General features: G+C 40.0%; 47 protein-coding genes and 1 tRNA gene (1 of these 48 cut by a window edge). 32 read left to right on the forward strand and 16 right to left on the reverse strand.

Translation table 11 applies throughout. The features are described from left to right. The 3 genes in view from F0919_RS01130 to ruvX are tightly spaced (at most 59 nt apart) and all read left to right on the forward strand, a layout consistent with a single transcriptional unit that may run on beyond the window. Positions 1–459, forward strand: the end of a protein-coding gene (locus F0919_RS01130) for a lytic transglycosylase domain-containing protein (RefSeq protein ID WP_150030873.1). 465 nt of this gene lie to the left of the window's left edge; 459 of the gene's 924 nt are visible here — the last part of the coding sequence; its start codon lies off the left edge, out of view; its stop codon occupies positions 457–459. A gap of 59 nt (positions 460–518) precedes the next feature. Beyond that, the gene (locus F0919_RS01135) at positions 519–1,115 is read left to right on the forward strand and encodes a DUF5683 domain-containing protein (RefSeq protein WP_150030874.1); all 597 of its coding nucleotides are present in this window, start codon (positions 519–521) and stop codon (positions 1,113–1,115) included. 38 nt (positions 1,116–1,153) lie between these two features. Continuing rightward, positions 1,154–1,567, forward strand: a complete 414-nt coding sequence (ruvX, locus tag F0919_RS01140; RefSeq protein WP_150030875.1) for a Holliday junction resolvase RuvX — start codon at positions 1,154–1,156, stop codon at positions 1,565–1,567. Between the two features lie 33 nt (positions 1,568–1,600). Here the strand turns inward: ruvX and F0919_RS01145 are convergent, their stop codons facing one another. The 7 genes from F0919_RS01145 to F0919_RS01175 all read right to left on the reverse strand — a co-directional run bounded on the left by F0919_RS01145 (position 1,601) and on the right by F0919_RS01175 (position 8,018). Further along, the gene (locus tag F0919_RS01145) at positions 1,601–2,284 is read right to left on the reverse strand and encodes a carboxypeptidase-like regulatory domain-containing protein (RefSeq protein ID WP_150030876.1); all 684 of its coding nucleotides are present in this window, start codon (positions 2,282–2,284) and stop codon (positions 1,601–1,603) included. Positions 2,285–2,400: 116 nt separating this feature from the next. Further along, positions 2,401–3,168, reverse strand: a complete 768-nt coding sequence (locus F0919_RS01150; protein WP_150030877.1) for a succinate dehydrogenase/fumarate reductase iron-sulfur subunit — start codon at positions 3,166–3,168, stop codon at positions 2,401–2,403. 37 nt (positions 3,169–3,205) lie between these two features. Continuing rightward, positions 3,206–3,553 carry a four helix bundle protein gene (locus F0919_RS01155; protein WP_150030878.1) on the reverse strand — a complete coding sequence of 116 codons (348 nt, stop codon included), beginning with the start codon at positions 3,551–3,553 and terminating at the stop codon, positions 3,206–3,208. A gap of 74 nt (positions 3,554–3,627) precedes the next feature. Further along, positions 3,628–5,604, reverse strand: coding sequence for a fumarate reductase/succinate dehydrogenase flavoprotein subunit (locus tag F0919_RS01160; RefSeq protein WP_150030879.1), 1,977 nt, complete (start codon positions 5,602–5,604; stop codon positions 3,628–3,630). Positions 5,605–5,716: 112 nt separating this feature from the next. Continuing rightward, the gene (locus F0919_RS01165; RefSeq protein ID WP_150030880.1) at positions 5,717–6,376 is read right to left on the reverse strand and encodes a succinate dehydrogenase cytochrome b subunit; all 660 of its coding nucleotides are present in this window, start codon (positions 6,374–6,376) and stop codon (positions 5,717–5,719) included. A gap of 144 nt (positions 6,377–6,520) precedes the next feature. Beyond that, complete coding sequence (locus F0919_RS01170) at positions 6,521–7,462, reverse strand: hypothetical protein (protein WP_190277220.1); 942 nt, start codon at positions 7,460–7,462, stop codon at positions 6,521–6,523. Between the two features lie 67 nt (positions 7,463–7,529). Then, on the reverse strand, positions 7,530–8,018 hold the full coding sequence (locus F0919_RS01175; RefSeq protein ID WP_190277222.1) for a heavy-metal-associated domain-containing protein: 489 nt from the start codon (positions 8,016–8,018) through the stop codon (positions 7,530–7,532). Positions 8,019–8,112: 94 nt separating this feature from the next. Between F0919_RS01175 and F0919_RS01180 the strand changes: the two genes are divergently transcribed. Continuing rightward, complete coding sequence (locus F0919_RS01180) at positions 8,113–9,207, forward strand: DUF3810 family protein (RefSeq protein ID WP_150030883.1); 1,095 nt, start codon at positions 8,113–8,115, stop codon at positions 9,205–9,207. A gap of 18 nt (positions 9,208–9,225) precedes the next feature. On the opposite strand, the gene F0919_RS01185 is transcribed toward F0919_RS01180, so the two are convergent. Then, positions 9,226–10,548 (reverse strand): tetratricopeptide repeat protein, encoded by a 1,323-nt coding sequence (locus F0919_RS01185; protein ID WP_150030884.1) that lies wholly within the window; start codon positions 10,546–10,548, stop codon positions 9,226–9,228. Between the two features lie 282 nt (positions 10,549–10,830). Between F0919_RS01185 and infA the strand changes: the two genes are divergently transcribed. The 7 genes from infA (at position 10,831) to rplQ (ending at position 14,723) form a co-directional block, all read left to right on the forward strand. Continuing rightward, positions 10,831–11,049: a translation initiation factor IF-1 gene (gene infA / locus F0919_RS01190; protein ID WP_106524340.1), complete on the forward strand. Its 219-nt coding sequence runs from the start codon at positions 10,831–10,833 to the stop codon at positions 11,047–11,049. Between the two features lie 31 nt (positions 11,050–11,080). Continuing rightward, entirely contained in the window at positions 11,081–11,197 is a 117-nt protein-coding gene (rpmJ, locus tag F0919_RS01195) for a 50S ribosomal protein L36 (protein WP_118950302.1), read from the forward strand. Between the two features lie 60 nt (positions 11,198–11,257). Then, positions 11,258–11,638 carry a 30S ribosomal protein S13 gene (gene rpsM / locus F0919_RS01200; protein WP_150030885.1) on the forward strand — a complete coding sequence of 127 codons (381 nt, stop codon included), beginning with the start codon at positions 11,258–11,260 and terminating at the stop codon, positions 11,636–11,638. A gap of 150 nt (positions 11,639–11,788) precedes the next feature. After that, on the forward strand, positions 11,789–12,190 hold the full coding sequence (gene rpsK / locus F0919_RS01205) for a 30S ribosomal protein S11 (RefSeq protein WP_150030886.1): 402 nt from the start codon (positions 11,789–11,791) through the stop codon (positions 12,188–12,190). A 183-nt stretch (positions 12,191–12,373) separates the two neighbouring features. Further along, on the forward strand, positions 12,374–12,979 hold the full coding sequence (rpsD, locus tag F0919_RS01210; RefSeq protein ID WP_150030887.1) for a 30S ribosomal protein S4: 606 nt from the start codon (positions 12,374–12,376) through the stop codon (positions 12,977–12,979). A gap of 80 nt (positions 12,980–13,059) precedes the next feature. After that, positions 13,060–14,055 carry a DNA-directed RNA polymerase subunit alpha gene (locus tag F0919_RS01215; protein ID WP_150030888.1) on the forward strand — a complete coding sequence of 332 codons (996 nt, stop codon included), beginning with the start codon at positions 13,060–13,062 and terminating at the stop codon, positions 14,053–14,055. Between the two features lie 146 nt (positions 14,056–14,201). Then, a complete protein-coding gene (rplQ, locus tag F0919_RS01220; RefSeq protein WP_150030889.1) occupies positions 14,202–14,723 on the forward strand; it encodes a 50S ribosomal protein L17 in 522 nt (173 codons plus the stop codon). Positions 14,724–14,803: 80 nt separating this feature from the next. Here rplQ and F0919_RS01225 read toward each other — a convergent pair whose 3' ends face one another. Beyond that, positions 14,804–15,349, reverse strand: a complete 546-nt coding sequence (locus tag F0919_RS01225; protein WP_150030890.1) for a hypothetical protein — start codon at positions 15,347–15,349, stop codon at positions 14,804–14,806. Between the two features lie 392 nt (positions 15,350–15,741). Between F0919_RS01225 and F0919_RS01230 the strand changes: the two genes are divergently transcribed. From F0919_RS01230 to F0919_RS01270, 9 genes are all read left to right on the forward strand, one after another. Next, on the forward strand, positions 15,742–21,393 hold the full coding sequence (locus F0919_RS01230; protein WP_150030891.1) for a HAMP domain-containing protein: 5,652 nt from the start codon (positions 15,742–15,744) through the stop codon (positions 21,391–21,393). A 39-nt stretch (positions 21,394–21,432) separates the two neighbouring features. Continuing rightward, positions 21,433–22,653, forward strand: a complete 1,221-nt coding sequence (locus F0919_RS01235) for a hybrid sensor histidine kinase/response regulator (protein ID WP_150030892.1) — start codon at positions 21,433–21,435, stop codon at positions 22,651–22,653. A 391-nt stretch (positions 22,654–23,044) separates the two neighbouring features. Then, a complete protein-coding gene (locus F0919_RS01240) occupies positions 23,045–26,260 on the forward strand; it encodes an Ig-like domain-containing protein (protein WP_150030893.1) in 3,216 nt (1,071 codons plus the stop codon). A 224-nt stretch (positions 26,261–26,484) separates the two neighbouring features. Then, the gene (locus F0919_RS01245) at positions 26,485–29,376 is read left to right on the forward strand and encodes an AsmA family protein (protein WP_150030894.1); all 2,892 of its coding nucleotides are present in this window, start codon (positions 26,485–26,487) and stop codon (positions 29,374–29,376) included. A 716-nt stretch (positions 29,377–30,092) separates the two neighbouring features. Further along, entirely contained in the window at positions 30,093–31,448 is a 1,356-nt protein-coding gene (locus F0919_RS01250) for a BamA/TamA family outer membrane protein (protein WP_150030895.1), read from the forward strand. A 629-nt stretch (positions 31,449–32,077) separates the two neighbouring features. Beyond that, on the forward strand, positions 32,078–33,166 hold the full coding sequence (locus F0919_RS01255) for an NADH:flavin oxidoreductase (RefSeq protein ID WP_150030896.1): 1,089 nt from the start codon (positions 32,078–32,080) through the stop codon (positions 33,164–33,166). Between the two features lie 284 nt (positions 33,167–33,450). Next, positions 33,451–33,816 (forward strand): DsrE family protein, encoded by a 366-nt coding sequence (locus F0919_RS01260; protein WP_150030897.1) that lies wholly within the window; start codon positions 33,451–33,453, stop codon positions 33,814–33,816. A 124-nt stretch (positions 33,817–33,940) separates the two neighbouring features. After that, a complete protein-coding gene (locus F0919_RS01265) occupies positions 33,941–34,399 on the forward strand; it encodes a nucleoside deaminase (protein WP_150030898.1) in 459 nt (152 codons plus the stop codon). Positions 34,400–34,411: 12 nt separating this feature from the next. Continuing rightward, positions 34,412–35,311 carry a helix-turn-helix domain-containing protein gene (locus tag F0919_RS01270; RefSeq protein WP_150030899.1) on the forward strand — a complete coding sequence of 300 codons (900 nt, stop codon included), beginning with the start codon at positions 34,412–34,414 and terminating at the stop codon, positions 35,309–35,311. A gap of 231 nt (positions 35,312–35,542) precedes the next feature. On the opposite strand, the gene F0919_RS01275 is transcribed toward F0919_RS01270, so the two are convergent. The 3 genes from F0919_RS01275 to F0919_RS01285 all read right to left on the reverse strand — a co-directional run bounded on the left by F0919_RS01275 (position 35,543) and on the right by F0919_RS01285 (position 39,318). Next, positions 35,543–36,079: a hypothetical protein gene (locus F0919_RS01275; RefSeq protein WP_150030900.1), complete on the reverse strand. Its 537-nt coding sequence runs from the start codon at positions 36,077–36,079 to the stop codon at positions 35,543–35,545. A 49-nt stretch (positions 36,080–36,128) separates the two neighbouring features. Further along, positions 36,129–37,334 carry a hypothetical protein gene (locus tag F0919_RS01280; RefSeq protein ID WP_150030901.1) on the reverse strand — a complete coding sequence of 402 codons (1,206 nt, stop codon included), beginning with the start codon at positions 37,332–37,334 and terminating at the stop codon, positions 36,129–36,131. 220 nt (positions 37,335–37,554) lie between these two features. Then, positions 37,555–39,318, reverse strand: a complete 1,764-nt coding sequence (locus F0919_RS01285; RefSeq protein WP_150030902.1) for a tetratricopeptide repeat protein — start codon at positions 39,316–39,318, stop codon at positions 37,555–37,557. A gap of 315 nt (positions 39,319–39,633) precedes the next feature. On the opposite strand from F0919_RS01285, the gene F0919_RS01290 reads away from it, so the two are divergent. Then, positions 39,634–40,563 (forward strand): NADP-dependent oxidoreductase, encoded by a 930-nt coding sequence (locus tag F0919_RS01290; RefSeq protein WP_150030903.1) that lies wholly within the window; start codon positions 39,634–39,636, stop codon positions 40,561–40,563. Positions 40,564–40,837: 274 nt separating this feature from the next. On the opposite strand, the gene F0919_RS01295 is transcribed toward F0919_RS01290, so the two are convergent. Next, the gene (locus F0919_RS01295; RefSeq protein WP_150030904.1) at positions 40,838–42,688 is read right to left on the reverse strand and encodes a PKD domain-containing protein; all 1,851 of its coding nucleotides are present in this window, start codon (positions 42,686–42,688) and stop codon (positions 40,838–40,840) included. 444 nt (positions 42,689–43,132) lie between these two features. On the opposite strand from F0919_RS01295, the gene F0919_RS18360 reads away from it, so the two are divergent. Continuing rightward, positions 43,133–43,309: a hypothetical protein gene (locus tag F0919_RS18360; protein WP_190277223.1), complete on the forward strand. Its 177-nt coding sequence runs from the start codon at positions 43,133–43,135 to the stop codon at positions 43,307–43,309. A 126-nt stretch (positions 43,310–43,435) separates the two neighbouring features. On the opposite strand, the gene F0919_RS01300 is transcribed toward F0919_RS18360, so the two are convergent. After that, positions 43,436–43,508 (reverse strand) — tRNA-Lys (locus F0919_RS01300). 216 nt (positions 43,509–43,724) lie between these two features. On the opposite strand from F0919_RS01300, the gene F0919_RS01305 reads away from it, so the two are divergent. Together F0919_RS01305 and F0919_RS01310 are read left to right on the forward strand one after the other, a co-directional pair. Further along, positions 43,725–44,435 (forward strand): DUF4919 domain-containing protein, encoded by a 711-nt coding sequence (locus F0919_RS01305; protein ID WP_150030905.1) that lies wholly within the window; start codon positions 43,725–43,727, stop codon positions 44,433–44,435. Positions 44,436–44,484: 49 nt separating this feature from the next. Further along, complete coding sequence (locus F0919_RS01310; protein ID WP_150030906.1) at positions 44,485–44,928, forward strand: nuclear transport factor 2 family protein; 444 nt, start codon at positions 44,485–44,487, stop codon at positions 44,926–44,928. Positions 44,929–44,971: 43 nt separating this feature from the next. Here the strand turns inward: F0919_RS01310 and F0919_RS01315 are convergent, their stop codons facing one another. Both F0919_RS01315 and F0919_RS01320 read right to left on the reverse strand, forming a co-directional pair. Continuing rightward, on the reverse strand, positions 44,972–46,486 hold the full coding sequence (locus F0919_RS01315) for an AAA family ATPase (RefSeq protein WP_235903431.1): 1,515 nt from the start codon (positions 46,484–46,486) through the stop codon (positions 44,972–44,974). Beyond that, positions 46,455–47,573, reverse strand: a complete 1,119-nt coding sequence (locus F0919_RS01320) for a vWA domain-containing protein (RefSeq protein ID WP_150030907.1) — start codon at positions 47,571–47,573, stop codon at positions 46,455–46,457. Before F0919_RS01320 ends, F0919_RS01315 begins: the two co-directional genes overlap by 32 nt. A gap of 196 nt (positions 47,574–47,769) precedes the next feature. Between F0919_RS01320 and F0919_RS01325 the strand changes: the two genes are divergently transcribed. From F0919_RS01325 to F0919_RS01360, 8 genes are all read left to right on the forward strand, one after another. Next, positions 47,770–48,753 (forward strand): T9SS type A sorting domain-containing protein, encoded by a 984-nt coding sequence (locus tag F0919_RS01325; RefSeq protein ID WP_150030908.1) that lies wholly within the window; start codon positions 47,770–47,772, stop codon positions 48,751–48,753. 128 nt (positions 48,754–48,881) lie between these two features. Then, on the forward strand, positions 48,882–49,481 hold the full coding sequence (locus tag F0919_RS01330) for an RNA polymerase sigma-70 factor (RefSeq protein ID WP_150030909.1): 600 nt from the start codon (positions 48,882–48,884) through the stop codon (positions 49,479–49,481). A 12-nt stretch (positions 49,482–49,493) separates the two neighbouring features. Further along, entirely contained in the window at positions 49,494–50,453 is a 960-nt protein-coding gene (locus F0919_RS01335; protein WP_150030910.1) for a FecR family protein, read from the forward strand. 11 nt (positions 50,454–50,464) lie between these two features. Continuing rightward, positions 50,465–53,017, forward strand: a complete 2,553-nt coding sequence (locus F0919_RS01340) for a TonB-dependent receptor (protein WP_150030911.1) — start codon at positions 50,465–50,467, stop codon at positions 53,015–53,017. 79 nt (positions 53,018–53,096) lie between these two features. Further along, complete coding sequence (locus F0919_RS01345; RefSeq protein WP_235903432.1) at positions 53,097–54,044, forward strand: DUF4249 family protein; 948 nt, start codon at positions 53,097–53,099, stop codon at positions 54,042–54,044. Positions 54,045–54,180: 136 nt separating this feature from the next. Continuing rightward, positions 54,181–56,301, forward strand: a complete 2,121-nt coding sequence (locus F0919_RS01350) for a type IA DNA topoisomerase (RefSeq protein WP_150030913.1) — start codon at positions 54,181–54,183, stop codon at positions 56,299–56,301. 55 nt (positions 56,302–56,356) lie between these two features. Beyond that, positions 56,357–57,124: a class I SAM-dependent methyltransferase gene (locus tag F0919_RS01355; protein WP_235903433.1), complete on the forward strand. Its 768-nt coding sequence runs from the start codon at positions 56,357–56,359 to the stop codon at positions 57,122–57,124. Between the two features lie 13 nt (positions 57,125–57,137). Continuing rightward, positions 57,138–57,599 carry a DUF6314 family protein gene (locus tag F0919_RS01360; RefSeq protein WP_150030914.1) on the forward strand — a complete coding sequence of 154 codons (462 nt, stop codon included), beginning with the start codon at positions 57,138–57,140 and terminating at the stop codon, positions 57,597–57,599. Positions 57,600–57,671 lie beyond the last annotated feature (72 nt).

Raw genomic sequence — 57,671 nt, forward strand, 5'->3', positions numbered from 1 at the left:
GATGAAAGATACAATCTTGAAAAATCGACCATAGCAGCCTGCAAATACCTGAACGCAGCCTATGCAAAATTCGGTTCATGGACGGCGGCGGCAGCTTCCTATAATTGCGGTTCAGGCGGATACAGCAACCAAAGTGACTTTCAGATGTCAAAAAATTACTACGATCTACTTTTGCCTGAAGAAACCAATCGTTACGTTTTCAGGATCCTGGCATTGAAGCAAATAATAGGCAATGCTGCTAAGTATGGTTTTATATTGCCGGAAGAAGACGCTTATAAACCTGTTGCAACAGTAAATGATACTATTACTGCAACGGTTGATAATTTTGCCCAGTATGCTTTTAATAAAGGCACAAATTATAAGATGCTGAAAATCCTGAACCCCTGGCTGCGCGACCGCAAACTGACTTTGAATGCCGGCGATACTGTAATTGTGCAGCTTCCAGCTACACGGATGTGAAATCATTAGCAGGATTGCCTTAAAAGCAATATTTTTGCGCCTTCAGCGTTTTCCGTGATATGAACAGAGCCCTTGCCCTTTTCTTCTTTTTGATTATAGCATCATCGTACACTTTTGCACAGCAAAAGGCGGATTCTGCTGCCCAAAAGCAGCCAATAGCATCGATGATTGCTGCAAAAGATTCTACTTTAAATACAGTAATCAAAAAAGATAGTGTCATTGCTTTAACGCCCAAGAAAATCGGGATGTATTCTGCATTGGTACCGGGTTGGGGCCAGATTTATAATAAGCAATACTGGAAACTTCCTATTATATATATTGGCTTGGGAGCAGCAGCTTATTTTATATACGACAATCAAAAAAACTATAACCGTTACCGTACAGAATATGCGGCAAGGTTCAACGGAAAAAAAACGGTGTATCCGGAGCTGGCTGTTTACGGACCGGAAGAATTACAATATAATATTGATTACTACCAGCGCAACAGAGATCTGACATATATCCTTACGGGTGTGGGTTACGCTTTACAGATTGTGGATGCCGTTGTTTTCGCGCACTTAAAAGGCTTTGATATTTCAGAAGATATCAGTTTCAGGGTTCACCCCATTGTAACGCCTCAGGGTGGTTATGGCTTTGGATTAGCCATGAATTTTTAAAAATCCGCTTTCTCAATTTACATTTATATCTCATTTTTATGGCAAGGATTTTAGCAATCGATTATGGCAGGAAACGCACAGGCATTGCAGTTACAGATCCTTTAAAAATGATAGCATCGGGCCTGACTACCATTGATACGGAGAAATTAATCTGGTTTCTTAAAGATTATTTTTCCAAAGAAGCTGTGGAGTTAATTTTATTAGGTGATCCTAAAAGACTGGACGGAACGGACAATGATATAACTCCTAAAGTCGATAAGTTGTTTGGCCAGTTGCAGAAACTCTTCCCGAATATCCCATCCCAAAAAGTCGATGAAAGATTTACGTCAAAGATGGCTTTCCAAACGATGATAGACAGTGGATTGAAGAAAAAGGACAGACAAAACAAAGCTTTGATAGATGAAATAAGCGCTACTATCTTATTGCAAGGTTATCTGGATTTCAACGCTTAATCTTCGTTGAAATCCAGTAGCTTCTACACAAATCTAACCGCGACGCTTTTTGAAATCGGCAGCAGAATTCTTTATATACTCAAGGAATTCATACTCGTTCCAGGCTTTAATCTGGTCATAGGTAGGACGGTAAAAACGACGATAGTCTTCCATTTGGGTACTATCAATATTGGCTATTTTATGGATCAATCTTTCATTGAAAACATAATCGACAAATTTCTCCTTTTCAAAATATTCATAACGCTTCTGGAAAGCCCAAATCTGGCGATTCCTTTTGCTTAATGCATCAAACGGGTGTTCGATGGATTCCATAGGTCCGAGCGTATAATGCTCGATTGCCCATTTATAAACTTCACGCTTTTCAATACTGTCTGTTCTGTAATTGCTGGCTGTTATGTCCACATTCTGCAATTCAAAAGAACCTTCCTTCATGGCAATTTTGTAAAAAGGGACATTGAGGTTATCAATCCTCACTCTTACAATTTTATAGCCTACTCTTGTAAATTCCAGCAAATGTCCCTTCTCCACCTCAATTGAAAACTTGCCGGTATTATCTGTTGTCATTCCTCTGTCCGTAAAAATATTCCTGATATTCACGTTAGACATGGGTTCATTTGTCTTATAATCATAAACAACGCCGGTAACAATTATTGCAAATGCTTTCTGGCTGATGCCAAATACTAATAATAGCAACGATAATCGAAGGATAAATTTCATATAAGCTAAGATACAAAGAAGCTGTTGATTAAGAATAATTCCTGTAAAATTAATTGACACAAAAAAACGCCCGTTAAGGGCGTTTAGTATATTTTACAATGCAAATGATAAAAAGTTTATTTATCGTCACCACTGAATACAGAACGGATGTACTCCGAATTCAGACGGCGAATGTTTTGTACAGAAATTCCTTTTGGACATTCTGCTTCACAAGCTTCTGTATTGGTACAACTTCCGAATCCTTCTTTATCCATTTGATCCACCATGTTTGTTACACGGCTCATACGTTCAGGTTCGCCTTGAGGCAACAATGCCAGATGCGCAACTTTAGCAGAAAGGAATAACATCGCTGAGGAATTCTTACAAGAGGCTACACATGCACCGCAACCAATACAAGCCGCCGCTGCGAAAGATTCGTCAGCTTTGTCTTTATTGATAGGAAGATTGTTGGCATCCTGTGCATTTCCGGTATCGACAGAGATATAACCACCAGCCTGAATAATACGGTCAAACGCACGGCGATCCACCATCAAATCTTTGATGACCGGGAAAGCTTTTGCACGCCAGGGTTCCACCACAATTGTGTCGCCGTCTTTGTAGGCACGCATGTGAAGCTGACAGGTGGTTGTCTGCGCCCAGGGGCCATGTGCCTGACCATTGATATGCATGGAACAAGCACCACAAATACCTTCACGACAATCATGGTCAAAAGTAATAGGTTCCTTTCCTTCGTTGATCAACTGTTCGTTCAACACATCAAACATTTCCAAAAAGGACATTTCAGAAGAAATATCTTTTACCTGATAGGTTTCAAAACCGCCTTTGTCTTGTGCATTTTTCTGACGCCAAACTTTAAGGGTCAGATTCATATTGTAATGTTCCATCTAATTAATTTGATGATGTGTCAATTTGATAATTTGATTATGATTTAGAGCTGGAAATTATTTTTGAAAGTACCCTTTGTATAGATTGAATATCATTTATCAATTCCGGACAATCAGGATAATTTACAGCTTCATTGCATAATAACAACCAATATTCCGTTTCGTCAGCCTCTTTGGCTGCTATTTTCATTTTATGAATAAAATCATTTTTACTTTCTGCATTTTGCGCTTCTCTTACATTGGCTCCAATTGAAGTACCTGATTTAAATAATTGATTAGCTAAATTGTATTTCTTTATCTTTTCCAATGTTTCTGAAAATACGATTATTGCCAAGGCGAATTTAAATGTTAACTCAACTATTAAATTCTCTTTATTAGTCTGCATTCAAAAGGCTATTTATAATGATGTGCAATTCTTTTCCGGAAATCATCAAATCAGCACATCATCAAATTACCAAATTATTTATAAGAACGCTGCGTAGGATGCATTATCTCATAATCCAGAGCCTCTTTATGCAATTCCCAGTTACTGATATCTTTATATTCCCAGGCTGAAACGTACATGAATTTTTCATCATCACGTTTTGCTTCACCTTCATCTGTTTGTGATTCTTCACGGAAGTGACCACCACAGCTTTCTTCACGATTCAAAGCATCTTTACACATCAATTCACCTAATTCAATGAAATCAGCTACGCGATTCGCTTTATCCAATTCTGTATTCATACCGTCTGCAGAACCCGGAATACGGACATTGCTCCAGAATTCTTTGCGCAATGCCTGAATTTCTGTAATAGCTTCCTGCAATCCTTTTGCATTACGCGCCATTCCGCATTTCTCCCACATAATCTTACCAAGACGTTTGTGCATGCTTTCAACAGATTCTGTTCCCTGAATGCTCATCAATTTGTTGATGCGGTCCGCAACTTCCTGTTCTGCTTTCACAAACTCAGGGTGGTCTGTAGGAATAGCTTTTGTGCGGATATCGTCAGCGAGATAATTACCGATTGTGTAAGGAATTACAAAGTAACCGTCAGCAAGGCCTTGCATCAATGCAGAAGCACCCAAGCGATTTGCTCCGTGGTCGCTGAAGTTGGCTTCACCTAAAGCATATAAACCAGGAACGGTTGTCATCAATTCGTAATCAACCCAGATACCACCCATTGTATAGTGAACGGCAGGATAGATACGCATTGGCATTTCATAAGGATTTTCACCGGTAATTTTTTCGTACATATCGAAGAGGTTACCGTATTTCTCTTTTACTACTTCTTTACCTAAGGTAATAGCCTTATCCAATGCAGGGTTGTGATCGCCTTGTTTGTTACACTCAATTCTGCCGTAACGCTCAATGGCTGCAGCAAAATCAAGGAATACAGCTTGTTTGGAAGTACCTACACCATAACCGGCATCGCAACGCTCTTTTGCCGCACGGCTTGCCACGTCACGGGGAACAAGGTTACCGAATGCAGGGTATCTTCTTTCCAGATAATAATCTCTTTCGTCTTCAGGAATATCTTTTGCTTTACGTGTATCGTTTTGTTTTTTTGGTACCCAGATACGGCCATCGTTACGTAATGATTCAGACATCAGGGTCAATTTGGACTGATGATCGCCTGAAACAGGAATACAGGTCGGGTGAATCTGTGTATAGCAAGGGTTTCCAAAGTAAGCGCCTTTTTTGTGCGCTTTCCATGCAGCGGTAACATTACTGCCCATTGCGTTGGTAGATAAATAGAAAACGTTACCATAACCACCACTTGCCAGCAATACCGCATGTCCGAAATGACGCTCCAGTTTACCTGAAACCAAATCGCGTGCAATAATACCACGAGCCTTACCATCAATCTTAACAATATCAAGCATTTCATGGCGATCGTACATAGTTACATTACCCAATGCAATCTGACGCTCCAAAGCCTGGTAAGCGCCAATCAATAATTGCTGTCCGGTTTGACCTGCAGCATAGAAAGTACGCTGAACTTGCGTACCACCGAAAGAACGGTTGCTGAGCAAGCCACCATATTCACGTGCAAAAGGAACACCCTGAGCGACGCATTGGTCAATGATATTGGCACTTACTTCAGCTAAGCGGTGAACGTTGGCCTCGCGTGCGCGATAATCGCCACCTTTAATAGTATCGTAGAAAAGACGGAATGTAGAATCACCGTCATTTTGATAATTTTTTGCAGCATTGATACCACCTTGTGCAGCAATAGAGTGTGCACGACGGGCAGAATCCTGAAAGCAAAATGCTTTAACCTTATAACCCATTTCACCCAAAGAAGCTGCAGCAGAGGCTCCGGCAAGACCGGTTCCTACAATGATAACTTCAATGTTACGCTTATTGGCAGGATTTACCAATTTACAATGATCTTTATAATCTGTCCACTTTTGAGCCATCTGGCCCGCAGGTATTTTTGAATTAAGAGGCATCTTATTATGATTTGAGATATGAGATTTGAGATGTTAGATTTTTGAAGAAAATCATCAAAGCATCTTTACTCAATATTCAGAATTTTGTTATTTATTTTTTACTGTTGACTTATTACACCCAATGCATGTAAAACGCAATCGGCATCATAATAAAAATGAAAGGAACAATGATTGAAAAAGCATAACCAATGCCGCGGATAATCGGCCTGTATTTGGAAGTACTTAAACCCAATGTCTGAAATGCGCTCCAAAAGCCGTGAAGCAGATGATATGCCAAAGCAATGCAACCCAGGATGTAAACAATTACGACCCAAAGTTCGCTGAATGTAGCCTGCATTTTATCATACAAAGAAATTTCTTCTCCGGTAGTGATTTGGTTATAGCGGTTAGGCCCCCAGAAGTGCCAAAGGTGTAAGACCAAAAACAATAAAATCAAAGTACCTAATAAGCCCATAGAACGGCTATACCATTTGCTGCTTTTATTGCCCGGGTTAATTTCATAACCAACAGGGCGCATTTTCTGATTCTGAAAAGTAAGCATCAAGCCTTGAACAATATGGAGGATAATGCCTGCGAACAAGCCAACTTCTGCAATATGCATTAAAAGGTTTGTACCTAAAAAGTGAGCAGCATCGTTAAATGATTCGACATTGATAAAAACCAAAGAGTTCACATAGCAATGCACACAAAGAAATGCAATTAAAGATACACCGGTGATACCCATAACAAGTTTTTTACCGATGGAAGATGTAAAGGCGTGTTTCCAATTCATAATGTAAGAAGGAAAAAATTGAATTGTAATTTTATTGTCATTTTTTCGGTGGCAAAGTTAATACCCAAATTCAACAATTGCTAACAATTTTTTAAAAAAATGTATCCTTATTGCGTCAAAAGCCCGATAGATAAAGCATTTAGCTCATCTTTTTTTATGAAAGAACAAATATTGCTGAATGCCAATGCAATAAACCGGATAAAGGCGCGCGTATGTTGTTCCTAACATGTGGAAAGTAGCAGCACAATCAATACGTAAATTGGAACGTATGATGAACTGAACACCAGGACTCATGTCAACAAAATAGTTGCCTTGCAGCGCCGGCGGATAACGTACAGACTCCAGATAATATTCATTGGCTTCGCCTACAAAAAGGTTGACTTTAGCTGTCTGATAAGCCTTGCCATGAAATTCAAGGTAAAGGTTCACATTCGTCTGATTGTAATCTTTATATTTTCGCGGCAACAATAAATAACCGAACGAAAGGCTGTAAGTAAGGGCTTTACCATATTGAATAGTAATGGGAACAGGCGGCAGGTTATCAATCGGGTCGGGAGAATCTCCGCTATTTTCAGATGGCAAAATGCCTCCGAATGTTCCGGACACTGCAAATTTATTTTTCAGGTAAGTACCGATAAGGCCAGCCCCTACCCCGGTATTGTCGCCATATTCCAAATCAGGCTCTGTTTCATGATGCGTAGTTTTCACAAGCGTCCCTTCCGCATAAGCAGCCATCCGCAAATGTTCGTTTTCTCCGTCTCTGGAAAAGAACCGGTATTTACCATACAGGTGAACTCCATTAAATTTATAAGGGTATTTAGCTCCTCTTTCCGGTGTGTTATGGAAAGGAAATTCAACGGGAAAATTTTCACCATGATGATTGGAAGTAATGCCTGTAAGATATACCGAAAACCTGGGCGTGACACCATACATCAATCGTAAGTAGGTCATGTTCCTGATTTTATCGACCTCTTTATATGTTTCGGAAAACAGCCGGATGCCTAACGCATTTTTAGGAATACTGCTCGCAGCTTCGCTCAAAGGGAAAAGCTCCTGAGCATTTGAATATTGCCCAAAGACGGTCAAAAGTAATATTGATATGAATATGTTTTTTTGCAAAAAGCTTGTTCTTTAAGTTATCATTTAATTTTCATCACGACGCCAATTTCAGGCTATAGACATGTCCTTTTGCCGGACTTTCATTTGTATTGCTTTCATTCTTTCCCGAAGAGAACATCTTTCCTAAGAAACGAAACTTTGCATTTGCAGATTGGATATTTTTTGCATCAGGAAATAAATACAAGTCATTGCCTATCGTAAATCCCTTTTCATGCATCTTCACCTTTTGCATGTCAATTTCAGCATCCAAAAATCTTACTGAAAATCCCGCATCCTTTACGGCTTTTGCAATCTTTAAAAAATCAATATCTGAACCTTCTTTGAATTGTAATGTTCCTTCTGTACTTGCAAGGTTCATGTTTACATTTTTCACAAAAGAAAGTTTACGTAATTGTATTTCAACACTGCGGCTGCATTGAGAACAAGTAAGCCCGTTAATGCCTACTTTAGCTGATAATACCTGAGCCTGACAATGATTGACCATCATCAATAATAACATTACATAAACAAATCTTTTGAACATAAGCCACGTCTTAGACTGTAAAGTTAAGTAATTTAGGTGTTGCAGTACATCGAAAAAGAATCCCGATTCATCATTAATCCTCGCTGCCGAAAGCATGCCCATTAAACAGAGTAAAGGTGTCGTTATAAGATTTGTAGCATTAATTACTTTAATTGTGCTTACCATTCTGTTGCAAACAGCTTTGCAAAATCACCCTGCTTTCCTGCGTTTTTACATTCGTAATATTTTCACTCCCCTACAGCAATTAAGGAGTTATTCATTTAATGTTCTGTCTTTCAGCATCGGCGATATTATTTATCTGCTATTGCTTTTATTACTCTTATTAATAACTATCAGGCTTATATTTTTTCTCTTTACCATCCGTAAAAACGGTTATGATTTTAAAGTAGAGCTGCTACGGTTTTTGCTTTTCCCTGTCATTGTTTATTTTTTGTTTCTATTGCTTTGGGGAGGTAATTATTCAAGACTACGCCTTTCAGCCCATTGGAATCTTGAAAGCCTCAAATGGGATAAAACAGCGCTTATTACACTCAATAATGAATTGGTGCAAAAAATGAATAGGGAACAGAATACGCCCATTGTTTATACCAATCTGGAAGGTACCAATAAAATTGCCAATGCACTCTATCATGCATGTTATAAGGATAAAATTGCACAGTTAAAGGTGAAGCCTACTTCTTTGGGCTATATGCTGAATTATATCGGCGTGCAGGGCTATTATAATCCGTTATCAGGGGAAGCACAATTCAACAGGTTTATCCCTCCTTTCATGCATCCTTTTGTAGTAAGTCATGAAATGGCGCATCAGACAGGCATTGCAGCAGAAGACGATGCCAATTTGCTGGCTTATGTTTTAGGTTCCGAAAGTAATATTCCAGAATTTCGTTACTCTGCCTATTTCAATATTTTCATTTATGCTTATGCAGATTTGAAAGAAAGAGATTCGGTTGCTGCAAAAAATGTCTATGCTCTACTCAATCAGCAAAGCCGTAATGACATGGATACTTTAAGGGCTATGAATAGAAAATACCGCAGCTCCTTCCGGAAATTCACTAACTCCATGTACGATGAGTATTTGAAAATGCATGGGCAGGAAGAAGGACTGAATACTTACAGTGATGTAACACGTTGGGTTTACTTCTGGGAACACAGCACACAAAAAAAGGCAGACCTGAATGTCTGCCCTTAAAAATTTGATTTCGAAAAACTATTCGGTCACTTCTTTTAATAATTTCCTTGTTTCTGCAAGCTTATCAGTTTGCTCTGTCCTTGCATAGATTTCTTTCAAACCTGTAAGCGAATTGACATATTCAGTCATTTGCTCTTTGGTAAGTTTGTCTTTTTTAGGAGAGAAAATATCTCTTGTTTTTTCCAGATAAGGCAATGCTTTTACAAATTCAGCATTTTTATCTTTATCCAATTGGTCATACTTAGCCTGATCTGCTTTTGAAGTACCCAATCCATTCATAACAGTTAGAATGCGGGAAGCATTATTATAATAATAGCTGCCCAGCTGGAAATTATAAGTGCCGTTATCCGGAGCCAGTTCCACTGCTTTTTTATAGGCAGCCTCTGCTTTGGCGCCATATTCAGCAGCTTTTGGATTAGAACTTCCGTCTTTAGGATATGCAATATTATAATTAAGGATTCCAAGGTTCATATATAAATCTGCATTCTTTGGATCTTTGTTAATGGCATCTTCCATTTTAGTGATTGCCTCATTTTGAGTTCCACTTGAAATGGCAAGATTTAAATCCAGCGCCTGAAGATTCTTGTCATTGGGAAATTTTGAAAGACCTTCGGCAATTGTAGCTGATTGATTGGCTTTATCTCCTTTTTTCTCGTACGCTTGCGCTAATACCAGATAGATACTTGGTTCTGAAAGATAAGCGCTGCTTTTTACCTGACTAAGATTTTTAACTGCTTCATCCAATTTTCCGTTAACATCAGCGCCTTGTTCATTAGAACTGTAATAAGCGTTGAAACCCATATACATAACAGCTTGGGCACGAATAGTATCTACAACAGGTACAGCTTGAAAACGTTTGTCCTTATCTTCTCCAAGTAACGTTTTACTTTGTTTGAATAAACCGTAAGCATCAGAATAATGACTTTGGTTATAAGTTTTCACACCATCATTAAATGAATGGAAAGCAGCATTTACTAATAAATTCACTACTTTTTCATCTGTGCTTAATTTAGGATTTAACTCTATCGCTTTATTCAATGCTGCTATACCTTCTTTATAAGGTTCATCAGCATTTAAGTTAGGATTTTCCTGCATACCAATATAAATACCTGCTTTTGTCAACCATGTTTCCGGTTTATCCTTCGTATCAGGATTAGTAACAGCCAGATCAATTGCCTCCTTAGCCTTTGCATACGAAATAGCAGCAAGGTCCGGACTCGCAGCAGCTGCGGTAGTAGCGGTTTCTAATTGTTTGGTTGCTTCTTTAAGTTTATCTTTTTGTGCAAATGCAGCAGCAGACATCATTATTCCGGCAGAAAGGAATAAGACTTTTTTATTCATAATAAGATGTTATTTTGAAATGAGCGGTAAAAATACTGTAAATATTCAAAGAAAATAATCTCCTAAACGGATAAGAATAAAAAACGTAAATTTGCCTCCCTGATTTAACGATTTCGTAATCTCAGGATGGTTTTGCTTTAGGAAGCAGTTAGATCAAAAACAAATTGTCATTAATTTTAATGCGATTAAAATTTAGGGAATATTTTGAATATTTATACCCTTGATGAATTTTTTTTTGGTATTCGAAATAATCTTCCTACTTTTGCAAACCTTTTGTAAAATATGGCAAAACAATCTCTGATAAAACAAGACGGAAATATAGTAGAAGCATTATCTAATGCTATGTTCCGTGTTCGTTTGGAAAATGGACATGAAATTTTAGCAACTATCTCCGGAAAAATGCGTATGCACTACATCCGCATACTGCCCGGCGATAAAGTTGGCGTAGAAATGAGTCCTTATGATTTATCGAGAGGCCGCATTATATATAGGTACAAGTAAGTTTATTTTAAATTTCAAATTTCAAATACAGATGAAAGTTCGTGCAGCCATCAAAAAGCGTAGCGCCGATTGTAAAATCGTTCGTCGCAAAGGCGTTTTATTCGTTATCAACAAAAAAAATCCTCGCTTTAAGCAACGTCAAGGATAATTCTTAACAGCGAAGCAGGAAACAAAGTAGTTTTCAAATCGTAAATAGTAAATACACAACATGGCTCGTATAGCTGGTATTGATCTTCCCAAAAACAAACGTGGCGAAATAGGCCTTACGTACATCTTTGGTATCGGACGTAGCACCGCTCGTTACATTTTAGACAAGTCTGAAATAGACTATAATAAAAAAGTAAACGAATGGAATGACGAAGAACAAACTGCAATTCGTAACATCATCAACGGAGAATTCAAAGTTGAAGGTCAATTACGTTCTGAAGTGCAAATGAACATCAAACGTTTGATGGATATTGCATGTTACCGCGGTCTTCGTCATCGTAAAGGATTGCCTTTACGTGGTCAACGTACTCGTACTAACAGTCGTACTCGTAAGGGTAAACGTAAAACGGTTGCTGGTAAGAAAAAAGCGCCAAAGAAGTAAAATTGATCTTGAGATACTCTATCTCAACTCAGTTTCAAGACAATTGCATTTTCACCGGAGCCTCCTTTTACTTCTTGGCACAGGTTAGGGACGATGCAGCTTAACCAAGGTTAAGTACATTTTTTAACAGACTACCTTTTTTTAAAGAAAATGGCAAAAGCAAAACAAGGCGCTAAAGTAGCAGCCAAAAAACGTGTAGCAAAAGTTGATACCCACGGTGACGTGCATATCAGTGCTACATTCAACAACATTATCATCAGCTTTACCAACAAGCAAGGACAAGTTATTTCCTGGTCTTCTGCAGGTAAAATGGGTTTCCGTGGTTCTAAAAAGAACACTCCATACGCTGCTCAGCAAGCAGCAGCAGATGCAGCAAAAGTTGCATTGGATGCGGGTATGAAAAAAGCGGACATATTTGTAAAAGGACCGGGTTCTGGTCGTGAAGGAGCTATCCGTTCTGTAGCTAACAGTGGTATCGAAGTAGTAACTATCAAAGATATTACTCCAATGCCTCACAATGGTTGCCGCCCTCCTAAGAAAAGAAGAGTATAATCTTATTATATTGGAAATGGTGTTTTAATTACCCGTTTCTGAACCTTATAGGTTTTTAAAACCTATAAGGTTTTATCCGTAAAAGGAAATTCAATTTTAAACAAGCTCCTCGTATCCGCTTTCCGACTTTTATATGAGACGCAGGAGCTATTCTAAATCAAAAGTCGATAATTAATACAAAAAATGGCACGTTACACAGGTCCAAAAAACAAAATCTGCCGTATCTTCGGTGAGCCTATCTTAGGTTCTGGTAAAAATCTTGGAAAAAACAGCAATCCTCCTGGTATGCATGGTGCAAACCGCAAGCGTAAACAAGCGAGTGAATATGCTATCCAATTGAAAGAAAAGCAAAAAGCAAAATTTACTTATTTAGTATTGGAACGCCAGTTCTTCAACACTTATGCTGAAGCAAGCCGCTTGAAAGGTTCTACAGGTGAAAACCTTATCAAACTTTTGGAAGCACGTTTGGACAATACAGTTTACCGTATGGGTATTGCGCCTACACGTAGCGCTGCACGTCAATTGGTATCTCATAAACACATTTTAGTTAATGGTCATTCAGTAAACATCCCTTCTTATTCTTTGAAACCGGGTGATGTAGTTGAATTGAAACCTAAATCTAAAGCTAATACTGCTGTTACAGGAAATGTACGCGGTAAAAATCCAAGCATCAGCTGGTTGGATTTCAGCGAAAAAGATATCAAAGGTGTATTCATGGCTTACCCTGAGCGTGAAAGCGTTCCTGAAAATATCAAGGAACAATTGATCGTTGAGTTGTACTCTAAATAATATCCAATGCCCTTTGCGGGCATTTGGCACTTTGTTTATATTTTTACAAAAATCTTTAAATACAAATTCAAAATTTCCACATGGCAATATTGAACTTTCAGAAACCGGATAAAATTGTGTTGCAAAAAGCAACTGACTTTGAAGCACAGTTTGAGTTTCGTCCTTTAGAACCAGGATATGGTGTTACCATTGGTAATGCACTACGTCGTGTTTTGCTTAACTCTTTAGAGGGTTATGCCATCACCGGAATCAAAATTTCCGGCGCTGACCACGAGTTTGCAACCATCAAAGGTGTTATCGAGGATGTTACCGAAATTATCCTGAACTTAAAGCAAGTTCGTTTGAAGAAGAATGGAGATGGTGACTTGAACCATGACAGAGTGGAACTAGTAATCAAAGGTAAAGAGCAATTTACTGCAGCAATGATTGGTGAAGCAACTCCTAACTTTGAGGTAATGAATCCTGAGCTTGTAATTTGCAACCTGGATTCAGCTGCTACCATGGAAATTGAACTTCATATCGGAAAAGGCCGCGGTTATGTGCCTTCCGAAGAAAATCAACCAAAAGACGCACCGGTTAGCTTCATCGCAATCGATTCGATCTTTACACCGATTAAAAATGTAAAATATACTATCGAAAATACCCGTGTTGAGCAACGTACAGACTACGAAAAACTTATCATGGAAGTTATTACAGATGGTACTATTCATCCTGAAGAAGCAGTTAAAGAAGCATCACGCATCTTGATTCAGCACTTAATGATTATCACCGACGAAAATATTTCGTTGGATGTTAAACGTGAAGAAAAAGAAGAAACTGTTGACGAAGGTATGTTGCAATTACGCAAAGTATTGAACACTCCATTGGAAGATCTTGAACTTTCAGTACGTGCGTTCAATTGTCTGAAAGCAGCTAAAATCAATTCTTTGAGCGAATTAGTTCAATACACTCAGGATGAGTTGATGAAATTCAGAAACTTTGGTCAGAAATCTTTAACTGAAATCGATCAGGTTCTTGGTGAACGTGGATTACATTTCGGTATGGATATCAGCCGCGTTAAAATGAGTGAAGAATAATATTTGTGAATGGTGAATTGTCAATAAAGAATATTTTCTATTGACAATTCACCATTCACTTTTTACCTTTTTTATTAACAGGCTTTAAATTAAAAGCCGCCATTGTGACCCTTGACACGGCACAATGTTTTAAAACAACAATCGTCATGCGTCACGGAGACAAAATCAACAATTTAGGCCGTACTACGGCACACAGAAAGGCATTGCTTTCTAACCTTGCTTGTCAATTAATTCAACACAAACGTATCACTACTACATTAGCCAAAGCAAAATCTTTGCGCGTTTATGTAGAGCCGATGATTACAAAGTCTAAAACAGACAGCGTAAACAACCGTCGTTTGGTATTTGCTAAATTGCAGGACAAAGAAGCTATCAAAGAATTGTTTGGTGCTATCAGCGACAAAGTTGCAAGCCGTCCGGGTGGTTATACCCGTATCATCAAGTTACAACACCGTATGGGTGATAACGCGGATATGGCAATGATTGAGTTGGTTGATTTCAACACTATCTACACTAAGGAAGCTAAAGTTGCAACTGCCAAGAAAACTCGTAGAAGCCGCGGTGGCGCTGCTAAAGCAACTGCTACAACTACAGAAGCTGCTGCGCCTGTTACAGAGGAAACTCCGGTTACAGAAACGCCTGCTGCTGAAGAAGGTGCTGCTGAATAATATTTAGTAGAAATCATTAAAGTAAAAACCCGAATTCTTACGAATTCGGGTTTTTACTTTTTAATCTGAAATATAGTCTATTACGGGATATGAACTTCGGGGTTTAAATAAAACAATGCCGGTTTGTTTTTATACTTACCGGGTTCCCATCTCGGCATATTTACAATAAGCTTTTCAATTGCCGGTTCCCACTTTAATCTGAGTAGTCTTGCATTACTCATATCATCAAAAATCAGTTCAAAATAAACCGGTTTTCCATATTCGTTTATTACCATCTTTTGAATGGTAAATGCAGGAATATCATTGTAATGGCTTTTAATAATAGTTTGAAGATATGCCTCTTCATTCTGACCATTGTATTGAAAAACAGGCGGTACGGTTTCTTTATAAGTACCATTATAAACCGGCTCATTGTTCATTCTTGTGATGGCCCCTTCTACCCTTTCTATCTTTATTATAGTCTCACCTGTTTCAACATCTATCACTTCAGTCGTATCTATCCTTGCATCAGTCCAATAAAATGCATTTCCATGATAAAGCAATGCATTTTCGTTTTGAGCCTTTGAATTTATGGAAAGAAATAAAAATGCAGCTAAAATAAAGCCGGAAGAAACAAATAGATTCATAATCAAAGTTTAAACGGCAAAATAACAATTGTTAGTGTATCGTTCAAATCAAATTCAATTTCTTTCAGCACGATTTTAAAAGGATAACCGGCTTGACTCCTACCGAATACAAAACCAGGTTTAGCCATTAATTCAAAAAGGAAATTACATTCATTAAAACTTACATTCAGGTGTATGCAGACATTTGATTATAGTATAACACTATTTAATTTTTTTTATGAAATTTACATAATAAAAATGTAAACACACTTGTAAATAAACCTATTAATCCTTTAAAATCAATTTATGAATTAACTTATATTTTAGTTAATTTTAGAAGTTCATCGTTTTCCTTTGCTCTAGGATAAAGTAAAAGAAGTAAATTAACAGCACCAATCAAAACCAGCCCCCAAATGGAAAATGACATTTTGGATAATATATCCGAATACCCCCCGGTTGCTAATGAATATCCTACCGAATCACTCGATTTAAAAGAGCTTTTAAAAGTTCTTTCCATGGTAAAAAATGGCAAGTTGAGTGTCCGCATGCCCGTCACGCAAGCAGGGATAAACGGGAAGATTTGTGAGGTACTTAATGATATTATTGACATGAGTGAGCGTTTTGTAGCTCAAATATCATCGGCAGAGAAGACAATCGGGCAAAAAGGTAATTTATCAAAAAGAATAGAACTGATAGATGCAAGAGGTGAATGGGCGAGCGGCATTAATTCTCTGAATAACCTCATCGAAGACCTTACATCTCCTACGCTTGAAATAGCAGGGATGATTAATTCTGTTGCCAATGGCGATCTTTCCAAACATATTCCTTTGGAAATCAACGGACATCCGCTAAAGGGTGAATTCCTCCGGATTGCAAAGGAATCCAACCAAATGCTTTCCAAGCTTCAGTTATTTTCAATGGAAGTAACGCGTGTAGCAAGGCAGGTAGGCTCAGAGGGCAAATTGGGGGAACAGGCCAAGATCAAAGGCGTGGCAGGTGTATGGGCTGAACTTACGGATTCAGTTAATCAGATGGCAGGTAATCTTACTGCTCAGGTGCGTAATGTAGCTGCCGTAACTACAGCCGTGGCAAAAGGTGACCTTTCGCGGAAAATTACGGTAGAAGCAAAAGGAGAAATCCTTGAACTTAAGAACACGATTAATACCATGGTGGATCAATTGAATTCTTTTTCATCTGAGGTAACCCGTGTAGCGTTAGAAGTTGGTACAGAAGGCAAGTTGGGAGGCCAGGCCAAAGTGCCCGGTGTTGCAGGGACATGGAAGGACTTGACGGATTCGGTAAACCGTATGGCCGGTAACCTGACATCGCAGGTACGGAATATAGCAGGTGTAACAACGGCGGTGGCAAATGGTGATCTTTCCAAGAAAATAACTGTGGATGTTAAAGGGGAAATGCTTGAATTGAAAAAGACCATTAATACAATGGTGGATCAGCTCAATTCGTTTGCATCGGAAGTAACACGTGTGGCGCTTGAAGTTGGTACGGAAGGTAAATTGGGCGGACAAGCCCGCGTAAAAGGTGTAGGTGGTGTTTGGAAGGATCTGACGGATTCTGTAAATCAGATGGGAAGTAATCTTACCGATCAGGTGCGAAACATCGCCGGGGTAACGACTGCGGTAGCAAAAGGTGACCTTTCCCGCAAGATTACGGTAGATGCAAAGGGTGAGTTGCTGGAATTAAAGAACACCATCAATACAATGGTGGATCAATTAAACTCCTTTTCCTCTGAAGTAACGCGTGTGGCGCGTGAAGTAGGCTCTGAAGGACAATTGGGCGGGCAGGCAAATGTACCTGGTGTTGGTGGAACATGGAAAGATTTGACGGATTCCGTAAACCAGATGGCAGGTAACTTAACCGGTCAGGTTAGAAATATAGCTGAAGTAACAACTGCCGTAGCAAAAGGCGATTTGTCGAAGAAAATCACCGTGGATGTACAAGGTGAGATGCTTGAATTAAAGATTACTATCAACACGATGGTGGATCAGCTTAATTCATTTGGTTCGGAAGTAACGCGTGTGGCCCGTGAGGTAGGCTCAGAAGGTCAATTAGGAGGGCAGGCAAATGTGCCGGGTGTAGGCGGAACCTGGAAAGATTTGACGGACTCCGTAAATAAAATGGCGGATAACCTTACATCACAGGTGCGTAATATAGCAGAAGTGACAACAGCCGTAGCAAAAGGCGACCTTTCAAGGAAAATTACGGTAAACGCCAAAGGCGAGTTGCTGGAACTGAAAGACACCATCAATACAATGGTGGATCAATTACGTGGCTTTGCATCAGAGGTAACACGTGTGGCGCGCGAGGTAGGTTCGGAAGGACAATTGGGTGGTCAGGCAAATGTACCCGGTGTAGATGGAACATGGAAGGATCTTACCGACTCTGTAAATAAAATGGCAGGTAACCTTACAGCTCAGCTTCGTAACATTGCGGATGTATCTATTGCTATTGCCAATGGCGATTTGTCTAAAAAAATCACTGTCGATGTAAGAGGTGAAATTCTGCAGCTTAAAGAAACCATTAATACGATGGTGGATCAGCTACGTGGCTTTGCATCTGAAGTAACACGCGTGGCACGGGAAGTAGGTACGGATGGTAATCTGGGCGGACAAGCTTTTGTGCCGGGTGTTGCAGGAACCTGGAAAGATTTGACAGACTCTGTAAACCAGATGTCCAGTAATCTTACTTCTCAGGTGCGCAATATTGCCGAAGTAACGAAAGCGGTGGCCAGCGGTGACCTTTCCAAAACAGTAATTATTGATGTGAAAGGCGAAATTATGGATCTGAAAAACACCATTAATACAATGGTGGATCAGTTGAACTCCTTTGCATCGGAAGTAACGCGCGTTGCACGGGAAGTAGGTACCGAAGGCAAGCTTGGCGGACAAGCGCACGTAAAAGGCGTTGCGGGTACATGGAAGGATCTGACAGATTCTGTGAACCAGATGGCATCTAACCTTACCGGACAGATTCGTGGTATTGCAAAAGTGGCCACAGGCATTGCCAAAGGCAATCTGAAGCAACGCTTATCCATTAATGCACTGGGAGAGGTTGCGCAATTGACGGACACTATTAATGAAATGATAGATACGCTTGCCGTATTTGCCGATGAAGTAACAACAGTAGCTCGTGAAGTAGGTGTGCAAGGCCGGTTAGGCGGACAGGCAAGCGTACCGGGCGCATCGGGAACCTGGAAAGATTTAACGGAAAATGTAAACCAATTAGCACAGAACCTCACCACACAGGTACGTTCCATATCTGAAGTGGCATCTGCGGTAACAAAAGGCGATCTAACCCGGACTATCCGTGTAGAAGCCAAAGGGGAACTGGAAGCATTGAAAGATACCATCAATCAGATGATTGCCAACCTGAAAGGAACTACGCTCAGGAACCATGAACAGGATTGGCTGAAGTCAAACCTTGCCAAGTTTGCACAGATGCTGCAAGGTCAGCGCGACAGGAATGCCGTTGCCAATAAGGTTTTGTCTGAATTGGCAGAACTGGTAAATGCACGTTACGGAGCTTTTTATATATTGGAGCAACCGGAAGCCGCAGATGAACCTAAGCTGAAACTCTTTGCAGGCTATGCACCGAGAAGCCGTAAAAATATCAATCAGGAATTCTCCCTGAGCGAAGGATTGGTGGGCCAATGTGCAACAGATAAAGAACAAATCAGATTGACCAATGTTCCGAATGAATATGTAAAGATTACTTCCGGCATTGGCAATGCAGCACCTATAGATTTAGTAATTCTGCCGGTGCTTTTTGAAAACAATGTAAAGGCGGTTATTGAACTGGCCTCCTTTGAAAGTTTCAGTGATACACATATCGACTTCCTCGATCAGCTGACAGAGAGTATCGGCATCGTATTGAATAATATTGAAACAAATACACGTACCGAGGAATTATTATCCCAATCGCAATCACTTGCCAGTGAACTTTCTTCACAACAGGAAGAATTGCGCAGGGCAAACGATGAATTGCATGATAAAGGCCGCTCATTGGAAGAAAAAGCAGAACAGCTTACTTTGACTTCAAAATATAAATCCGAGTTCCTTGCTAATATGTCTCATGAGCTGCGAACTCCTTTGAATAGCTTGCTTATATTAGCCCAACAGCTTTTTGAAAACCCTGAAGGCAATCTTACAGAAAAGCAAAGGATGTTTGCCAAAACCATTCATTCTTGTGGAGATGATCTGATTCAATTAATCAATGACATTCTTGATCTTTCCAAAATTGAGTCCGGTGTAATTGCCGCAGATGTTATGCCGGTTAGCTTTAAAGAGATTGCAGCATTTGCCGAAACGACATTTAAACCGATTTCAGAAGCAAAGAACCTGAAATTCGAAATTAAGTTACAGCCTGACCTTCCTGAATTAATGGAGACAGACATGCAGCGCCTGAATCAGATATTAAAGAACCTGCTTTCCAATGCTTTTAAATTTACGGAGAAAGGAAGCGTGAAGCTTCATATATTCAAACCTGCAGCCAATCATGAAAATCCATTGAACAATATTGATTCTGTTATTGCTTTCTCTATTGAAGATTCGGGTATCGGCATTTCAAAAAATACGCAGGGCATTATCTTTGAAGCCTTCCAACAGGCAGAAGGTTCTACAAGCCGGAAATATGGAGGTACAGGGTTGGGATTATCTATCAGTAAAGGATTTGCTGAATTGTTAGGCGGGACTATTACAGTTGGAAGCGAACTGGGAAAAGGAAGCACATTTACGCTTTATTTGCCTTTAAAATATAAGGAAGAGACAGCATCAACAATTAAAGTAAAAGAGGGCTACCCTACTCCTCACGGCCGCGTAAACCTTATTGATACCACTGATCAGGTTATAGATGACGACCGTCACAATATCACAGCAGAAGACCAGGTGCTGCTGGTTATAGAAGATGATCTCCGGTTCACAAAAATACTGATTGACAAAGCACACGACCATAATCTCAAAGTTGTGGTGGCCATCAGTTATCTCGATATTTTTGATAGCATCAATAAATACAATCCTATTGCCATAACACTGGATGTAAACATGCCGGAATCTAACGGATGGAAAATCATCAAGCTTATGAAAGCCGACATCAATCTGAGACACGTTCCCATACATGTAATTTCGGGAGAGGATAACAGAGCAATGGCAATCAAACACGGAGCAAAATCATTCAGCCTGAAACCATTATCGAATGCATCATTAGATGAATTGATTACCGGGATAGTGAGTTTTCATGCCCATAAAAAGCGCCGTGTGCTGGTAATAGAAGATAATGAAGAAGAGCTGCACAGGCTAACAGAACTGATTGCAAACGATGCAGTCGAAGTATTTGGTGCAACCACAGCAAAAAAAGCATTAGCTATCCTTAAAAAAGACATATTTGATTGCATTGTTCTGGACTATGTTTTGCCGGATGCAAACGGTATTGAACTTTTAAATAAGATCAATCTGATCAAGCATCCCCAGACTACTATTCTCCTTCACTCTGCACGTGACTTTACCCAGGATGAACTAATCATGCTGAAAAGGACTAACTATAAGATTATCCCTAAAACATCGACATCCCATATATCGATGCTGGAGGAAATATTGATTTTGCTCCATATCGATAAAAAATTCATCAGTGAAAGCAAACAACGGATGATTGACGGAATCAGGCAAAAAACCGATATACTCGAATCAAAAAGTGTGTTGGTCGTTGATGATGACGTAAGAAATCTTTTCGCCCTGACTGCTGTTTTTGAACGGTCGGATATTAAAGTCATTACTGCCGAAAGCGGACGTGAAGCATTGGAAATATTGGCAAAAGGCGAAGACATTGATATTGTTTTGATGGATATAATGATGCCGGAAATGGACGGGTATGAAACCATTCAGATGATTCGTAAAGAACAAAAAAACAAGAGTCTTCCGATTATAGCAGTAACGGCAAAAGCAATGGTTGGGGATCGGCAAAAATGTCTATCTTCGGGCGCATCTGATTATATAACCAAACCTGTAAAAACAGATCAGCTTTTGTCTTTAATGCGGGTATGGCTGATTGACTAATTCTCATTGTTAAGCTTACAATCCAGAAACGACATTCTAATGGGCAATAACAGTGCTATAAAGATACTTTTGATAGATGATAATGAGAACAATCTGATGTCAATGGAAGTGGCTTTGGAAAAGGAAGGATATATTTTTTCAAAAGCTACTTCCGGGCGCGAGGCGCTCAGGATTCTTTTGCACGAAGAAGATTTTTCGCTTATCCTGCTGGACGTTAAAATGCCTATTATGGACGGCTATGAAACGGCTGAGCTTATTTATCAGCGCGATAAGCTGAAACGGATACCGATTATATTTATCACTGCCCATGACTACGAAGAAGCTGCCATGTTCAAGGGGTACAGGGCCGGTGGCGTGGATTTTATAAGGAAACCATTTAACGCTGAACTGCTCAGGTCTAAAGTAGCAATCTTCGCTGAGCTTTATAATAAGAATCAGCTGTTGATGGTTCAGGAAGAAAAACTTCAGCGTGTTAACAGTGAACTCCTTGAATTAAACCAGGATCTGGAACAACGTGTAATAGCCAGAACTATAGAATTGGAAAACCTGAATCGCGAGCTTAAAGAACTTAATTTATCAAAAGATAAATTCCTCTCTGTTATATCACACGATCTCCGGAACCCGTTAACATCATTGCTTATTTCCGCAGAGCAACTAACGGAAAATGCTGAAAACTTAAAACCGGAACAAATCAAGATGTTTTCCGATATTATATACCGGACATCTACAAAAATATTGAATCAGCTGAACGACCTTGTTGAATGGGCAAAAAACCAGTGGGAAAAACAAGCGTTCAATAAGCAGAAACTACACCTCAGGCAGAGTATCAATGAATCATTGGAATTATTGAACGCAAATGCCTTACAAAAGGAAATAACGCTTGAAAATAACATTGAAGATGGAATATTTGTACACGCCGACTCCCTGATGCTTCGTTCCATTTTGCAAAACCTCATTACAAATGCAATCAAATTTACCCCTTTGGGCGGTGGCGCTATAAAGATAACAGCACAACCCCTTGATAACAGAATGGTTGAAGTTTGTATTCAGGATTTTGGCACCGGAATGTCGCAAAAAACAAAAGACATGCTGTTTGGTGAAATCAGAAAAACTTCGGCACCGGGTACCGACAAGGAAAAAGGTACAGGACTTGGACTGCTTTTAGTAAAAGATTTTGTGACCTTGCACGGAGGAACCGTTCAGGTTGAAAGTGAGCTTGAAAAAGGTACATGTTTCCGTTTTACCATACCGAAGATATAAGCCATACTCATTGATGGACAAAATCAGTTCAGCTACCCTACACATAATAGCCCTCCTTAAATATTAAGCATTAAATTCTTGTAATCGTTTTTTAAAGTATATGCATTTTGTGCAATGATTTAAGTACTGGACAGAAGTGGTCAGAATCCTGGTTGAAATTATTATTAATGCTCTCCAAAAGCAATCAGCTGCTTGAATATTGAAACTGGTAAAATTCCAAACTTTAACAACCTATATATACAAATTATTCCAACTGCAAATGTTTATGCATTTTCTTTTAACGATTAATACATTGCTATAAATAAAAATAACATAAATCAATATACCTAACATTGCCTATATTAAGTTTAGCTTTGCCTGTCTTTTATCAAGAATCTAAAACCTACTATTTATGAAGCTCTGTTCCTTACTTCCTTCCCTGAAAAGACAGGGGAAAATAGGACTAATTGTTAGCCTTATATATCTCTTACCGCATACCGTATCTGCACAATGCAATACAAATTTGGCTGCTCCTGTAGACGGATCGCGCTGTGGTCCAGGACAGGTACAACTTACCGCAACTGCACCCGGTACCAATACAATCAATTGGTACCAGCAAGCTACCGGCGGCATACCCTTGGGCAGCGGCAGCCCCTTTACCACTCCTTTCGTTCCGGTAACCACAACTTTTTATGCTACGGCTGTGTCAGGAACATCGGTAGCATCCGTACAGGTAGGTTCCGGCACCGATACATTGCCAAACAGTACACCCGGCGGACCATTTACAAACTGGTACCGTAATGAAGGCACACAAATGCTGTACACGGCAAACGATATCGTAACTAATGGCGGCAATGCGGGTTTTATCAACTCTGTTGCCTTTAACTGCGTCAATATTCCGTTGCAGAACGGCAATACTACCCTTACTTCCTTTCCTAATTACAAAATCTCTGTAGCTGTCGTACCGGCTTCCGCTAATACATTAACTACCTGGGAACCCGCTTCCAGTTTTTCCGTAGTTTATACCAATTCGAGCTTTATGCCGGCATTGGGTTGGAACGTATTTACTTTCAATACCCCTATTGCCTGGAATGGTACCGACAATATTATCATCCAGATCTGTTATGATCAGACTCAACCTTCATACAGCTCCGGCGTTAATGGCGAGGACATCGGTAAACATGAATATACGAGTACACAGGATCGCATGTTGTATTTCAATGACGACAACGTAAGCACCTCCTGCGGTGAAACCGGTTATAACTCATCCGAGTATCTGCCCAATGCGAAGTTTAACCTGACTATGCCTTGTGAAGGACCACGTGTACCTGTAACGGCCGCTATCACGCCCGGACCAACCTTTACCAAATCAGCTCCTGAGGTTGTATGTAACAATGCAATAGGCGCCATTACAGTAACGAGTCCATTAAATAATTACAGCAATTACGACTGGAGTCCTGCTGCAGACCTGTATACTGATGCTGCAGCAACTGTTCCTTATGCCGGTGGTAACGCTACTACCCTTTATTTTAAATCGGCGGAAGTGGGTCAACACAGTTTCTTTATGTATGCAACCAATACAGCTGCACCAAATTGTGCTTTTGCCGATACTACAAATATTTGGGTGCAACCTGATAGTGCTTCCATCCTGGCAATTTATGACACCATCTGTATTTCAGGCACTTCAGACCTGGTGCTTATCCCGTCAACAGGTTATGCACCCGGCTCTATTCAATGGACGGAATCTTCCGACAATATAGGGTACAATGATATTAATGGCGCTACAAACACAGGTTTAACTACACCTACGTTAACAGCCGAACATTATTACAAACCCGTAATCAGTGCGACTTCCGGTATTTGCCTGGACCCGAAAAAACATATAGTGATTGCTAATCCGCAACTGTTATCTACCAAAGACAGCTTTAATTGCGGGCCCGGAACGGTAGTACTGGAAGCTGATGCTGATGCAGTATCTACCCTAAGATGGTACGATAGTCCTACCTCTACGCAAGTATTGGGCTCCGGTTCTCCGTTTACCACACCTTACCTCAGCGCTACCACACAATTTTATGTATCGGCCGGGGCCGGAGCGCCTCAACCTGATCCTACAAAGATTGGTTCAAACAGCAACACTGCTGACTGGAGCGCTATGCCTTATTACAGTGCTTACAGTTATGGCAATAAAGTTCAGTGGAAGATTTCTGCTGCCGAGATGAACACAGCCGGTTTTAATGCAGGTTATATTACTTCTGTCGGCTTTACAGTAGGAAGTTACGCAGGCGATCCTTGCGAAAACTTTACTTTGAGCATGAAGAATATACCTTCCGGCGGTCTGGGCGGCAGTTTTCAAACAGGTTTGCAGACAGTATTCAGCGTACCTTCTTATCAGCCTGTAACAGGCGGACTTAACGATCACGTGCTGCAAGTGCCTTTCTACTGGGATGGCACATCAGACATTGTACTGGAAGAATGTCACATAAATGCAAATATTTCGTACAACTATACAGAGGTGGAAGAAAGTTCCAATGCGGAAGGCATGAGCAATACTGCTTATTCATATGATGCCACCCATTGTTCCAATCCTGACCCTAACAATACTTACACTACCAGCGACAGGCCTAATATAACCATCACAATGAAACCTCCATGTGAAACACCTCGCCAGCCGGTAATTGCTTATATTCATCCTAAACCTGTAGTAGATCTTGGAACAGATATTAATATCTGCGTTGATGAACCTGCCTTTAAGGTGCTGGATGCAGGTGTACAGCCTAATGATCCTTCATTTTTGTGGGATGATAATACAACCAGCCAGATACATCTGGTAAATGAAGACGGTACTTATTATGTAAAAGTAACCAACAGCTTCGGTTGTCAGAACAGCGATACGATTCATGTACAGTTCCGCATCAATCCTGTTGTAAATCTGGGTAATGATACCAGCATCTGTAATGGAGCCACGGTTACTCTTGATGCCGGACCTCAGGGAGTGGAATACTTCTGGAACACAGGCCAGGCCACGCAAACCATTACGGTAAATTCAGCAGGACTTTACACCGTATTTGTTACGAATGACAAAGGATGTATCAAATCCGATACGATTGAAGTTGAAACGCAGGGACAACTGCCGACTATCCAGGGTATCGAGGTTAGCAATAACGGTAACCTTACATTTACATTTCATGCCGTTAATCCGCAGAATGTAATTGGTTATGACTGGGATTTTGGAGATGGCACCCAGCACAGTTACGAATCATCGCCGATACATACCTACCAACATCTTGACGATTACATGGTAACACTGAATCTGAGCAGCAGTTGTGGCTTCTCCACAGTACAATCTTCTGCACACATTGTAGGCATCAACCAGCTGAATATAAGCAATGACGAGTTGATGGTATTCCCTAATCCTTCGCGTGGTGAAGCTACTATTTTGAATAAAGGTTCGCTGAACATGAAGAAGATTCAGGTGTACAATATATTGGGACAGGTTATTTATTCTGCAAATGCCGACAGCAAAGACAAGCATAGTCTGAACCTTAACGGTTTTACCGCAGGTATCTATACTATTGAAATCTATACCGATAAAGGCAGTGTATCCAGAAAGCTGGAAATATTAAAGTAGATTTACCATAAATACTAAAACAAAATAACCGGGCTCGAAAGCCCGGTTATTTTGTTTTAAACTGGGATATTGCGCAGCCGAATCACCGCAGAATGCAAAGAATTTTACCTCTCTGGGTTTATAATCCTTTAAAATTCAGGCAAAAAGACGGTGTTAATTTCAAATAGTTGAACAGTTAGGCATGATATTTGTAGTATCCATAGTTCAATCAATGTCATTAATCTATGGAAAGGGTTAAAAAAATAGTTTTTAAGGTTTTAAAATGGTTTGGAATTTGTGTGGCGGCAATATTATTGCTGATGTTTATCATTCCGCTATTATTCCCCGGCACCATTTCTCAGCAAGTAAAGGTATTTGCCAATAAGCATCTGGCGGCGAAGCTTGATTACAAGAAAGTGCACCTGACATTCTTCCGTCATTTTCCATCCCTTACGGTATCGGTAGATGATTTATTGCTTCAAGGGTCCAGGCCCTATCAACAGGACACTTTACTGTGGGCAAAAGAAGTGGCAGCGGGCGTCAATCTCAAAAACCTGATTTTTGACGGAGTGGTTAAGATTGATGAGGTTTATGTGAGCGATGCTTATGCAAATGTTTACGTGGACAGTAAAGGGCAGGCTAATTATAATGTATTTGTTTCCGGCCCCGATAAAAGCCCCAAAGACACTACGGAGAAAGGTGCATCTATAAAGCTTGATCTCATCAAATTTAAGAACTGGCATATCAGGTACGATGATCATGCAGCTAAAATGTTTGTAGAAGCCAAAGGGCTTAATTATACAGGACAAGGTGGATTAAGCGAAGATATTTTTGATCTTGAAACCGATCTTAAAATTGACAAACTGGACTTTAGCCTTGACAGGGTTTATTATGCCCAGCAAAAATCCCTGCACGCTGACCTGATCACAAAAATCAATACCCATGCCTTGACTTTTGTACTCAAAAAGAATGAATTAAAAATCAATGATCTCCCATTAAAATTCACAGGTTTCGTAAGTATCCTCAAAGACGGGTATGATATTGACATCAAAGCCGCTTCAGAAAAAACCACGATCCGTGATATGATTTCTGTGCTGCCGCCACAGTATCTTGATTGGGCTAAGGACACCAAAATAGAAGGTAAAAGTGATTTGTTTTTCAGCCTGAAAGGAAAATACAGCGAACCTGAAAACCTGAAGCCGAGGTTTACGGCACGCCTGTTAGTTAACGACGGTGTCATTTCCAACGCGAAGGCTCCGGTGCCTATGAACAATCTCAATGTGGACCTTAACATTGATCTGCCTTCATTGGATGCGGAACAACTGACGCTGGATTTGAAAAAATTAAGCTTTGACCTGGGAAAGAACAATAATTTCAGGGCAGTTGTCAAAACAAAAGGATTAACTGAAATGGCTGTGAACGCCAATATAAAGGGTGCTGTTAATTTGCAGACACTGGATGAGGCATTAGGCTTAAAAGACCTTGATATGAAAGGCCTGATTAATACAGATATTACTGCGAATGGTATTTTTAATATGGATAAAAAACTATTTCCAAAAACCAACGGTTTTATCAACCTGAAAGAAGGCTGGTTAAAAACCAAGGTCTATCCCCACCCCATACAGCATATCAATATCACTGCTAACGTTACAGATACGGATGGCACCTTCAGTAGTCTTGGTGTGCGGCTTTCGCCTTTTAAATTTGATTTTGAAGGAAACCCCGTATACGTTGACGCAGATTTAAGGAATTTCGAAGACCTGCTTTATAAGGTGCGTGCAAAAGGCGTTTTAAATGTCGGAAGAATCTATCAGGTTTTTTCAAGAAAGGGCTTTGATGTCAGCGGAATAATTACTGCAGATCTTTCTCTGAATGGCCGCGAGAGTTATGCCACCACCGGACAATACAGCAAACTGGATAACAAAGGTACTTTGATCCTGAAAAACATAAAAGCAACAACCACTTACCTGCCTAAATCATTTTATATTAAAGAAGGTAATTTTCAGTTTGAGAACGAAAAAATGTGGTTCAGAAAGTTTTATGCTACTTACGGCAAATCCGATTTTTCGCTGAACGGCTATTTGCTGAACACCATCAATTATTTTATTGAACGTAAAGGCACGCTGCACGGTAACTTCAACCTGCATTCCGAACGCATTGTGATTGATGAATTTATGGCGCTCAAAAACGGCGATAACGATGATAAATCTTTACAGGTTGAATATGCCAAAGCAGAAAACCCCAAAAGCAGCGGTGTGGTAATTGTTCCCAAAAACCTGGATGTCGCTTTAGAAGTAGATGCAAAGAATGTATATTTTCAGGGACTGGATATCAATCAGCTTCACGGAACCGCAGCATTGCAGGGCGGCCAGATATTTTTAAAGAACACCTCATTTGACATTATCGGAAGCAGGATGAATATTGATGCCCGCTATCAGGATGAATCGCCCTTAACTGCCAACTTTGATGTTGCGCTTAAAGTATTGGACTTTAATGTGCAAAGAGCCTACAAAGAAATCGACATGGTGCGCGAGATGGCTACCAATGCAAAAGATGTAAGCGGTATCGTATCGTTGGATTACAAGCTAAAAGGCGATTTTGATAAAAATATGAATCCTATTTATCCTTCTTTGGAAGGCGGCGGTGTAGTAAACTTAAGAGATGTAGCGGTAAAAAAAATAAAAATGCTTTCGGTAATCGGCGATAACGTAGGCGCTGATGCCTTCGACAATCCTGACATGAAAGGTGTCAATATCGTAACACACATCAAGGACAACCTGATCCACATCGAAGAATTTAAATTTAAAGTTTCTATTCTAAGGCCGGCAGTCAGCGGAACAACAAGTTTTAATGGTTTATTGGATATTCTTGTAAAGATAGGCCTGCCTCCGGGCGGTTGGATAAGCGTGCCTGTTGCAGTAACAGGTACAGAGGAAAAACCAAAAATCAAATTCTTTACCAGCAAAGGCCAGGGAATTTTAACGGCTGTTTACAACAGAAGAATAAATAAGGTAATAAGGGAAGAAAAACGTGATGTAAAAAAATCGGGAAGCGAGCAACGCAAGGAGAAAGAAGTACAGGAAAAGAAAGCAAAAAATGCAGAGAAGCAAATAGATAAAGACATTAAAAAAGATTGATCCGGAAATTCCGGTTAGTATAAGGCCGTTATTTACCCGCATTTTATCAAAAGAGCATATCCTTTACCGGATATGCTCTTTCAGGGTTGAAATGAATTTATCCTTTCAAAACTTAATAATGCAATGCAACGTATATGGAATAATAATGCAAAACATTTCTTTAAATTCTCTTGAATAATTCTTAAAATCCGTAGTTAAGCTTAATTTATTTAAACGCAATTATATATATTAGCCGAAATGCTTGAAGACTATTTATTACTAAAATTTCATAGACAATTATTACTGGATTGTCGGATAACCGGGATAAAGCTGAAGATTTCGGTATGTTCCGGAAGGCCGTACTTGTATGAAATCATTAAAAAAAGAAATGAATTACTAAGGCGCAACCTCATGTTGAAATCAATATTGAACATGTCAGTCGTCAATTAAAAAAAGAAACACCTCTTTCGGGCCAAAGATGCGATGCAGATGTTGGTCATTATGTCAACATGCATTGCCTTCCAATTTCAAAGTTATTTCGATATACTTCTCCTGAACCCGCTCATCAATTTCAGGTTGCAATTATAAAGAGTTTCAAAACCGGTGCATTTCGGAAACAACAGCTTATTTCCTTAAAAATGAACAATTTAGCCAAAGAATCATTATGTTCTGTTAAGTAGTCCTCTTCTCCGGAATTTAGTTAATAAGGGAGAATAAAAGAACAGTACAATATAATTATGATTGGGAAAAGGTCGTTTGGCAAGGATAACATACAGCTCTCACAAATTCTTAAAGGAATTATCATAGGGTGTATTTTCATCGGATTTCATAATAAAGCATGGTGTCAGGTAAAAGTTACAGCCGATACAAGGGAAACAGATTCTATTTTAGATAATTCAATAAAAGTCCGGCCGGAGCAGGTCGACCCTTCTAATGAATATGATCTGGGTAATCTGATCGGAGACATATTGCATCCTAACAAAAAGCCCGATTCCGTAAGCAAAAAATCCTCCGGCATTGTTATTATTCCAAACATTGCCGCCAATCCCAGCATAGGCGCACAGATAGGTATTAAAGCGGTAGCAGGCCGGAAGTTAGGCAATGACCCCAACACACTTTTATCCATCGCCGCCACCTCTGCTTCCATCACCACAAAAGGCATCCTTTATTTTTACATCAATCACAACATATACACCGCAGGCAATAAATGGAACTTACAGGGCAACCTTGTTGCAGCCAAAAGCGTAACACCCGATCATGGAATGGGTATAGGGCAGCCCAATGCCGGAAGCGAAACCCAGCAGGCATTAGCCAATCCGGAACGTAAAGGACGTGCGCTGCATTCACAATATTATAATTTCCGCGAAAAGATATATAAGGAAGTAAATAAAGGATTGTTTGTCGGCGCAGGTGTTTCATTTGACATCAGAAGAAAAATAACACAGAATGACACATCCGACCATTTGACACCCTTTAATATTTACAGTGACGAACATGGATTTTCAAGAGATCATTATATGGCTAACGGCCTCTTGTTTGATGTTCAATACACCACGCGCGATAATCAAAACCGTGCCTATAAAGGCATTTATGCAAATGCCGGATTCCGCTTTAATCAGACATGGATGGGCAGCAGCAAAAACGCTGTACAATTTACCACCGACTTCAGAAAATACTTTAGCCTCTCCCGGTTACACCCCGAACATGTTATTGCTTTATGGAACTGGGGGTCTTACATATTAAGTGGCGCTGTTCCTTACCTCGAGCTGCCCGGAACAGCAAAAGATCCGGGCTCCCGCAGTGGCAGGGGATATTCGGTAGGTTATTTTAAAGGTACCCAATATAATTATTCAGAAATAGAATACCGCTTCCCGATCTTAAACAATCATTTTATCAGCGGCGTAGCCTTCATGAACCTTCAAACCGCCAACGATGAGTCCGGTACCAAATTGTTTCAGGTATGGCAACCCGGCTATGGCGCAGGATTACGTGTACTGCTTAACAAAGCTACCCGCACCAATTTATGCCTGGATTACGCTTTCGGAAAGTTTGGTTGCAAAGGATTCTTTCTGGGGTTAAATGAAACCTTTTAGCCGCCCGGGCGCTGTATGCCGGAAGTATGTCTCTTATAAAGGGACGAAAAAACGAATCCTGACAATACAAGTTTACAGAAAAACAGAAAAAATTAACTGCAACGATAAGCTGCTTATGGAAGGACGTAAAAAATTAACCCCGACGTTAAGCCTCTTACGGAGGGACAGAAAAAATTAACTACGACGTTAATCTACTTACGTAAGGACGTAAAAAATTAACCACGACGATAAGCCGCTTATGGAGGGATAGAAAAAATTAACTACGACGTTAAGCTGCTTATGTAGGGACAGAAAAAATTAACCACGACGATAAGCTGCTTATAGAGGGACAGAAAATATTAACTACGACGTTAATATTTTTACTGAATTGAAGAAAAAATTAACTAAAACGATAATTCTATTATTGAGAGACGGAAAAGATTAATCTCGACGATAAGCCCGGTAAAACACAATGCTTTACCGGGCTTTGTATTTAAAATACTTAACCGAATTGTCTGTAAGGGATTTATACCCCGCAATACAAAACATCCATCATAAAGTCAAAATCATCCATTTTCCACGAACGATTGCCATTCCATCTTTGCAATCGACAATAATTTACAAATAATATCATCAAAGTTTAGATAAAGATGGATGTTGATAATCTATTCAAGCCGCTTACCCTGCTGCATGGCCCAGCAATGAAAAATCGTTTTATGATGGCGCCGCTGACCAGTCAGCAAAGTGAACATGACGGCACTGCCTCTGAATTCGACCAGCAATGGATCGAACAGCTTGCGCAAAGCGGCTATGCATTAATCCAGACTGGTGCCGCTACCGTAGAAGCAGGCGGCATTGCCTTTGAGCGCCAGATGGGCATCCACAGCGACGATCATCTGCCGGGGCTGACAAAAATGGCAACCGCTATACGTAAAGAGGGTGTGCTATCAGCAGTGCAATTACATCACGCCGGACACCGCGCCAAGTCATTAATCGGGGGAATACCTGCCCCTGCCTCGGGCAACACGGTGCCGGGTATTGAAGCAATCACAACAGAAGAAGTCGGGCGTATTCGCGACAGCTTCATTGCAGCTGCAAAGAGAGCCCAAATAGCCGGGTTCAATGGCGTTTCAGTGCATGGGGCCTTTGGATGGATTCTTTCTGAATTCATGTCTCCGCATTTGAACGACCGTAAAGATAAATATGGCGGCAATCTGGAAAACCGCGCCCGCTTCACCATTGAAGTCATCGAAGGAATCCGGCAGGCTTGCGGCCCTGATTTTCAAATCGGATGGCGCTTGTCAATCGAACGCTATGGATTGCGTTTGGAAGAGATGCGTGAAATCACGGCCCATATATTTGATCGCGAACTGATCGATTATCTGGATCTGGCTTTGTGGGATTCTGCACAAACAGTGAGAGAGGGAACATATCAGGGAAAGACCATGCTCAGCATCTTCACCGGACTCCCGCGAAAAGGCGTACGTCTTGGTGCAGCCGGAAAAATTATGAGTGCGCAACGTGCTGCAACACTACTGGAGGAGGGCTGTGATTTTGTACTGATCGCACGTGCAGGCATTCTTCAACGGGACTTCCCGTTGAAGGTAAAGGCAAACCCGATGTTCGATAGTACAACGCTTCCTGTAACGGCCGAATACCTGCGCAGGGGCGGACTGAGCGAACGCTTTATCCATACGATGCGTGGATGGCAGACCTTTGTAAAAGCAGGCTCCTTATAGGTTTCTCCTCAATGCCATTGACTTAATGATTGACTGTGTTTAAGACTTGTTTTCTATTTAGCCTTTCAACACAATTTCATCCAACTGATTTGCCTATGTACCTATGTAGTTAAAATAAAATGCAATGCTTTTAATGAACGAAGCGGAACTCTTTATATAGTTCCGCTTCGTTCGTTTGTGTGCTTTCCCGGGTTACTAAAAAAATCCTCCATTAGATTGTAAGAATCCTCCATTCTTTACCAGCCAGTCCCGCCGCACCTTTGCATTGTAAATAAATTATTGATATGAACAAGACAGCAATTATCATTCTTTCCGATCCGAAAAACGGTTCAGAAGAAGCATTAGGACGCGTATTCAACGCATTAGCATCGGCCTACGAGTTTAAACACGCAGGTGAAGATGTAAAGATCATTTTTCAGGGCACAGGCATCAGATGGCCGGAACAGCTGGATCAACCGGAACACCCCGTCCATGGGCTCTATCAGGAAGTGAAAGATCATGTTCACGGTCTTTCTCAAGGCTGCGTTGCGGTCTTTGGTACAGAAGTTTCGGGTTATGATTTATTGAACGACAATGCGGTTCCCGGAACTGCAGGTTTGCCGAGTTTACTTAACCTCAGAAATGAAGGTTATGCTATTCTGATTTTTTAATCCACTATTTGCAACTGTCCTCAGTTTAGCTGAGGACAGTTTTGTTATCTTGAAATCGTGAAAAATGATCCATTATTATTTGAGTAACTTAGTAACCTCGCTACCGAAACTGAATTAAAAAGCTATGAAAGATCACTATAAAATTTATATGCACCAATGTCTTGACCTTGCCCGGATTGCCCTTGAAACGGGCAACCCGCCTGTAGGCGCATTGATTGTGTTTGAAGGCAAAGTGATTGGCAAAGGAATTGAGTCGGGGAAATCAACGGGAGATATCACTAATCATGCTGAAATACTTGCTATCCGGGATGCTATAGCAAATGGTTACAAGGATATGCTGCAAGCCGCAATTATGTACACTACACACGAACCCTGTATCATGTGTTCCTATCTCATCCGCCACCATAAGATACCTGAAATTGTTTATGGTCTGGCTGTTCCGATGCTTGGGGGCGCCACCTCGCAGTTTGCTGTTCTTTCTGCATCCGATATACCCAAATGGGGCAAGCCTCCCGCAGTGACAGGCGGCATCTGTTTAGAAGAATGCAATGTTTTAAATGAGGCGTTTCAGAAGCAATTATAAAAAATCTTAGCAATGTTAGCTCAATCGGTATATACGCTGGTGAACCGGCATAACGGAAACCTTTCCTTCAAAGTGTTTGAATTTGATAACAACAGTTATTTCGATCATATTCAGCGTAATAATTACTTTACGCTGATCATTATTAATTCGGGGGAAGGGGTTGCTACGGTAGATTTATCAGAATATTCTTTTCAGGAGAATACGCTGTTTGCTTTTTATCCTTATCAGCCATTCATGCTGCAATCCAAAGGACCTCTGATTGGCGTTGCTATTATGTTTCATCACGACTTCTTTTGCATATACAGGCACCATAAAGAAATTGCGGCTAACGGAATCCTATTCAATAATATTTATCAGCGGCCTTTTATCTACCTCGAAGAAGATTCCAGAAAAACCCTGTTGAATTTTGTAAATGAAATAGTTGGTGAACTTAAGACGGAAGGACTGAGAAGGGATGAAGTAATTGTTTCCTATTTGAAAATATTTTTGGTGCTGGCTACCAGAATAAAGCTGGAACAACAGACTGTCCAATTGGCCGGCGACCCGGCCGGAAAACAACTGCTGGTTATACAGAACTTGCGCAATGCCATTGAGGAAAACTTCAGGACTATGCATTCTGCAAGCGATTATGCCGGAATGCTTCATCTGACTCCGAATTCTCTTGCGCGCATTACAAAAACGCATTTTAATAAAACCTTGTCTGACCTGATTGCCGACAGAATTATTATTGAAGCAAAAAGGGAACTTTATCTGACTGAAAAAACCATAAAAGAAATTGCCTACGAACTCGGCTATGACGATGAATATTATTTCAGCAGGTTCTTTAAAAGCAAGACTGATATATCGCCGCAGGCATACCGTGATACAGTCGGTTTTAACAGGGGTGCTGCCGGTGTAGTTTGTGCAATTTAATCAATAAGAAATCGTAAGCTATCTGACAGAAAATAAATACTTGACTAAAAAAGAAAATCCCCTGATTATCAGGGGATTTTTCTTTTTACAGTGATTCCGCCGGTACAAAACGCGAACCAATTGATCAATGATTAAAGCTTTTGAGCGTTGTTTACATTATGGTGCCAATGAGCTTCTTAAAGATTGATGTATATACCACCATCCTGACAGATGGGATATTGTTATTGCATGTTATGCTGATACAGTGCCTTTCAAGGCATTCACATTTATCTTTGCAATATAAGAGAGATTTTGTCGGCCTGTCAAAGTGGTTCCGCTACCTAACTGGCTTTTTTCGGATTGAAGTTGTGAGTCCAAAGCATTGAACAATAAACTACCTATATCTTGCGGAGTAGTGCTGCTCGGATCTACCTTAATGGGACCGGAAGTAATATTGAGCGAGGTATCGTCATAAAATTGGAGCGATGCCTCCACAAAATTGATGGCTGGCGCATCGTTTTTCACCTTAAGGAAACCAACGATAAGGATAATATGGTCATCACCCGCTCCATTTGCAAAGTCTATCTTACACGAAACGATCATGCCAAGATCAGTTGGCATTTTTGAGGATTCGGGACTCCAGCTGCGCCAGTTTGTACCGTTATAAGAGTAATCAAGTTCCTGGTTGAGGCTTCCTGAAGTTTGTTTCCACTGCTTCCAGCTGCCTGAAACGGCAACGCCGGAAGTTTTTCCCAGCTGGCTGGCAAAAGTGTCTCTTGAAAAGTTCATAATATTCAGTAATTAAATTGTTTTGGAAGAAATAAATTAAATACGTTTTTTATTTTGTCTTAATGCTGGCAAAACCGCGGCATAGCGTATGCAGGCAAACAGCCAGCATATAAGAGCGGCCATCATTTACCAGAGATTTTTTATAAAGCAGTTTTGTGACATCATTAAAAACTTTACAGAAGGTATCAAAGGCAACAATGAAATCTTCTGCAGCTTCTTCTGAAATCCCTACAGTTTCCAACGCGCCTAATGCGCCCAATAATTCTGCAGTTTTATCCACAGCCTTTACAAATGTGTCCGAAATTTGAAAAGCCCCGTCGCCTTGTTTATAGGAATAGTTAACTCCGTTAAGGCTTCCGTCGGCATTGACTGTAATATCAAGCCATACTTTATCGTTTGTGCCTCCGGTGATACAATAATCTATACGAAAAGAAACAGTGTAAGTACTTTCGTCATACGATTCATTTATCCTGCGCACGTCATAGCCACAATCCTGTGTTATATAGGTAACATAGGAGCCACTTGTGTCACTGTATGACGTATAGTCGGGGAATAAAAGGTAAAACGCTTGCAGGTCAAAAGACATATCCCAACAAGCAGGTTTTGAAGTGAATATCTTCATACTACTAATCTGGTTTTTCCAGTCTCCTAAACCGGACGGGCGCGAGTTTCCTCCAAGCTCGGAGCGGTAGTTACCAGGTGAAAGCTTCATCCAATCACCCTGATAGTTTGCATCGCTCCAGACTTCCATCCAAACCGACGAACCGGTGGCAATAGAATCGATGGCATCGTTCATATCACTTCCTGAATTGGTAGGCCAGTCCATTTCACTTAAATCGTCGTGGCTCGATGCCCCTGAAAATACTTTTGTATCATCGTAAAAATTTGCAGAGGAGCAAGCCAGCAAATCCATAGAACCAAGATAAGACAAGTCTACCGGAGGCTTAGAGCTTGAATTCCACCAGGAGGGTTCTCTGCCGAACATCATAAAAGACATGATGGCATTTTTCCAGTCATGCTTATCGCTTCCCCTTTGTGTATCGTTAAGATCACTATTGCTGGCAGGGTTGCTACCTCCTATCTTCATGTAATTGCCTGTACAATTTTGACCATCCCATACAACTACCCAGGTATTCCAATCCGTCTTCATGGAATCCCAAGCCGGAGAAGTGATATAGGTCCTCCTTTGTGTTCCTTCAAATGTGTCGGACAAACCACCATAATTGTTGTTGTTCCAGAATTCCACTTTTGCCATAATATTTAATTTAGCGTTTAGATTGATGCCTACTCTTAAAACACAGTTTTTCGGCTTCCACTGTCAATAACCGGCATTAGGTTAAAGCCGGTCCGACAAAGATGTTGACAGGGAGGGAAGAAAAGCAAAAAATGCCGTTGCAAAAGCATGACACAGCCGTTGCAAAAACGCAACACTAATCTAAAGACTTAATAATGATTATGCTACGTGTGGATTTGTGTTATATAGTATCAATAATAGCTTCCAGAGCCTCCTCATCGGAAAGGTTTAGTTTTTTACGGAGACGGTGCCTGTAGGTACGAAGCGAGTCAGGCTGGACGCCCATTAGCGAAGCCATTTCCCGATTGTTGAGCTTTAGTTTGCACATCACCACAAAACGGGTTTCAGCAGGGCTCAGCCCGGGAATTTTTTCTTTTAAGCGCAATAGAAACCCTTTGTGTACCCTATTGAACAACTGTTTGAATTCATCCCATTGTTCTTCAGTGAGTATAGTGGACTGATAAAGGCGGGTAAGGATCTCATTCTCATCGCTGACGGAGAGCGTGTCATCCAGGCGGTTCTTCAGGTATTGGATTTGTTCCTCTGTGCGTTCTATAATGACATTTTTCTCCAATAGGTGCCGCGTAAAAATATTTAACTGCTCGGTTGTACTTTTCAGCTCTTGTTCCGCAAGTGCCTTTTCTAAGGCCAGCTTATTTTGGCGGATCGTATGTTTAAGCCGCATCCTGTTCCATAATAACACCCCTATGACCAGTAAGCCACAGAAAAATATGATGGAGCTGTTCCGAACCAATATCAGCATTTTCCTGTTGGCATAAAGTTCCTTTAATGCATTAAAATGCTTTTGAGCCTCAGCTTTTTGCCTTGCATTATTCAACAACAACTTATTATCGCGGCGAACAACGCTGTCTTTATAGTATGCTGCCGAATCACTGTATAAATAAGAAACCTGGTATTGTTTTTCTTTAAAATTTAATATAGCCATGGCGTGATATAACATGCCTTTATACTTGAGTGTATCAAGGGTATTTTTTATATTTTTAGCAGCCATAGATATATATTCCTCTGCATTTGCAGCCTGGTTTTGCAAAAGGTATATCTCTGCCAGAATGAGCGCTGAATTCACCCAACTGTCATTGAACTGATGCTGCACTGTGGCGCCCGTTTTTACCTCTTGTTCCAGCAAGGGAATTGCCAGATTGTATTTCTTTTGCAGATAATAGATGATGCCGATATTGCCCTGTGCAATGCCTTCCCAATTTGTATCGTTTGCACTTTTTGCCATTTGGGCAACTTTCCGAAAACAATACAAAGCGGAATCGTATCGTGCCTCGTTGCGGTAAATGAGTCCTAAAGTATTCTTATTGTTGAAGTTGGTCCGGTAAAGGCTGTTGGAAATAGTAGGTGGCAGGCTGTCGGCATCAAGCAATAAAGCCTTTGCCGATGGGGCATCGCCAAAGTTATAATAGCGGTTGGCGATAAAAACGAGAAATTCTTTTTTCCTTGGAAAGCTGGCCGCAGGAAGTTTGCCCAGCGTGTCGCATACACGGATATAATTTTCAAATGCCGCCAGGTAATCCCTTTTGCGGTAAAAGTTGTTAGCAAGGTCAAAACTGGCACAGATGTCGTACTCCGGTAATTTATTTTTTTGAGCCCATCTGCGCAATTCGATCAATTGGGAAATAGTGCTGTCTATATTGGTAAGTTCTTTAAAGTCAAAGTAATGCAAATGCATTAGTTTCATCTCACAATAAAGGCCGTTATCGCCATTTGCAAGTGCCTTTTCTTCTATCGCCGTCATAAACTTTATGGCGCTTGAATAAGGCATCTTAAGTATCTCTGGAAAGGCAAGGCTATCCGTAAGCAATACCCTTTCAGGATAGGATTTGTGCAATAAATATTCAAAATGGGACCGGGAGGCTTGGGAGAAAAATGGGGTCAGGCAAAGAGTTAGCAATACCCAGCATTTTATCACTTGCAACATAAAGATTAGACGTTTTAGCAACGAAACTCTGAAAGAATATTCATAAAAATGAAATTATAATAAAAAAAACTTCATTTTAATTTGTAAGTTTTATACTTATACTTTTTTATATGTTAGCCAACAGCGTAAATAAACAAATATTCCGCTGCGAAAAATAGCTGCGACTAGGTGTTTTTAGAATATAGCGCGGCAATTAAGTGGTATTGTTACAGGTTCGATTGCTTACGAAATTGGCAACATTGGTCCGAAAGTGATTCAGATTGATTAAACTCATTGCCATAAACTTTGTTAGATCAACGGCTAAATAATCTAACTATGAAAGCAATAAGAATTCACGAATTCGGTAAAATTGAAAACTTGAAATTTGAGGACATTGATATTCCGCAATATAATGACGATCAAGTTTTGATACGCGTTTATGCCAGTGCAGTTAATCCGGTTGACCAAAAAATCATATCCGGGGAAGCGCAAGCGAAATTCCCCAACAATCTGCCACTAACAATCGGTTGGGATGTATCTGGTGTTATCGAGCAGGTAGGTAACAATGTAAAAGATTTCAACATCGGTGATGAGGTTTTCGGACGGCCATTCCCAACTCAAAATGGCACATTTGCAGAATATCTTGCAGTTAAAGCAAATGAGATAGCGCTAAAGCCTAAAGGAATCGATCATCTTAAAGCCGCGGCTATACCATTGGCAGGGCAGACTGCCTGGCAGGGGCTTTTTAAATTTGGTAAGCTTGAAAAAGGACAAAAAGTTCTCATTCATGCAGCTTCCGGTGGAGTTGGAAGCTTTGCTGTTCAATTCGCGAAATGGAAAGGCGCTTATGTAATAGGTACTGCTTCAGCCGAAAATCTCGCCTTTATCAAACAACTTGGTGTAGATGAAGCCATTGATTATAACTCTGAAGACTTTACAGAAAAGGTAAATGACATTGACCTGGTATTTGATTTAATAGGAAAAGATACCCAACAACGTTCTTTGGAAGTTATAAAGTCAGGTGGGCGCATTATAACCACCGTTATGCCCGAATTTATAGAAGAGGCTAAGCAAAAAAATATCCAGTTAGAAGGCTTTACTGCACAATCGTATCCTGAGGAATTAAAACAAATTGGCGCTCTTGTTGAACAAGGTATAATAGAGCCGATTGTTTCGGCGGTATATAATCTTGAGGAAGCTGAAAAAGCAGAACAACTTAGTTCCCAAAAACACACGCGTGGGAAAATTGTAATTAAAGTAGTTTAAATAAGTACCAATAACTGTAAGAATTATTTATCTGACAGAAAGTTTCTTAGAAAGAAAAAAGGACAAGTTAGAGAAATCTAAACTTGTCCTTTTCGTGAACCCTTTGGTACAAAACTCGAACCATTTTATTGAAGATTTGAAATTGTTAGTGGGAATCAAAATACACTAATAGTTTTTCAGATTTCGTAATTATAATATAATTTTCAATATAAAACGAAAAGCGCACTTAAGTGCGCTTTTCGTGATTCCGCTAGGGAACATGCTATAAGTTAATTTACTGTTTCACAAACATGCTGCTGCCTTGCCTGCCTTCTTTATCAGTAAAGCGCATCTGGTAGATGCCTAATGAAAGGCTGCTTACATTCACATTGTCTTTGTGGCCTTTTAATAGGAAATGCAATACTAAGCTGCCCGTGGTGTTGTAAATATCCAAGACCGTACCTGCTTCCGAATTATCAATGATTACTTCCCGTGTGGTAGGGTTAGGATAGATACTTATGTTCGCAAAGCCCGGAACATTATTAATGCCCGTAGGCGGAGGCGGTGTAGGCCCTTGTGCTTTTATTATTTGGCAGGAGGTGTCGCTACCGCAATCGTTGGTGACAAACACGCATACAGTGTAGGAGCCGGATGCAGTGTAAGTATGCGTTGGATTGGGATTATTGGAAACCGGCGTATTGTCCCCAAAATCCCAACCGATACTTGTATAGGGATTGCTACCAGTATAATTAAAGTTGTAAACATTATCTGAATTGGTATAGGTGAATGCGGGTTGCGGGAGTAGGCAATTGCCGAGCTTTACCACCCAATAATCGAAATTTCCATGGTTCCCCGAAACATCGCCGTCATTGGATTTTGAATATCCTGCCAATATAAATCCCCCATCTGTTGTTTGCTGAATGGAATGGGCACCATCTACCTCGTTAGGAATATTATTATAGCCTTCCTGACCGGTTCCGCCCAAACTTTTTTGCCATTGGATGGTTCCGTTGCTATTTAGCTTTACAATCCAATAATCAACATAGCCATTATTACCGGAAACATCACCATCGTTGCTTGTGCTGTATCCAAACACAATATATCCGCCATCTGTCGTTTGCTGAATCGACTGGGCAAGATCGTTACCGGAACCGCCCAATGCCTTCTTCCATTGCAGCGCACCCGCTGTATCCAATTTTATTATCCAATAATCATTTAAATAAGGGCCGTGAAATCCACTCCCTGCAATATCTCCATCCTGTGAATAAACATGCCCTGCGGCGATAAATCCACCATCTGTTGTCTGGGTAACCGAAGACAAAATATCGGTACCAGTGCCGCCAAATGTTTTTTTCCATTGTCTTTCCTGGATGTTGTCCAGCTTTACTATCCAAAAATCCATATTCCCATGATTACCTATAAGATCGCCGTCCACAGAGGATCCATATCCGCCCATAATAAATCCACCATCTGCTGTTTGCTTGACCTGGCGTGCGTAATCATAGCTTAGCCCACCCAGGCATAGGCTCCATTCGATAACACCCACCGGACTTATTTTCACCATCCAGCCTTCATTTGCCCCATGACTGCCAATGATATCACCGCCATATTCGGATAGCGCAGAACAGCCCAACATATAACCGCCGTCTGCCAGTTGTTGCACGGAATTGGCAGCCTCGTTACTGAGCCCTCCATAAGTTTTTTGCCATTGAATATTGCCAGCACTATTCAGTTTAACCACCCAGGCATCGCTATTTCCATGGTTTCCCGAAACATCGCCGTCATTGGAAGTTGTATTTCCTGCAATGATATAACCCCCATCTGCTGTTTGCTGAACGTAAGTGCCCACATCATCGCCGGAGCCGCCCAACGCTTTCTTCCATTGAATATTACCTGTATTATCAAGTTTTACTACCCACATATCATTTCCCCCATGGTTTCCCGAAACATCGCCGTCCACGGAAGCCGTATATCCTGCTACAATATAACCCCCGTCTGTGGTTTGCTGAACAGAGTTGGCATAATCATTGCCGGAGCCTCCCAATGATTTTTGCCATTGGATTACAGGCACCTGTGCCATTGCTGAAAATGCTTGAATAATCCATAATAGGGAGAATAATACCCGATAGATAAAGCTAGTGCGCATAAGTGTGTGTGGTTGTTGGTTAATAAGATTATTTTTCGATATAATTTACCCAGATGCGGGATTCGAAAAATGACAAAAAGCCTTAATCTGAATAGACCAATAAATTTAAGTAAGGGTTGGCGGAAATGGCTATCTCGGAGAAAATAATTGCTGCAAAAGTTTTCCTGACCGAATTTGGGTTTTACATGATAAAGTACTAGGCTGCTGAAGTAACCCTGGAAATGGAAAGGGAGTTGAAAAAATATGCAACAAAATTTCCTCATTTACAATTGTATAAAGAAGCGATTACTGTTGGCTATGAAAATCAAACTTATTCCCGCCGGCAGTTGACTGCACCAATAAAACAGCAATTAGAAGAAACAAATCAAAAATCATCAAAAGCAAGGGACCTCTTGCTTTCAGATCATATTGACCCTAATGATTACAGGACCATAAAAATCGCATGTGAAGAAAAAATTGCACTATTGGAAACCAAGCTTTTCAAATGCAAAAGATGAACCAGACTTAAAACCACTCTGCGATATGGCCATATCAAACCTTTCCAACATTGATACAGCATTTAAGAATGGAACTATTGAAGAAAAAGGCGTATTGTTGGTTCGATGTTCCCCGAAAAAGTGACATATGACGGAACAAGACATCGAACCACTAGAATAAATGAAGCTGTAAAGATTATCTACTGATATGCAGCTCTTTAGAAGGCAATAAAAAAGGACAAGCTTAGATTTCTCTAACTTGTCCTTTTCGTGATTCCGCTGGGACTCGAACCCAGGGCCCATACATTAAAAGTGTATTGCTCTACCAGCTGAGCTACGAAATCAAACCATTGTCCCGTTTCGTTGGGAGTGCAAAAGTAGAACATTGGTTTCAAAAAACCTGAACGTTGCAACAATATTTTTAAATATTTTTTGAGCTAATAAAAGAAGCCTTAATTTAACTGACAATATCAGCTACTAAACCCCTTAATTAAGTAGCTGCAATACATTTTTCCATTTTGTTACATTTGTAGCGATTCTATAATCTTACTTTAAAAAATATGCCTTTGCTATTTACACGCTTATTTAAACATCTCATTCCCGTATTTCTTTGCCTGTTTACATTTAATTATTGCTTTGCCCAACATTTCAATTACGAAAAAGATTATGCTGTAATCCTGAAAAGAACACAAACAAAAAATGACAGCCTGAATTATCTCACATTACTGCCTAAGTTCTTAAAGAATGATTCAAAGCTTTCTGTATATGAAACGCTTTGCCTGATGATAGGTTATAGCGGCCTGTCCGATTATAAACCCTTTACGGATTTAAAAACAGAAAGATTACTCGTTCAGTTAAATGATTCTGCCAGATATGATATGGTATTAAAGGTCTGTGATACTTTTCTGGCAAGGCATCCATTAAATCAGGGCGGCATCATCGAGAAGGCTTATGCTTTCTATAAGTTAAACAGGAATGACAGCGCCGCATTTTATAAAGAACAATTTGCACGTATTATGGCAACAATGGACTGGAGCAATGATGGAAGAACACCTGAAACGGCAATGTTTGCATTAGGGCCTGATGACGGAAAGAATTTCGCAGATAAATATTATCATGCCGAAGTTGGCAATACAAGCACCCTTATCAACAATTATGGAAATTATTGCAGCAGCGTAGAAATATTATATAAAAAAGAAGGGAAGCAAAAATCATCCGTTTTTTATTTTGTACTGCAACATGCCGCAAATACTACCGCACGTAAGCAATGATGGCATAAAAACATTAATTTTATCGTGTCGATAATCTCAAAATTTTATCATGAAAGAAAGCATTGCTCAATTCTTCGATGATTATGCCAGAAGATTTAATGAGTCGCTGCCCGGAGGAGTTGTTGATATTGAAAAAACAGCAGCTTGTTTTGCAGCAAGTTTTATTGAATCTAATCCTAATAAAATCATCTGTACAAAAAATGACGAAGCTTTTAAAGCTTCCATTCCGCATGGTTTTGAATACTACAGAAGTATCGGCTTACAATCCATGAAAATATGCTCAAAAGCAATAACTATCCTGGATGATTTTCATGCTTTGGTAAAAGTACACTGGCAATCTTTGTATATTAAAAAGGAAGGCAATAAAATGGAACTCGGCTTCGACATTCATTATATGGTAAGAAGGGAAAATAACCAGATTCAAATCTTCAGTTACACGTCCGGAGACGAACAGGAATTTCTGGAAAAACACGGATTGGTTCCTTATAAATAAAGCGCATTGTTTCGAAACAATGCGCTTTATTTTAACTCAGAAATTACAATTTACTGATATAGCTTCCAAGCAAATCCTTAAACTGATAACCTTCTGTAAAGCGGTTCTTACCAAGTTTTTTATACTCATATAAGCCCCAGAGTATAAATTCCAAAAGGAAATAATAATCTTCCTTCGGCGTATCTGCCTGATACTTTTTAAGCAACTCTTTCAATGGTTTTATTGCATCCAATTGCTTTTTGTAGACTTCATCCGAATCATCATCCATCAGCTCTAATTCATTTTCGGTAAACCAATCAATCAAATCCTGATAAGGACTTCTTTCCTTTGGGCGTTCCAGTTTCTCTATTTTAGGAAAGTAAGCAGCAAATAATGTTTTGATTGCATTGCCTATCAAATGTTCTGCAACTGCAGCGGCGCCTTCCTGTTCGCCTTCATACACCAATTCAATTTTTCCGGTTATTGCAGGAATGATACCCATAAAGTCCGAAAGCCGTACCGTTGTTTCTGTTGTGCCTGATTTCAGCAATCTTCTTTCGGCAGTGCTTAATAGGTTCTCATACGCCGTAATACTCATTCTTGCGCTGACACCGCTTTTATAGTCCACAAACTCACTTTCACGCGCCTCAAAACTTATTTGTTCCAACAAATCTTTTGCCAGAGAAGGAACGTGTATCTTCTCACTTTGATGATTGTCTGCCCCCGCTTCCTGTTCTGTAATCGTCCTTGCTATCTGAATCGTCTCCGGATAATGGGTTAATATCTGCGAACCGATTCTGTCTTTTAAAGGCGTTACGATACTGCCGCGATTGGTGTAATCTTCAGGATTTGCGGTAAATATAAATTGCAAATCCAATGGCATCCTTACTTTGAAACCACGAATCTGAATATCGCCTTCCTGAAGAATATTGAATAACGAAACCTGAATTCTGGCTTGCAAATCGGGCAATTCATTGATTACAAAAATGCAGCGATTCGCTCTTGGTATCATACCAAAATGAATAACCCTGTCGTCGGCATAAGAAAGCTTCAGATTTGCTGCTTTAATCGGATCGATATCACCAATCAGATCAGCAACAGTCACATCCGGCGTTGCAAGCTTTTCATAAAAACGGTCGTTACGATGCAACCAGTTAATGGGAGTATCATCGCCTTTGGATTCAATCACATCTTTTGCAAAACGGGAGATCGGCTTAAAAGGGTCATCATTGATTTCCGATCCTTCGACCACAGGAATCCACTCATCCAGAAGATGAACCATAAGCCTTGCAAGTCTTGTTTTTGCCTGGCCACGCAAACCTAAAAGATTGATATTGTGACGGGATAAAATAGCGCGTTCCAACTCAGGGATAACGGTGTTTTCAAAACCCCAGACACCTTCAAAAACGGTTTCCCCTTTACTGATTTTTGCCCTGAGATTATTCCTTAATTCATCTTTGATATTCTTGCTTTCGTAACCTGCCTTCTTTAATGCGCCTAATGTTTTTATTTGGGATATATCCATGTCTTTATTTTTCTGTGATGTTTTATTTAATGCGTTTTTTTCTGTTGGTTTCATAATCTTCAAAAATCATTTCGCCGAGGCCTTGAATACCGGTATAAAAAGCCTTGCCCTGATTAGCTTCTGTAAAATGGTTTACAAATTGCTGCAGGTAAGGATCGCTTGCTATCATAAATGTAGTTATGGGAATATGTAATTTCCTCGCCTGTTGCGCCATGGTATAACATTTATCAACAATATACTGATCAAGGCCGACACTGTTTTTATAATAGGTGCCGTCCGGTTCCCTCACACAGCTTGGCTTGCCATCGGTAATCATAAAAACCTGCTTGTTTGTATTTCTTTTCCTTCGAAGTAAGTCCAACGCAAGCTGCAAGCCCGCTACGGTGTTGGTATGATAGGGCCCTACCTGAAGATATGGCAAATCTTTTATGGCAATCGGCCAGGCGTCATTTCCAAAAACAAGGATATCGATTGTATCTTTCGGATAGCGTGTAGTAATCAGTTCCGCCAATGCCATCGCTACTTTCTTGGCAGGTGTAATACGATCTTCGCCATACAAAATCATGCTATGACTGATGTCAATCATAAGTACCGTACTCATTTGCGCTTTATACTGCGCATCTTCCACAACAAGATCATTTTCCGTTAATCTGAATGCATCTGTACCATTATTGATTTGTGCATTCTTCAGGCTTTCCGTTAATGATATCCTGTCAAGACCATCTCCAAAATGATATTCCCTGAAATCACCGGTATGCTCATCTCCACTACCCGAATATTTTGTTTTATGATTGCCTGAACCACTTTTTTTCAGATTACCGAATATCTGGTTCAATGCCTGCTGCCTGATGGAACGCTCCGTCTTTGCTGTAATTTTCAACCCGCCCGAACCGTCATCTTGTATTTCTTCTCTTATATAACCCTTCTTCTTCAAATCTTCAATAAAGTCATCAATAGTATAATGCTCATCTGTAAGCTTATACTCTACATCCAGCTCCCTCAACCACTCAATCGCTTCATCAAGGTCGCCGGAAGTATGTGTTATTAATTCAGTAAAAATTTCGAAGAGTTTGTCAAAGGGCGATATGTTGGGTGCTTCATATTGTCGGAATATAAAACCTTTCCTGTTGCCTGTTTCCATAATTACATAAAATTAGGACATATTGAATGAACCCTCAAAAAATGTTGCCTCTGTTTGGATTGGCATTATTGATGAACTGATAGGGCAATTCAATTTTCATTATTAAATACTATTTAAAAAAAACTTTAAAAAAATCAGAATTGCATAGGGGTTTGTTTTTGATACTGCGTGTTAGAAGTATAAAACAAACATTAAAATGAAAAAGATTTTCTCTTTCGCAGTTATTGCTGCCACTTCTGTACTATTTTCAAATAAGGTAAATGCCCAGATGCCTTATAACGTAACTACCCTGAATGAAGCTTATGTTCCGTTGGCCAATGCTACAAATCTCACCAATGGTATTAAATGGTCGGACACTTCCGAGTTTACCGTTCCATTAGGTTTTAATTTTCAAATGGGTGGCACAGCTATTACAAATATCCGTTTAAGTGAAACAAATCTTCTTTTAAATGGCACAAGCGGCACCCAGTCTGGCTTTGGAATGCTTGGTTGTTCATTGCAGGACCGCAATTTTCTTTCAGGCACACCAGCAAGCCCTATTCAATATACATTAACGGGAAATACCGGTTCCAGGATTTTAAAACTTGAAATTAAAAATGCAGGCTTCACAACCGAAATGGATATGTTCAGCACGAATGAAGATTTTGTAAATGTGCAGATATGGTTTTATGAAAACAGCAACATAGTTGAATTCCGCTTCGGTGCCTCTTCTATAAACCATTTCCAGGAATATTTCCTGCAGAAAGTTCCATTGGGTTATCTCAAAAATCTTGATGTTGAAATGTTCTCTTTTGAAAAATTCTATTGTCTGACCGGCAATCCGATGAGTCCTGCCATAGATTCCACTAACAATTTAAATACCCCCATCGGTCTGACTGCTTATCCTGCTTCCGGAACAGTGTATCGTTTTAAACCTAAAACCGGTAATACAACGGCAATCAATGAAATAGAAAAAGTAAATCTTGGCAATATCTATCCGGTGCCTGCCAATGAAATGCTTTATATTGACAGTAAAGCAAGCCAATATGAAATCTATTCACTTGCTGGAAACGTTGTATCAAAAGGCAAATTATCAGGCCACGATGCGGTTTCATTGCAACAGCTTAGTGCAGGCACTTATGTTATCAGGCTCAGCAATAATAAAAATGAAACAGATACCAGGAAATTTGTAAAACAGTAAAATCTGTCTCTCTTGTAAAAAAACCTTGCAGTAAGCTCTCTGTAGCTTGCTGCAATGGTCAATTCATGGCAATGCTTTTATTTTAACAGGGCATTGTATATATTTGCCCTCGGCTAAATAAACCATGAATGATACCGGCAGGAGGCACAGCAGTCGCTTTTAAAAACATATTCGAACAGGAATACAGCAAGCTTTGCCGGTACGCCCTTACTTTTCTGAACGACAGTCACCAGGCAGAAGATATTGTACAGGAAACATTTATAAAAATATGGGAACGCAAACAGGAAATTATTGCTTCTCCCGATATGCGTTTTTACCTGATAACCGCAGTACGCAATAATTGTATTACAGCATTGCGAAAACTCAAAACCCAAAACGTAACCTTTACTGAAAATACACCGGAACCGGAACCTGAATTACATTTTACCACAAGGCAATATCAGGAAGAAGCAAATGAACAGGCCAGAAAAATTGCGGGTGCATTGGAATTGTTACCACCTAAATGCAAAGAAGTTTTTTTATTGGTCAAAATGCAGGGCCTCAGCTATAAACAAACGGCCGAAACTCTTGACATATCTGTAAAAACGGTGGAAAACCAAATGGGCAAAGCCATAAAAGTACTGCGCGAAAATGTACCTGTACAATTATTGATTTTATCCGGATTGTTATCGTTGCAGGATTTAAGAAAACCTTTCGATTTTTTATGGCAATTAATCTGTTTTAAATAAGGCGCTGCGTTTATGGAAGAAGAAATGTACATATTGATTGCAAAATCACTGAACCGGGAAGCAGATGCTGCCGAACAGCAGCAATTAGAGGACTGGTTAAATGAAGATATAGCTAATAGTGACATTTATGAAAATATGAAGGCCGTCTGGCAGGAAACAGATACCTTGTTTAACAAGCCCGAATTTGATGTAACTGCCGCCTGGGAAAATGTAGCTTCGGAAACAATCCATAAAACAACAGAAAAAAAAACAATAACATTCCGTAAGTGGATTACGATAAGTTCTGCCGTAGCAGCACTTTTGCTTATCGTATTTGCGATAAAGGTTTTCACTACAGAAGATTGGATAAGTGTTACGGCAGATAAAAAAATGATGGTTGTCAATCTGCCCGATAATTCCAAAGTAAGGCTGGAAGCGGGCAGCACATTAAAATATCCAAAAACATTTTCTAAAGAACACAGAAATGTAAGCCTGCAGGGAAAGGCTTTTTTTGATATTATTCACAAAGAAGAGCAACCATTTACAGTCGATGCGAATACAGTTGACGTAAGTGTTTTGGGAACCTCATTTTATGTAACAACCGATGATGCAAAAGCGACAGTTACCGTTACAACCGGTAAAGTTGCAATGATGCCAAAAGATCATTCCGATAAAATAATATTGACTCCGGGAAACAAAGGCATATTCAAAGATCACAAATTCAATGTTGTAAGCGATACCAATTTCGTCTATTACCAACAGGGATTACTGGAATTTAAAGGTGTATCATTTGCCAATGCCTTGTCAACCATTGCTGCTGTAACGAATTCAGTTATTTCTATGGATAAAAACCTAAGTAATACTGTTCAACAACAGCTTATAGAAATTTCATTCCGCGATCAGCAACTGGAGAAAATGCTGGATGAGATTTGTCTCATCACCAATACCCGTTGGAAAAAAGATAAGGAGCAATACATTATTTACGGCAGGTAAACCTATACAGTATGGGCAAAAAATTACTATTACTCTTCCTTCTTGTATTTTTCACTATCTATTGTAACGCACAGTTATTATCTACAGCCTATACGCCATCTTTCAACAAAGGGAAAATCAAGCGTTTCTTAGAAGACATTAAGACTCATACAAATATTGCGATTTCCTATAGCGATGCTATTATAAATATCAAAAAGAAAGTAGTGCTTAACGGAGATGAACATACCGTTGGCGCTGTGTTACACAAGATTTTTGAAACATTCCCTATTACATTGAAAGAAAGTGATGGCAGGATATTAGTCGTTCCTGCAACAGATGAAACAATCCCCCCCGCTGCACGAAAAGAAATGACCATAAGCGGCTTTGTAAAAGACGGCAGCAATAAAGAAGTATTGATAGGCGCGTCTGTATACATTCCCGAAACCGGAAGCGGCGCAATGGCTAATAACTTTGGTTTTTATAGCCTCACATTGCCTGAAGGAAAATACAATATGGTGGTGAGCTATGTTGGCTACAAAAGCGAAAAAGCACTTATTTCGACCGGCGGACAGAAGGATATTCTACTTGAAAACGATGCGCATATTGAAGAAATAAAAATCGTTGAAAAGGTTCCTGTACCCGAAGACCACACTAATTTAGGACCAAAGGATATTACTTTTTATACAAGTCTGCTGGGCGACAATGATATTATAAAATCACTGCAACATCTTCCCGGTGTACAATCTGCAGCAGATGGCACTACCAGTTTAATTGTAAGAGGCGGCGATCCGGGACAAAACCTGAATCTGCTTGACGGCGTACCTCTTTATTATACAGATCACTTTTATGGCATCAGCTCCATCTTCAATACCGATGCTTTAAAGACAGTGGATTTTTATTCGGGTTCTTTTCCCGCCCGCTATGGTGGACGGTTATCATCCATTATAGATGTAAATACCAAAGACGGCAACATGGAACATTGGGGCGGCGTGGGTAAAATTGGCTTACTGAACAGCAGCCTGAGCCTTGAAGGACCAATCATTAAAAACAAAGCCTCCATAATAGTTACAGCCCGCCGTTCCTGGCTTGATCTTTTGTGGCGGCCTTTTACCAACGATTTGGGTGTTAATTTTTATGATATCAATGCCAAAGTCAATTATGAAATCAATGCATCCAACCGTATATTTTTAAGTGTTTATAACGGAAGGGACATGTTCAGGGTAAGAAATGATGGCGGCGTAGATATGCGGGCGTTCTGGGGCAACACCTTCGTGGCTTTTAAATGGAACACAGTTCTTAATCCTAAAGTATTTTTAAACAGCACAGCAACTTACAGCATTTACAGTTTTGAACAACAGGATATTCAATATGCCGAAACACCTGATTCTTCAGGCAATCTCACCTCTTACAAATACAACGGCCTGTCTAAAGTCACAGAAAGAACTATTAAATCACAATTGTATTGGTATCTCAATACAAAACATAAAATTGAAACAGGCATTAAATATTCCAATGCTGATTTTTCCCCTTCTACCGTAACTTTTGCGGATGGCACCTCGGGTGTAATAGGAGATGCAACACCGGCTCATAAGTTCCTTTCCAATGAAGCAGTGTTGTATATGGAAGATGAATGGAAGCCGACTTCCAAATGGAAAATAAGAGCAGGGCTGCATTGGGCAAACTGGTTCAATGAAGATTTCAATTATTCAAGCCTGCAACCGCGTCTGTACATTTCATACATGCCTTCCGAACATATTTCTTTTTATGGTTCCGCGACAAAGATGGCGCAGTTCCTTCATTTACTCAGTAACAATACTTCAGGGTTTCCTACAGATTTCTGGTTGCCAAGCACTGCTTCCATCAAACCTGAAACTTCTTTGTTGGGAAATGCAGGCATTCGTGTTAAAGGCAACAATGGCTTCTGGATTAGTGTAGAAGGTTATTATAAGAAATTGCAAAACCTGGTTACTTATCGCGGCGGAACCAACATTTTCGAAAACCCTTCGCAATGGGAAGACAGACTTACACAAGGCAAAGGATGGAGTTACGGTTCAGAATTCATGATAAGCAAAACTGCCGATAAATATAAGCTTACGCTGGCTTATACGCTTTCGTGGAGCTTCAGGCAATTTGACAAATTGAATTATGGCGAGTCATTTCCATATAGATATGACAGAAGGCATAACCTGCATATTGACGCAAGATATACCATCAGGAAAGGAATTGATTTTTCTGCAGGCTGGACTTATATGAGCGGAGAAGCCATTACCCTACCCGATCAGGCATATCCCGATTTCGACAATAACCTGTTGCATAATTACGTGAACTACGGCTACACTTTCAACTATACTGCCTGGAATAATTACCGCCTGCCCGCCATTCACAGGTTAGACCTTGCTGTTAATTTCATTAAAAAGAGAGGAGCGCGATTCGAACGTACGCTTACCATCGGAATATATAATGCTTACGGACGCAGCAATCTGGTAGCAACATCTTTAGAACAGGACGATCAGGGTACTTTTCAGTTGAAAGGCTATACAATCGGCCGCTTTATACCCACTATTTGCTACAGGCTTCAATTCTGATATCATGAAAATAAGAAACATTACATACTTACTTGTTTGTTGCTGTTTATGCCTGATAGCTGCATGTGACAAAAAACTAATGCTCCCTTCAACAGAAAATCAGAAGATAGTTTTACTGGGCGAACTTGTTGCCGGCGACAGTATGAAGATAAGAGCAGGAATGAGCACTGTGATACAATCGGGCGCGATGATGAACGAAGAACTGATACAAAATCTTAGTATAAATATAAAAGACGGTGCAAATAATACAACTCAATTATCAGGAGCCGAAGATGATCTTTCTATCACAGAGCATACGGTTTCTTTTTCATCAGGGCAATTAACACAGGCCGGCAATAAATATGAAATCAGGGCAAGCCATCCCGAACTGGGGACAGCCTATGCAAACATTATTATTCCCAATCCTTTCAATGCCGATATTACAGATACGCTAAGTACCGAATACAACGGTGAAAACTGTTTACAGGTTAATATTCAGATAAATGACAATGCGGAAAACAACTTCTATGTTGTCGAAGTATTACAACAACCTTTCACCTTGGAACCTGCATTCCTGTTTAACGGGCAATGGTTTAAGACAAGTGAAAATTTCAGTCTTTACGATAGCCTGATAAATGCAGGCGTTACCGTGGAGGAAAAGCTTGACAGCTTTTATACCCAAATGTTGAACCGCATTACCTTTTATACTACAGATGCACAAAGTGAGCATTTATTGAATGGCAACAGTAAGACTTTATGCAGAAGAGTTTTATTATACGACAAAAGCTTTAATGGCAGTGCGCACTTAACATCTATATTATTACCAAAATCTCAGATAAATCCGTTTCCCGGCAGCGGTTTAAGGACGCTCATACAAGTAAAATCTGTTGCTGAAGATTATTTTCTTTACCTGAAGGGATATGAACAATACGATCCTTTCTCAGGATTTTCAAACACCAATACGCCGGTCAGGCTTACCGGAAATATAACAAATGGCGTAGGCATGATTGGAGGTGTATATAAGAGAACATTTACTTATCAGTTTTAATTGCGGCATACCTTCTTTGAAAGATGAATACGTTGGCCGGTCAATAGTTATTCACATTGCGATATACCTTATGAATTTAAAAAGGGAAATATTGCATCTTTGCGCTTATTGAATTTTAATTTGCGTTTCCATAATTATGAAGGTTTGTATTGCAGAAAAACCAAGTGTGGCACGGGATATTGCTGAAATTTTGGGAGCCAGGCAACGTAAAGATGGTTATTATGAAGGCAATGACTATCAGGTTACCTGGACATTCGGGCATTTCTGTACTTTAAAGGAACCGCATGATTATTATGATCAATGGAAATACTGGCGGCTGGAAGATTTGCCTATGATTCCTTCAGGGTTTGGCATCAAACTGATTGAAAATGCAGGAGTCAAGAAACAGTTCAATATTATTCAGACTTTATTGAATCAATGCGAAGAGGTTATTAACTGCGGTGATGCCGGACAAGAAGGGGAACTTATACAGCGTTGGGTTTTATTGAAAGCGCAATGTAAAGCACCTGTCAAAAGATTATGGATTTCCTCACTTACGGAAGAAGCCATCAAAGAAGGATTTAAAAAATTAAAACCCGCCGCCGATTACGATAATTTATATGCCGCCGGAAGTGCGCGTGCCATTGGTGATTGGCTCTTGGGCATGAATGCAACACGCTTATTCACCAAAAAATTTGCAAAAGAAAAAACGGTACTGTCCATTGGCCGCGTTCAGACGCCTACACTCGCCATGATTGTACAACGTCAGAAGGAAATCAATGCTTTTGTAATGGAAGAGTATTGGGAGCTGAAAACCATTTACAGGGAAACGGAATTTACTGCTACCATTGACCGTCTTACAAATGAAGAAAAGGCCGTAAAAGGCGTAGATTACCTTAAGCAGCATTTATTTGAAATTACATCTTTTGAAAAGAAAGAAGGCAAAGAAGGTAACCCGCGCCTGTTTGATTTGACAGGGCTGCAGGTGGAAGCCAACAAAAAGTTCGGCTATTCTGCAGAGGACACCTTAAAATATGTCCAGAATTTATACGAAAAGAAACTGGTCACTTATCCGAGAGTGGATACCACTTATCTTTCGGAAGACCTGCATTCCAGGATTGAAGGTATTATGCGCAGCATGGTTCATTATACCACACTTACGGCACCTGTTCTTTCAAAGCCTATACCAAAGCTGAAAGCTGTTTTCGACGATAAGAAAATCACCGATCACCATGCTATCATTCCGACAGAAATACCGCCTAACGGTCTTTCTGTGCCGGAGGAAAAACGCGTGTATGATTTGATAGCAAGAAGATTCATTGCGGTATTTTATCCTGAATGTAAAGTATCAAATACAACGGTGCTTGGTATTGTTGGTCAGATTGGATTTAAAGCAACGGGCAAGCAGATACTGGAATTAGGCTGGAAAGAAATTTATCAGCATGATCAGCAAAAAGACGAAAATGAAGAAGCAGAAAAAGTAATGCCTGTATTTGAGGTCGGAGAAAAAGGGCCGCATGAGCCAAGGGTACATAAAGGCAAAACATCACCGCCGAAACCTTATACAGAGGCCACTTTACTGCGTGCCATGGAAACCGCCGGCAAACAGGTAGAAGATGAATCGGTAAGGGAATTGCTGAAAGACAATGGTATAGGAAGGCCTTCTACACGCGCCAATATCATAGAAACTTTATTCAAGCGTAAGTATATCGAAAAGAAAAAGAAAAATCTTTTTGCCACACAAACCGGAATGGATTTAATCGACACTATTCCGAATGAACTGCTGAAAAGCGCTGAACTGACAGGCGTTTGGGAGTCAAAACTACGCCAGATTGAGAAAGGGGCTTATGATGCGGCCTTGTTTAAACAAGAACTGATTCAAATGGTTATTGATCTTACACAGGAAATAAAATACAGCCATAACAAGATTATCAGTATTGCAGAAAACAAACCTGCAACAAAGAAACCATTTGTTGAAAAACAAGAAGAAAAAACGTTCAAACCAAAGCTCAGTCTGGATACTATGAATTGTCCTAAGTGTAATAATTTCGCATTAAAAAAAGGAAATATGGCGTATGGCTGTGCAGATTTCGGTAATTGCGGTTTTAAAATTCCGTTTGAATTATTCGGGAAAAAACTCACTGAAAAACAGCTTATTGATTTAATATCAAAAAAGAAAACAGGAAAGATAAAAGGCTTGAAAATGGATGCGGAAGCGGCTGAACAAGAAGCAAGAATAACGATGAATAATAATTTTCAGTTTGAAATCACGCAATAGCAAGTTATTGCCCAACCCTTTTATTTTTTTTAATTTTGAAAATAAATATCAGATTTTGACTTCTCACAATAACAATACGACCCGCTTCAGCAATCGTGTGGATGATTACGTAAAGTACCGTCCCGGCTACCCTGCTGCAATGCTCCGCTTTTTGCAGGAAAACTACAATCTTGATTCGACAAAGATCATAGCAGACATTGGTTCCGGTACAGGCATATCGAGCGCCTATTTTTTAGAAGCAGGCTATCAGGTAATGGGGGTTGAGCCAAATCCCGAAATGCGTGAAAAATCAGTCGAATTATTACAACATTTCCCTTTGTTCAAAGCAGTTGACGGAACTGCTGAAACGACGACACTTAACAGTGATTCAGTCGATGTGATTATTAGCGGACAAGCATTTCATTGGTTTGATGTAGTAAAAGCAAAAGAAGAGTTTAAAAGGATATTAAGGCCCGACAGCTTACTCATTTTGTTTTGGAATGAAAGGTTGCAAAGCTCTGATTTTGAAAAAGAATACGATGCGCTTATTGTAAAACATGCCATCGACTATGTGAAGGTGGATCACAGACGAATAGACTGGGATAGTATCGAAACATTTTACACACCACACCAGGTTGAATTAAAAGAATTCCCGAACTATCAGGTATTTGATTTTGAAGGATTAAAAGGAAGATTATTATCGTCTTCTTATATGCCGCAGAAAGGTGATAAAGGATATGACGCTATGGTGGCGGATTTGAAGCAGCTATACGACAAGTATCAACAGCATGATTCGATTACGATTAATTACGCAACCAAAATCTATATTGGTAAACTGACCTGATATTTCATTCCAAATGTTTGAGAGTTTAGAACTTTATTTTAAAGGTATATGGCAATTTGAAAGAGAAATTATTTTTTCAGATTCGAGCAGGCAATATGCCAAAGCTAATGGAGAAGCCACATTTGAGCAATTAACCATCGTCGGAAACGAATTGAATTACAGAGAAAACGGAAAGGTATTTTTAGAAAATGCGGGGAGGGGAACTTCCTTTTTCCGGGCTTATAAATATGTTGTTACCGATGATGGTTTGGATATTTACTTTCAGGATGAACTGACGCAAAACTTTAATATTTATCAGAGCTATATTTACCAAAGCGGATCCCACAGCCTGATAGCAAGGGATAAGCATCTTTGTAATAAAGACATTTATGAAGGAAGATTCCTGTTAAACGATGCATCGCATTTTGTCCATACTACATTGATTAAAGGGCCGCACAAAGATTATTTCATCACAACACATTTTAACAAACTGTGAGAAGTTTCACTTTAAAAGCATAAAAGAGGCCTCTGTCGGGCCTTTCAACCAACCACACTATCGCATGAAATA

The sequence above is a fragment of the Taibaiella lutea genome, assembly GCF_008629695.1.
GTDB classification, from domain to species: domain Bacteria; phylum Bacteroidota; class Bacteroidia; order Chitinophagales; family Chitinophagaceae; genus Taibaiella; species Taibaiella lutea.

Coding starts and splice junctions, on each gene's coding strand:
- F0919_RS01180 (WP_150030883.1), top strand. CDS start 8,113: ATGCCCATTAAACAGAGTAAAGGTGTCGTTATAAGATTTGTAGCATTA.
- F0919_RS01290 (WP_150030903.1), top strand. CDS start 39,634: ATGAAAGCAATAAGAATTCACGAATTCGGTAAAATTGAAAACTTGAAA.
- F0919_RS01280 (WP_150030901.1), bottom strand. CDS start 37,334: ATGGCAAAAGTGGAATTCTGGAACAACAACAATTATGGTGGTTTGTCC.
- F0919_RS01350 (WP_150030913.1), top strand. CDS start 54,181: ATGAAGGTTTGTATTGCAGAAAAACCAAGTGTGGCACGGGATATTGCT.
- F0919_RS01215 (WP_150030888.1), top strand. CDS start 13,060: ATGGCAATATTGAACTTTCAGAAACCGGATAAAATTGTGTTGCAAAAA.
- F0919_RS01230 (WP_150030891.1), top strand. CDS start 15,742: ATGGAAAATGACATTTTGGATAATATATCCGAATACCCCCCGGTTGCT.
- F0919_RS01360 (WP_150030914.1), top strand. CDS start 57,138: ATGTTTGAGAGTTTAGAACTTTATTTTAAAGGTATATGGCAATTTGAA.
- F0919_RS01175 (WP_190277222.1), bottom strand. CDS start 8,018: ATGTTCAAAAGATTTGTTTATGTAATGTTATTATTGATGATGGTCAAT.
- F0919_RS01135 (WP_150030874.1), top strand. CDS start 519: ATGAACAGAGCCCTTGCCCTTTTCTTCTTTTTGATTATAGCATCATCG.
- F0919_RS01330 (WP_150030909.1), top strand. CDS start 48,882: ATGATACCGGCAGGAGGCACAGCAGTCGCTTTTAAAAACATATTCGAA.
- rpsD (WP_150030887.1), top strand. CDS start 12,374: ATGGCACGTTACACAGGTCCAAAAAACAAAATCTGCCGTATCTTCGGT.
- F0919_RS01275 (WP_150030900.1), bottom strand. CDS start 36,079: ATGAACTTTTCAAGAGACACTTTTGCCAGCCAGCTGGGAAAAACTTCC.
- ruvX (WP_150030875.1), top strand. CDS start 1,154: ATGGCAAGGATTTTAGCAATCGATTATGGCAGGAAACGCACAGGCATT.
- rpsK (WP_150030886.1), top strand. CDS start 11,789: ATGGCAAAAGCAAAACAAGGCGCTAAAGTAGCAGCCAAAAAACGTGTA.
- rpsM (WP_150030885.1), top strand. CDS start 11,258: ATGGCTCGTATAGCTGGTATTGATCTTCCCAAAAACAAACGTGGCGAA.
- F0919_RS01240 (WP_150030893.1), top strand. CDS start 23,045: ATGAAGCTCTGTTCCTTACTTCCTTCCCTGAAAAGACAGGGGAAAATA.
- F0919_RS01270 (WP_150030899.1), top strand. CDS start 34,412: ATGTTAGCTCAATCGGTATATACGCTGGTGAACCGGCATAACGGAAAC.
- F0919_RS01315 (WP_235903431.1), bottom strand. CDS start 46,486: ATGAAACCAACAGAAAAAAACGCATTAAATAAAACATCACAGAAAAAT.
- F0919_RS01145 (WP_150030876.1), bottom strand. CDS start 2,284: ATGAAATTTATCCTTCGATTATCGTTGCTATTATTAGTATTTGGCATC.
- F0919_RS01155 (WP_150030878.1), bottom strand. CDS start 3,553: ATGCAGACTAATAAAGAGAATTTAATAGTTGAGTTAACATTTAAATTC.
- F0919_RS01345 (WP_235903432.1), top strand. CDS start 53,097: ATGCTCCCTTCAACAGAAAATCAGAAGATAGTTTTACTGGGCGAACTT.
- F0919_RS01310 (WP_150030906.1), top strand. CDS start 44,485: ATGAAAGAAAGCATTGCTCAATTCTTCGATGATTATGCCAGAAGATTT.
- F0919_RS01265 (WP_150030898.1), top strand. CDS start 33,941: ATGAAAGATCACTATAAAATTTATATGCACCAATGTCTTGACCTTGCC.
- F0919_RS01305 (WP_150030905.1), top strand. CDS start 43,725: ATGCCTTTGCTATTTACACGCTTATTTAAACATCTCATTCCCGTATTT.
- rplQ (WP_150030889.1), top strand. CDS start 14,202: ATGCGTCACGGAGACAAAATCAACAATTTAGGCCGTACTACGGCACAC.
- F0919_RS01285 (WP_150030902.1), bottom strand. CDS start 39,318: ATGTTGCAAGTGATAAAATGCTGGGTATTGCTAACTCTTTGCCTGACC.
- F0919_RS01245 (WP_150030894.1), top strand. CDS start 26,485: ATGGAAAGGGTTAAAAAAATAGTTTTTAAGGTTTTAAAATGGTTTGGA.
- F0919_RS01325 (WP_150030908.1), top strand. CDS start 47,770: ATGAAAAAGATTTTCTCTTTCGCAGTTATTGCTGCCACTTCTGTACTA.
- F0919_RS01160 (WP_150030879.1), bottom strand. CDS start 5,604: ATGCCTCTTAATTCAAAAATACCTGCGGGCCAGATGGCTCAAAAGTGG.
- F0919_RS01225 (WP_150030890.1), bottom strand. CDS start 15,349: ATGAATCTATTTGTTTCTTCCGGCTTTATTTTAGCTGCATTTTTATTT.
- F0919_RS01295 (WP_150030904.1), bottom strand. CDS start 42,688: ATGCGCACTAGCTTTATCTATCGGGTATTATTCTCCCTATTATGGATT.
- F0919_RS01250 (WP_150030895.1), top strand. CDS start 30,093: ATGATTGGGAAAAGGTCGTTTGGCAAGGATAACATACAGCTCTCACAA.
- F0919_RS01260 (WP_150030897.1), top strand. CDS start 33,451: ATGAACAAGACAGCAATTATCATTCTTTCCGATCCGAAAAACGGTTCA.
- F0919_RS01150 (WP_150030877.1), bottom strand. CDS start 3,168: ATGGAACATTACAATATGAATCTGACCCTTAAAGTTTGGCGTCAGAAA.
- F0919_RS01235 (WP_150030892.1), top strand. CDS start 21,433: ATGGGCAATAACAGTGCTATAAAGATACTTTTGATAGATGATAATGAG.
- F0919_RS01320 (WP_150030907.1), bottom strand. CDS start 47,573: ATGGAAACAGGCAACAGGAAAGGTTTTATATTCCGACAATATGAAGCA.
- infA (WP_106524340.1), top strand. CDS start 10,831: ATGGCAAAACAATCTCTGATAAAACAAGACGGAAATATAGTAGAAGCA.
- rpmJ (WP_118950302.1), top strand. CDS start 11,081: ATGAAAGTTCGTGCAGCCATCAAAAAGCGTAGCGCCGATTGTAAAATC.
- F0919_RS01335 (WP_150030910.1), top strand. CDS start 49,494: ATGGAAGAAGAAATGTACATATTGATTGCAAAATCACTGAACCGGGAA.
- F0919_RS01340 (WP_150030911.1), top strand. CDS start 50,465: ATGGGCAAAAAATTACTATTACTCTTCCTTCTTGTATTTTTCACTATC.
- F0919_RS01185 (WP_150030884.1), bottom strand. CDS start 10,548: ATGAATAAAAAAGTCTTATTCCTTTCTGCCGGAATAATGATGTCTGCT.
- F0919_RS01255 (WP_150030896.1), top strand. CDS start 32,078: ATGGATGTTGATAATCTATTCAAGCCGCTTACCCTGCTGCATGGCCCA.
- F0919_RS01165 (WP_150030880.1), bottom strand. CDS start 6,376: ATGAATTGGAAACACGCCTTTACATCTTCCATCGGTAAAAAACTTGTT.